The organism is Desulfacinum infernum DSM 9756 (assembly GCF_900129305.1).
GTDB lineage: Bacteria > Desulfobacterota > Syntrophobacteria > Syntrophobacterales > DSM-9756 > Desulfacinum > Desulfacinum infernum.
In genome coordinates this window covers 57672-115342 of the sequence record NZ_FQVB01000011.1, presented here as the reverse complement: position 1 = coordinate 115342, position 57671 = coordinate 57672, and the positions used below count along the sequence as shown (strand labels likewise).

At 62.6% G+C, this 57671-nt stretch carries 51 protein-coding genes, 2 tRNA genes and 1 pseudogene (2 of these 54 cut by a window edge); 16 read left to right on the top strand and 38 right to left on the bottom strand.

Features of this window, described 5'->3' with window-relative positions; all coding sequences use genetic code 11:
- On the top strand, window positions 1-891 hold the 3' portion of the coding sequence (locus BUB04_RS07015) for an iron-containing alcohol dehydrogenase (protein WP_073038277.1). It extends 297 nt beyond the left edge of the window; 891 of the gene's 1188 nt are visible here — the last part of the coding sequence; its start codon lies beyond the left edge, outside the window; it ends in the stop codon at window positions 889-891.
- 61 nt (window positions 892-952) lie between these two features.
- Window positions 953-1951, top strand: a complete 999-nt coding sequence (locus BUB04_RS07010) for an aldo/keto reductase (RefSeq protein WP_073038276.1) — start codon at window positions 953-955, stop codon at window positions 1949-1951.
- A 175-nt stretch (window positions 1952-2126) separates the two neighbouring features.
- Here the strand turns inward: BUB04_RS07010 and BUB04_RS07005 are convergent, their stop codons facing one another.
- The 7 genes from BUB04_RS07005 to BUB04_RS06975 form a co-directional block, all read right to left on the bottom strand.
- The gene (locus BUB04_RS07005) at window positions 2127-3185 is read right to left on the bottom strand and encodes a tartrate dehydrogenase (protein WP_073038275.1); all 1059 of its coding nucleotides are present in this window, start codon (window positions 3183-3185) and stop codon (window positions 2127-2129) included.
- A 31-nt stretch (window positions 3186-3216) separates the two neighbouring features.
- Window positions 3217-4320: a mandelate racemase/muconate lactonizing enzyme family protein gene (locus BUB04_RS07000; protein WP_178371929.1), complete on the bottom strand. Its 1104-nt coding sequence runs from the start codon at window positions 4318-4320 to the stop codon at window positions 3217-3219.
- Between the two features lie 18 nt (window positions 4321-4338).
- Entirely contained in the window at window positions 4339-4857 is a 519-nt protein-coding gene (locus BUB04_RS06995; RefSeq protein ID WP_073038273.1) for a 3-isopropylmalate dehydratase small subunit, read from the bottom strand.
- Window positions 4854-6128, bottom strand: coding sequence for a 3-isopropylmalate dehydratase large subunit (locus BUB04_RS06990; protein WP_073038272.1), 1275 nt, complete (start codon window positions 6126-6128; stop codon window positions 4854-4856). Before BUB04_RS06990 ends, BUB04_RS06995 begins: the two co-directional genes overlap by 4 nt.
- 90 nt (window positions 6129-6218) lie before the next feature.
- Window positions 6219-6674: a tripartite tricarboxylate transporter TctB family protein gene (locus BUB04_RS06985; protein WP_073038271.1), complete on the bottom strand. Its 456-nt coding sequence runs from the start codon at window positions 6672-6674 to the stop codon at window positions 6219-6221.
- Window positions 6667-8196 carry a tripartite tricarboxylate transporter permease gene (locus BUB04_RS06980; protein WP_073038270.1) on the bottom strand — a complete coding sequence of 510 codons (1530 nt, stop codon included), beginning with the start codon at window positions 8194-8196 and terminating at the stop codon, window positions 6667-6669. Before BUB04_RS06980 ends, BUB04_RS06985 begins: the two co-directional genes overlap by 8 nt.
- A gap of 114 nt (window positions 8197-8310) precedes the next feature.
- Window positions 8311-9270, bottom strand: coding sequence for a tripartite tricarboxylate transporter substrate binding protein (locus BUB04_RS06975; protein ID WP_073038269.1), 960 nt, complete (start codon window positions 9268-9270; stop codon window positions 8311-8313).
- Between the two features lie 232 nt (window positions 9271-9502).
- Between BUB04_RS06975 and BUB04_RS06970 the strand changes: the two genes are divergently transcribed.
- Window positions 9503-11374 carry a sigma-54-dependent Fis family transcriptional regulator gene (locus BUB04_RS06970; RefSeq protein WP_073038268.1) on the top strand — a complete coding sequence of 624 codons (1872 nt, stop codon included), beginning with the start codon at window positions 9503-9505 and terminating at the stop codon, window positions 11372-11374.
- A 534-nt stretch (window positions 11375-11908) separates the two neighbouring features.
- Here BUB04_RS06970 and BUB04_RS06965 read toward each other — a convergent pair.
- From BUB04_RS06965 to BUB04_RS06950, 4 genes are all read right to left on the bottom strand, one after another.
- Window positions 11909-12391, bottom strand: coding sequence for a Crp/Fnr family transcriptional regulator (locus tag BUB04_RS06965; protein WP_073038267.1), 483 nt, complete (start codon window positions 12389-12391; stop codon window positions 11909-11911).
- Window positions 12392-12475: 84 nt separating this feature from the next.
- The gene (locus tag BUB04_RS06960) at window positions 12476-13837 is read right to left on the bottom strand and encodes a short-chain fatty acid transporter (RefSeq protein WP_143156390.1); all 1362 of its coding nucleotides are present in this window, start codon (window positions 13835-13837) and stop codon (window positions 12476-12478) included.
- A gap of 658 nt (window positions 13838-14495) precedes the next feature.
- Complete coding sequence (locus tag BUB04_RS06955; protein ID WP_084076273.1) at window positions 14496-15155, bottom strand: cobalamin B12-binding domain-containing protein; 660 nt, start codon at window positions 15153-15155, stop codon at window positions 14496-14498.
- A gap of 4 nt (window positions 15156-15159) precedes the next feature.
- Window positions 15160-15942, bottom strand: a complete 783-nt coding sequence (locus BUB04_RS06950; RefSeq protein WP_073038266.1) for a GntR family transcriptional regulator — start codon at window positions 15940-15942, stop codon at window positions 15160-15162.
- 175 nt (window positions 15943-16117) lie between these two features.
- On the opposite strand from BUB04_RS06950, the gene BUB04_RS06945 reads away from it, so the two are divergent.
- The 5 genes from BUB04_RS06945 to BUB04_RS06925 all read left to right on the top strand — a co-directional run bounded on the left by BUB04_RS06945 (window position 16118) and on the right by BUB04_RS06925 (window position 22205).
- On the top strand, window positions 16118-17314 hold the full coding sequence (locus BUB04_RS06945; protein WP_073038264.1) for an MFS transporter: 1197 nt from the start codon (window positions 16118-16120) through the stop codon (window positions 17312-17314).
- Between the two features lie 22 nt (window positions 17315-17336).
- Window positions 17337-18710, top strand: coding sequence for a uroporphyrinogen decarboxylase family protein (locus BUB04_RS06940; RefSeq protein WP_073038262.1), 1374 nt, complete (start codon window positions 17337-17339; stop codon window positions 18708-18710).
- A gap of 39 nt (window positions 18711-18749) precedes the next feature.
- The gene (locus BUB04_RS06935) at window positions 18750-19373 is read left to right on the top strand and encodes a cobalamin B12-binding domain-containing protein (protein ID WP_073038260.1); all 624 of its coding nucleotides are present in this window, start codon (window positions 18750-18752) and stop codon (window positions 19371-19373) included.
- A 24-nt stretch (window positions 19374-19397) separates the two neighbouring features.
- On the top strand, window positions 19398-20198 hold the full coding sequence (locus tag BUB04_RS06930) for a dihydropteroate synthase (RefSeq protein WP_073038259.1): 801 nt from the start codon (window positions 19398-19400) through the stop codon (window positions 20196-20198).
- A gap of 123 nt (window positions 20199-20321) precedes the next feature.
- The gene (locus BUB04_RS06925) at window positions 20322-22205 is read left to right on the top strand and encodes an ASKHA domain-containing protein (RefSeq protein WP_073038257.1); all 1884 of its coding nucleotides are present in this window, start codon (window positions 20322-20324) and stop codon (window positions 22203-22205) included.
- A gap of 368 nt (window positions 22206-22573) precedes the next feature.
- On the opposite strand, the gene BUB04_RS06920 is transcribed toward BUB04_RS06925, so the two are convergent.
- The 5 genes from BUB04_RS06920 to BUB04_RS06900 all read right to left on the bottom strand — a co-directional run bounded on the left by BUB04_RS06920 (window position 22574) and on the right by BUB04_RS06900 (window position 27950).
- A complete protein-coding gene (locus BUB04_RS06920; protein WP_073038255.1) occupies window positions 22574-23908 on the bottom strand; it encodes a TRAP transporter large permease in 1335 nt (444 codons plus the stop codon).
- 41 nt (window positions 23909-23949) lie between these two features.
- Window positions 23950-24450, bottom strand: coding sequence for a TRAP transporter small permease subunit (locus tag BUB04_RS06915; RefSeq protein WP_073038253.1), 501 nt, complete (start codon window positions 24448-24450; stop codon window positions 23950-23952).
- A gap of 255 nt (window positions 24451-24705) precedes the next feature.
- Entirely contained in the window at window positions 24706-25692 is a 987-nt protein-coding gene (locus tag BUB04_RS06910; RefSeq protein ID WP_073038251.1) for a TRAP transporter substrate-binding protein, read from the bottom strand.
- A 78-nt stretch (window positions 25693-25770) separates the two neighbouring features.
- On the bottom strand, window positions 25771-27660 hold the full coding sequence (locus tag BUB04_RS06905; protein ID WP_073038249.1) for a heavy metal translocating P-type ATPase: 1890 nt from the start codon (window positions 27658-27660) through the stop codon (window positions 25771-25773).
- A gap of 14 nt (window positions 27661-27674) precedes the next feature.
- On the bottom strand, window positions 27675-27950 hold the full coding sequence (locus tag BUB04_RS06900; protein WP_073038247.1) for a metal-sensitive transcriptional regulator: 276 nt from the start codon (window positions 27948-27950) through the stop codon (window positions 27675-27677).
- Between the two features lie 181 nt (window positions 27951-28131).
- On the opposite strand from BUB04_RS06900, the gene BUB04_RS20265 reads away from it, so the two are divergent.
- Complete coding sequence (locus tag BUB04_RS20265; protein WP_353743178.1) at window positions 28132-28566, top strand: pyrimidine dimer DNA glycosylase/endonuclease V; 435 nt, start codon at window positions 28132-28134, stop codon at window positions 28564-28566.
- A 590-nt stretch (window positions 28567-29156) separates the two neighbouring features.
- Here the strand turns inward: BUB04_RS20265 and porB are convergent.
- The 10 genes from porB to tadA all read right to left on the bottom strand — a co-directional run bounded on the left by porB (window position 29157) and on the right by tadA (window position 36014).
- On the bottom strand, window positions 29157-30140 hold the full coding sequence (gene porB, locus BUB04_RS06890) for a pyruvate synthase subunit PorB (protein ID WP_073038245.1): 984 nt from the start codon (window positions 30138-30140) through the stop codon (window positions 29157-29159).
- Window positions 30141-31316: a transketolase C-terminal domain-containing protein gene (locus BUB04_RS06885; protein ID WP_073038243.1), complete on the bottom strand. Its 1176-nt coding sequence runs from the start codon at window positions 31314-31316 to the stop codon at window positions 30141-30143.
- Between the two features lies 1 nt (window position 31317).
- Entirely contained in the window at window positions 31318-31611 is a 294-nt protein-coding gene (locus BUB04_RS06880; RefSeq protein WP_073038241.1) for a 4Fe-4S binding protein, read from the bottom strand.
- A gap of 2 nt (window positions 31612-31613) precedes the next feature.
- Window positions 31614-32162: a 2-oxoacid:acceptor oxidoreductase family protein gene (locus BUB04_RS06875; protein ID WP_073038239.1), complete on the bottom strand. Its 549-nt coding sequence runs from the start codon at window positions 32160-32162 to the stop codon at window positions 31614-31616.
- A gap of 172 nt (window positions 32163-32334) precedes the next feature.
- Complete coding sequence (recR, locus tag BUB04_RS06870; RefSeq protein ID WP_073038237.1) at window positions 32335-32943, bottom strand: recombination mediator RecR; 609 nt, start codon at window positions 32941-32943, stop codon at window positions 32335-32337.
- Between the two features lie 12 nt (window positions 32944-32955).
- Window positions 32956-33282: a YbaB/EbfC family nucleoid-associated protein gene (locus BUB04_RS06865; protein ID WP_073038235.1), complete on the bottom strand. Its 327-nt coding sequence runs from the start codon at window positions 33280-33282 to the stop codon at window positions 32956-32958.
- 76 nt (window positions 33283-33358) lie between these two features.
- Window positions 33359-35182, bottom strand: a complete 1824-nt coding sequence (dnaX, locus tag BUB04_RS20060) for a DNA polymerase III subunit gamma/tau (RefSeq protein WP_073038233.1) — start codon at window positions 35180-35182, stop codon at window positions 33359-33361.
- A gap of 121 nt (window positions 35183-35303) precedes the next feature.
- Window positions 35304-35397, bottom strand: a tRNA-Ser gene (locus BUB04_RS06855).
- Window positions 35398-35420: 23 nt separating this feature from the next.
- Window positions 35421-35516 (bottom strand) — tRNA-Ser (locus tag BUB04_RS06850).
- Between the two features lie 6 nt (window positions 35517-35522).
- The gene (gene tadA, locus BUB04_RS06845; RefSeq protein WP_073038231.1) at window positions 35523-36014 is read right to left on the bottom strand and encodes a tRNA adenosine(34) deaminase TadA; all 492 of its coding nucleotides are present in this window, start codon (window positions 36012-36014) and stop codon (window positions 35523-35525) included.
- 402 nt (window positions 36015-36416) lie between these two features.
- Between tadA and BUB04_RS06840 the strand changes: the two genes are divergently transcribed.
- From BUB04_RS06840 to queF, 6 genes are all read left to right on the top strand, one after another.
- Window positions 36417-37898, top strand: a complete 1482-nt coding sequence (locus BUB04_RS06840) for a penicillin-insensitive murein endopeptidase (RefSeq protein WP_073038229.1) — start codon at window positions 36417-36419, stop codon at window positions 37896-37898.
- A 150-nt stretch (window positions 37899-38048) separates the two neighbouring features.
- Entirely contained in the window at window positions 38049-40121 is a 2073-nt protein-coding gene (gene fusA, locus BUB04_RS06835; RefSeq protein WP_073038295.1) for an elongation factor G, read from the top strand.
- A 90-nt stretch (window positions 40122-40211) separates the two neighbouring features.
- Complete coding sequence (locus BUB04_RS06830) at window positions 40212-40946, top strand: P-loop NTPase family protein (protein ID WP_073038227.1); 735 nt, start codon at window positions 40212-40214, stop codon at window positions 40944-40946.
- A 160-nt stretch (window positions 40947-41106) separates the two neighbouring features.
- Window positions 41107-41820, top strand: a complete 714-nt coding sequence (locus BUB04_RS06825; RefSeq protein ID WP_073038226.1) for a hypothetical protein — start codon at window positions 41107-41109, stop codon at window positions 41818-41820.
- A 107-nt stretch (window positions 41821-41927) separates the two neighbouring features.
- Complete coding sequence (locus BUB04_RS06820) at window positions 41928-43478, top strand: DNA recombination protein RmuC (RefSeq protein WP_084076272.1); 1551 nt, start codon at window positions 41928-41930, stop codon at window positions 43476-43478.
- A gap of 295 nt (window positions 43479-43773) precedes the next feature.
- Window positions 43774-44262, top strand: coding sequence for a preQ(1) synthase (gene queF / locus BUB04_RS06815; RefSeq protein ID WP_353743176.1), 489 nt, complete (start codon window positions 43774-43776; stop codon window positions 44260-44262).
- A gap of 6 nt (window positions 44263-44268) precedes the next feature.
- Here queF and BUB04_RS06810 read toward each other — a convergent pair whose 3' ends face one another.
- From BUB04_RS06810 to BUB04_RS06755, 12 genes and pseudogenes are all read right to left on the bottom strand, one after another.
- A complete protein-coding gene (locus BUB04_RS06810; RefSeq protein ID WP_073038221.1) occupies window positions 44269-45624 on the bottom strand; it encodes a DUF4340 domain-containing protein in 1356 nt (451 codons plus the stop codon).
- Window positions 45621-47099 carry a GldG family protein gene (locus BUB04_RS06805; RefSeq protein WP_178371928.1) on the bottom strand — a complete coding sequence of 493 codons (1479 nt, stop codon included), beginning with the start codon at window positions 47097-47099 and terminating at the stop codon, window positions 45621-45623. The genes BUB04_RS06810 and BUB04_RS06805 overlap by 4 nt, the downstream gene beginning before the upstream one ends.
- A 51-nt stretch (window positions 47100-47150) precedes the next feature.
- A complete protein-coding gene (locus BUB04_RS06800) occupies window positions 47151-47924 on the bottom strand; it encodes an ABC transporter permease (RefSeq protein ID WP_245795144.1) in 774 nt (257 codons plus the stop codon).
- Window positions 47921-48901 (bottom strand): ABC transporter ATP-binding protein, encoded by a 981-nt coding sequence (locus BUB04_RS06795; protein ID WP_073038215.1) that lies wholly within the window; start codon window positions 48899-48901, stop codon window positions 47921-47923. The genes BUB04_RS06800 and BUB04_RS06795 overlap by 4 nt, the downstream gene beginning before the upstream one ends.
- Window positions 48902-48943: 42 nt before the next feature.
- A complete protein-coding gene (locus tag BUB04_RS06790) occupies window positions 48944-49156 on the bottom strand; it encodes a hypothetical protein (protein ID WP_245795143.1) in 213 nt (70 codons plus the stop codon).
- 92 nt (window positions 49157-49248) lie between these two features.
- Window positions 49249-50394, bottom strand: a complete 1146-nt coding sequence (gene dnaJ / locus BUB04_RS06785) for a molecular chaperone DnaJ (protein ID WP_073038211.1) — start codon at window positions 50392-50394, stop codon at window positions 49249-49251.
- Window positions 50395-50481: 87 nt separating this feature from the next.
- Window positions 50482-50844, bottom strand: a complete 363-nt coding sequence (locus tag BUB04_RS06780; protein ID WP_073038209.1) for a hypothetical protein — start codon at window positions 50842-50844, stop codon at window positions 50482-50484.
- Window positions 50845-51194: 350 nt separating this feature from the next.
- A pseudogene (gene rpoZ / locus BUB04_RS20260) lies at window positions 51195-51383 on the bottom strand (DNA-directed RNA polymerase subunit omega); the annotation flags it as partial.
- Window positions 51384-51588: 205 nt separating this feature from the next.
- The gene (gene groL, locus BUB04_RS06770; protein ID WP_073038205.1) at window positions 51589-53211 is read right to left on the bottom strand and encodes a chaperonin GroEL; all 1623 of its coding nucleotides are present in this window, start codon (window positions 53209-53211) and stop codon (window positions 51589-51591) included.
- A 24-nt stretch (window positions 53212-53235) separates the two neighbouring features.
- Complete coding sequence (gene groES / locus BUB04_RS06765) at window positions 53236-53523, bottom strand: co-chaperone GroES (protein ID WP_073038203.1); 288 nt, start codon at window positions 53521-53523, stop codon at window positions 53236-53238.
- A 288-nt stretch (window positions 53524-53811) separates the two neighbouring features.
- The gene (locus BUB04_RS19275; RefSeq protein WP_073038201.1) at window positions 53812-54333 is read right to left on the bottom strand and encodes a cob(I)yrinic acid a,c-diamide adenosyltransferase; all 522 of its coding nucleotides are present in this window, start codon (window positions 54331-54333) and stop codon (window positions 53812-53814) included.
- A gap of 269 nt (window positions 54334-54602) precedes the next feature.
- Window positions 54603-57230 carry a PAS domain S-box protein gene (locus BUB04_RS06755; protein ID WP_073038199.1) on the bottom strand — a complete coding sequence of 876 codons (2628 nt, stop codon included), beginning with the start codon at window positions 57228-57230 and terminating at the stop codon, window positions 54603-54605.
- A gap of 107 nt (window positions 57231-57337) precedes the next feature.
- On the opposite strand from BUB04_RS06755, the gene BUB04_RS06750 reads away from it, so the two are divergent.
- Window positions 57338-57671, top strand: partial view of a UDP-glucose dehydrogenase family protein gene (locus BUB04_RS06750; protein WP_073038197.1) — the 5' portion only. The gene runs 998 nt beyond the window's last position; only the first 334 of its 1332 coding nucleotides appear in the window; its start codon is at window positions 57338-57340; the stop codon falls past the right edge of the window.

Genomic DNA, 57671 nt, shown 5'->3' with positions numbered 1-57671 from the left:
ATGGACGCGGCCAAGGTGATCGCCGCCGCCGTGTTCTATGAAGGCGATCCCTGGGACATGATCGGCCACGGGCAGGAAAACTGGGTGCTCCCCACCCGGGCGCTCCCCATCATCACGGTGCCCACACTGGCCGCCACCGGATCGGAAATGAACTGCGGGGCGGTGATCAGCAACGACGAAGTGAAGGTCAAATCGTTCGTGAAGGCGGACTGTCTCTTTCCGCGGGTCGCCCTGGCCGATCCGGAACTCACCCTGACCGTGCCCAGGGACCAGACCGCCTACGGGGTTTGCGACATCATCACCCACGTGACCGAAGGCTACTTCAACGGTGTGGACGGAACCCCCATCCAGGACCGTTTCGCCGAGGGTGTTATCCTCACCGCCATGGAATACGGCCGCAGGGCCGTGGCCGACGGCGGCGACCTGGAAGCCCGCACCCAGGTCCAATGGGCGTCCATCGTGGCCCTCAACGGCTGGGTGCAGGCCGGCGTGGATGCGGTCCATCCGGTGCACATGATCGAGCATGCCCTTTCGGCCCATCACGACGTCCCCCACGGCGCCGGTCTGGCCGTGGTGAATCCGGCGTGGATGCGCTTTGCCGCCAAGGCCCGGCCCCAGCGTTTTGCCCAATTCGCCCGACGTGTTTTCGGCCTGCAGGCGGACGGCCGGGGTGATCTCGAACTGGCCATGGAAGGGATCGACCGCTTTGAAGCGTTCCTGCGCTCCATCGGGTGTCCCACGCGCCTCTCGGAGCTGGGCATCGGCGATGAACTCATCCCCCGCTACGCCGAGGACGCCGCACTGGTTCTCCGCGATGAACACGGCAACCTCCTGGGCCGGCCGCCCATGAGCAAGGCGGACATCGAAGCCGTACTCCGCTCGGCCTTGTAGACGTCGCCGGCAAGATCCATAGGCCAAACCTACCCATCGCATCGAAGCAGGGAGAAGGGAAATGGAAAAGCGCCAACTGGGAAGAAGCGGACTGGAAGTCTCGGCCATCGGCCTTGGCTGCATGGGCATGAGTTTCGGTTATGGCCCCGCCAAGGACAAGAATGAAATGATTGCCTTGATCCGCGCAGCCGTGGAGCGGGGGGTGACCTTCTTTGACACGGCGGAGGTGTACGGTCCCTACACCAACGAAGAGCTCGTGGGTGAGGCACTGGAACCTTTCCGGGGACAGGTGGTCATCGCCACCAAGTTCGGGTTCGACATCGAAGCCGCCGACCCCTTGAGCGGGAAGATGGCTTTAAACAGCCGCCCGGAGCACATCAAGAAGGCCGTGGAAGGATCGCTCAAGAGGCTTCGGGTGGAGGCCATCGACCTCTACTACCAGCACCGGGTGGATCCCCAGGTGCCCATCGAAGACGTGGCCGGGGCGGTGAAGGAGCTCATCCGGGAAGGGAAGGTCAAGCATTTCGGCCTTTCGGAAGCCGGGGCGCAAACGATCCGCCGCGCCCACGCGGTCTGCCCGGTTTCCGCCCTTCAAAGCGAGTACTCGCTGTGGTGGCGGCGACCGGAAGAAGAAATTCTTCCCCTGTGCCAGGAACTCGGTATCGGTTTCGTCCCTTACAGCCCCCTGGGCAAAGGGTTTCTTACGGGCGCCATCGATGAGAAGACCACCTTCGACAAGTCCGACTTTCGGAACATCGTTCCGCGCTTTACGCCGGAAGCCCGAAGAGCCAACCAGGCCATGGTCGAGCTGGTGCGCACCATCGCCGAGCGCAGGGGCGCCACGCCCGCCCAGATCGCGCTGGCCTGGCTCCTGGCGCAAAAGCCCTGGATCGTGCCGATCCCCGGAACCACCAAGCTGCATCGCCTGGAGGAGAACCTGGGAGCCGTCGAGATTGAGCTCGGCGAGGCGGAACTCATTGAACTCAACGAGGCCGCTTCCAGGATACCCATCCAGGGCGACCGCTACCCCGAGGCGCTGGAACAGATGACCTACCGGTAAACCGCCCGGGCCGCTTCGGAGTCCTTCCCGCGGCCCCGGCGGGGCCGGGAAATTGCGCCGCCAAGATTGAAGTGCGCTCCCCATCGGTCCCGGTCCGGAGGCCGTGCTCGATGGCGAGCCGAGCCCTGCCGGCCCGGTACCATGAGGGGCAAGGCGGCGGAAACCGCAACACGTTTCAGCCCTCGATACGGGCGAGGACCCGGTCGGTGAATTCCACGGTCTTGGCCGTGCCGCCCAGATCCGGCGTCAGGACCCCTTCGGCGGTGACGGCTTCGATGGCCCGCATCAGAGCCTCAGCCGCCCGGGGTTCGCCGAGAAAGTCGAGCATCATCTGCACGCACCACAGCGTGGCGATGGGATTGGCGATACCCTTTCCGGCGATGTCCGGCGCCGAGCCGTGGACGGGTTCGAACATGGACGGAAAACGGCGCTCCGGGTTCAGGTTGGCCGACGGCGCGATCCCGATGCCGCCCGCCACGGCGGGCCCCAGGTCGGAAAGGATGTCGCCCAGCAGGTTGCTCCCCACCACCACGTCGAACCAGTCGGGATGGAGCACGAAGTGGGCCGTCAGGATGTCGATGTGGTACTGGTCCGCCCGCACGTCCGGGTATTCCCGGGCGATGGCCTTGAAGCGCTCGTCCCAGAAGGGCATGGTGTGGAGGATTCCGTTGGATTTGGTGGCGGAGGTCACGTGACGGTCCGGGCGCCGGCGCGCCAGCTCAAAGGCGTACCGGAGGACCCGGTCCACCCCCTTGCGGGTGAAGACCGTCTCCTGAATCACCACCTCCCGGTCCGTTCCGGGAAACAAGCGGCCTCCGATTTCCGAGTACTCCCCTTCCGTGTTTTCCCGGACCACCACGAAGTCGATGTCGTCCCTTCCCCGGCCCGCCAGAGGACTCCGGACACCGGGGAGCAGCCGCACCGGGCGGAGATTCACATAGAGATCGAAGCCCCTTCGGATGGGCAACAGCAGACCCCACAGGGACACGTGGTCGGGAACCCGCGGATCGCCCACGGCGCCCAGCAAGATGGCGTCGAAGGCCTTCAGCTGCTCCAGGCCGTCCGGGGGCATCATTTCCCCGTGATCCAGGTAGTACTGGCAGGAATAGGGAAACTCCGCAAAGGATACCTCAAAGCCGAATTTCCGGCCCAGGGCCTCCAGGGTTCGAACCCCCTCGGGAACGACTTCCTTTCCGATGCCGTCTCCCGGAATGACAGCGATGCGATAGGCCATGATTTTCTCCTGTGTGAAAGGGGGATCCGCCTCATTCCACCCGGAACTTGCGGACCACGTCCTCGGGGATTTCCAGACCCAGGCCCGGCTTGTCGGGCGGAAACATCCGGCCGTTCTCCAGGCGCATGGGTTCGGCAAAGGCCCCCGAGACCCAGGGCATGTACTCGATGGGACCCGACGCCATGACGCCGCAGGCCACCTGGATCGTGCTCTCCATCATGTGGTGCGGCGCGATGGGCCGTCCGGCCACCTGCCCCATGTGGACGATCTTCACCATCTCCGTGATGCCCCCCACCCGGCAGATGTCCGGCTGGAGGATGTCCGCCGCATCGGCCCGGATATAGGCATCGAATTCGTAGCGGGATCCCAGCGTCTCGCCCATGGCGATGGGGATGTCCAGGGCGTCGGCCAGCCGGGCGTGAGCGGGCACGTCGTCGCACCACAGGGGTTCCTCGAACCAGGCCACGCCCAGCCGCTCCAGCTCGCGGCCCACCATCAAGGCCGTGGGGTAGTCCCACTTCTGGTTGGCATCGGTGGCGATCCACACCTGATCGCCCAGGGCCTTGCGTACCCGGGTCACCCGATCGATGTCGACTCGCGGATCCTCATGGCCCAGTTTCATTTTGACGCCCATCATGCCCTGGCTCAGATACTCGTGAAAGGCGTCGATCATCTCCTCCACGCTCATGTAGAGCCACCCGCCGTCCGACCCGTACACGGGGGCGCTTTCCCGCATGCCGCCCAGGAGCTTGTAGACGGGCAGGCCCGCGGCCTTGCCCTTGATGTCCCAGAGCGCCAGATCCACAGCGGCCTGGGCCTGGTTGACCACGCCGGCACGCCCCACGCTCTGCAGCCGCTTGTTCAGCTTGGTCCACAGCCGTTCATTGTCCAGGGGGTCTTCTCCCAGCAGCAAGGGCGCAAAATCGTCCTGGATCACGCACCGGATGGCCGTGGCCCCGCCCAGCAGGGTCCATCCGTACCCGGTTCCCGTGAGGCCGCTGTCCGTTCGGATCACGGCCAAAGGCATGTAGATGTGCCCGACCGGCCCGCCTTTGACTCCGCTGGATGACCCGGACTGCATGGGCCGCGGCAGAGGCATCTTGAGCAATTCGCATTTGACTTCCGTGATCTTCATCGCCATGTCCTCCTGCTTCTATCGGCTTTGTGCATGAAGGGCGGCCAGCTGCCTTTTCACCAGCGGCTTGATGCCGCCGCTTTCCAGAATCTCAAAGACGACTTCGGTCAAGGGCTCCGCCTCCATTTCCACTCCCGTGGTCGCGTTGCGCACCCGCCCCTTTTCCAGATCCACCACCAGACGGTCGCCGGAAGAAACCCGGCGGGAAACGCCGGGGCACACCAGCACCGGGAGCCCCAGGTTGACGGCATTGCGGTAGAAGATCCGGGCAAAGGACTCGGCCACGATGCCCCCCGCGCCCACGGCCCGAAGCGCGATGGCCGCATGTTCGCGGCTGGAGCCGCACCCGAAGTTGGTGCCGCCCACGATGATATCTCCGGGCCGGAAGTTCTTCACAAAGCGGGGATCGACCCCCTCCATGGCGTGCCGGCCGATCTCCTCGGCCGTCACCAGCTCCAGGTATTGACCGGGGTAGATTTGATCCGTATCCAGGTTGTTTCCGAACACATGGGCTCTGCCCTCGAGGATTCTTTTCATGATTCTTTCCGCTCCAGTTCGGCAAGGATCTCGCAAGGGTCGGTGATCCGCCCGTTCAGGGCCGCGGCCGCCACCGCCGCCGGCGATCCCAGATAGACGGCCGATTGGGTGTGCCCCATGCGGCCGGGAAAGTTCCGGTTGGTGGAAGCGATGCACACCTCGCCGGCGGCGAGAATCCCCTCGTGGGTTCCCAAGCAGGCCGCGCACCCGGGAGTCACGAAGGTGGCCCCGGCTTCCACCAGCGCCGCCACGTCCCCCCGTTGCAGGGCTTCCAGGAAGACGTCCCGGGATGCGGGAACCACAACCAGTCTCGTGTCCTTGTGAACCCTGCGCCCTTTCAGGATCCGGGCGGCCACCGCCAGGTCTTCCGCCCGGCCGCCGGTGCAGCTCCCAAGGTAGGCCTGATGGACTGGGGTTCCCACCAGTTCCGACAGCGGGCGCACGTTGTCCACGCTGCTCGGCACCGCCAGCTGCGGGGGTATGGCGGAGACATCGAAGAAGAGCTCCTCGGCGTATTGGAAATCCGGATCCGTTTCCACGGGCTCCAGATTCCGTTTCACCTTCCCCTTGAGAAAGCCCAGGGTGACCTGGTCGGGCTGGATATAGGCGCATTTGGCGCCCATCTCGGTGGTCATGTTGCAAAGCGCCATGCGCTCGGAAACGGACAGCTCCTTCACCACCGGCCCCGTGAATTCCACGGCCTTGTAGATGGCGTAATCGGCCCCCAGCCTGCCGATGATGTGCAGGATGACATCCTTGGCATAGACGCCCACGGACAACCGGCCGGTCAGGTGAATGCGGAGGATTTCCGGCACCCGGAGCCACAGGTGCCCCGTGGCCAGGATCACCGCCAGATCCGTGGCGCCCACCCCGGTACCGAAGGCTCCCAAGGCCCCGTGGGTGGTGGTGTGGGAATCGGTGGCGATCAGGACCATGCCGGGATAGACAAGCCCGTGATCCACCATGACCTGGTGGCAGACGCCGGAATTCACGTCGAAAAGAAGCTCGATCCCCTGCTCGCGGCAGAACTCACGCATGAATTTCTGGTTTTCCGCCTGCTGGATGCTGGACGCCGGCGCGTAATGATCCAGGATGAACGTGATCCTGTCGGGAGAATGGACCCGTCGGCCTCCCATTTCGTAGAAGGAATGGATGGTTTGGGGGTAGAGATCGTTCACCTCCGCCAGGTCCACCCGGCAGTTGACGATCTCGCCCGCGCGAACGGAGTCTTTTCCGGAAGCTCGTGCCAGGATCTTTTCGATGGCGTGCATGGTCCTTCCTTCGGCGCAGAGCCGCCCCTCGGCAGGACCCGCCGGCGGGTCCTGCCCGAAAAACGGCCCATCATTCAGTGGTTACAAGGATTAGAAAAACATCCCCTCGGGCAACGGAACGTACAGGAATCTCGTAAAAGTGACGTAAAAGAAGGCGACCTCCGCGATGACAACGGGCACCCAGACGCAGATCTTCCTGACCGTCACGGGCGTGCGGGCGCGGGCCAGATAGATGACGATGAGGGACATGAACAGAACCGTGCTCACGAAAAAGCCCAGGACCGGCATGACCATCACCCAGCAGAAGAAAAGGACCCCTGTCACGATCCATCGCACGTTGGAGCCCTCCACGAAGATGAGGCGCCGGGAAGGCTTCACCAACCCCTTGATGATCAGAACGGCGGACAGGACGCCCATGATGGCGACCACCGCTTCCGGAAAGATGATGCTCATCCACAGGACATCTTCCAGGCCGAAGTAGAAGAGCACCGTCAAAAGGAGGCCGATACAGCCGCTGGCGATATCCGTATTGATTTCCCTATTCATGCCGGTCCTCCTTGGGAGACGCCTTCCGGGCTTGGATCCGCTGCTTCAGGGCGAGCAGGTAAGGCCACGCAGCGGAAAGGACGGTCATGGCGATCAGGATACGGGAGAGGCTGCTTTCAAAGAGTTTCAGGAAGGGATACTGGTAGGCCTGCCCGCCCAGGATCGTCTGCACGTATCCCATTTCCGCGATGTTTCCGAGAATGAGCCCCAGCACGATGGGAGCCGGCGCCACGCCCAGCTGTTTCAGCACATGGCCGAGGGTCCCCAGGACGAGCATGAGCACCACGTCCGTGTGACTGTTTCGAACTCCGTAGGTCCCCAGGATGGTGGCCAGAGCGATGGTGGGCACCAGAAAGTAGTAGGGCGTCTTGAAGATCACCTTGTAGATGAGCCGACCGCCCAGGAGCCCCACCGGCACCATGGCGATGGCCGCAAGGGCCATGGAGAGGATGAACCCGTAGGTCAGATGGCCGCTCACGGTAAAGAGTTCGATGCCCGGCCGGAGGCCGTGGAGCATCATGACGCCGAGAATCACGGCGTCCGGCGGGGCGCCCGGAATGCCCAGCGTCAACAGGGGCACCATGCTTCCGGCCACGGTCACGTTGTTGCTGGATTCCGTGGCCACCAGGCCTTCCGGGAGGCCCGTTCCGAACTTTTCCGGATGCTTGGACGCGCGTTTGGCCTCGTTGTAGGCCACCAGGTTGGCGATATTGCCGCCGGCTCCGGGGATGATGGCCACGATCTCCCCGATGATGCAGGACCGGATGAGGTTGCCGGGCATGGAAAAAACGGTCTTCACCGCCTGCCAGAAGGAGCCCTTGGCTTTGGGATCCACCTCCACCGCCGAAAGGGCGCTCTTGGCCTTGGCGGCGATGCCGTAGAGTTCCGGCAGGACGAAGAGCCCGATCAGGGCGACGATCATGGGAACTCCGCCCTGGAGCACCGTGATCCCGAACGTGAACCGGGTCTCTCCGCCGATGGGCGCCACGCCGATGGTACCAATGACCATGCCGAGGGCTCCGCCCAGCAGTCCCTTCGCCGTGGAGCCCTCGGAAAGGCTGGCGATGAGCGTCAGTCCGAGGACGGCCACCCAAAAGTATTCCGGAGGGCCGAAACGAAGGGAGAGCTCGGCCAGGGGAGGCGAAAGGAAGAGCAGGAAAAGAGCTCCGGCGATGCCGCCGACGGCGGAGGCCACGGTGGCCAGGCTGATGGCTTCCAGGGCCCGGCCCTGCTTGGCCATGGGATAGCCTTCGAAGGCGGTGGCGATGGACGAAGGGGTACCCGGCGTATTCACCAGGATCGCGGCGAACGATCCCCCGTAGATGGCTCCCATGTAGACGGCGCCCAGGGCCACCAGCCCGTGAAGGGGCGGCAGGGTGAAGGTGAACGGGAGCAGCACCGCCAGCGCCATGGTGGCGGTAAGACCCGGGATGGCCCCCACGAACAGCCCGGCGGAAACCCCGGCGACGATGGAAAGGAGGATCACCGGGTCGAAGAGCATCAACATGGTTTCCCAAAGCATGACGGCCTGGACCTTTCACAATGGGGTGGACAAACGCTCGCCTCCCGGGCGGGGCGGGGAACACTATCCGTTCCGCCCGCCCCCCGGTCCGCTGGGCGGCGACTTCCGCCGGGGCTATTTCTGCTTCTGGCGGATTTCGTTCAAGACGTCGCCGTAGGCGGCGCGCATCCTCTCGACCAGCTTCAGCGCCTCGTCCCCGGTGGCGTAGGTCATGACGAATCCGAGCCCCACCTGTTTGTTGGCAATGATCTTGTTGGTTTCCGTGAAGGCATGGGCCAGCTTGTCCACGATGGGCTGAGGGGTGCCCAAGGGGGCCGCCACCCCGCGGAAGGCTCCGCCCACGATGTCGTAGCCCAGCTCCTTGAAGGTGGGAACGTCGGGCAGGGCGGGAACCCGTTCATCGGAGGCCACGGCAAGCGTCCGCAGCCTGTCCTTGTAGTTCACGCCCACCATGGAGTAGGTCATGGCGGCCGAGATGTGCCCGCCCATCAAAGCCGGGATAATCGGGCCGGTTCCGGTGTGGGGCACATAGGTGAGATCGATCCCCGCAGCCTTTTCCAGCCGCAGCGCTTCCAGGTGATTGGCGCTGTAGGTGCCGCTTCCCCCCACCGTCACGGCGGCCGGATGGGCCTTGGCGTACTGGATGAAATCATCCAATGTTTTGAAGGGGCTGTCCTTGCTCACCACCAGAGCGTTGGGGGTGAAGTGGAACCACATGATGATCTTGAACCCGTCCGTGGTGTAGCCCGCTTCCTTTCGGATCAGGGGCTGGCCGATGATGTGGGGAATGTTGCACCCGATGATGGTGTAGCCGTCCGGCTTGGCCGTGCGCTGGAACTCGCTCCAGGCCACCGCGCCGCCGCCACCGGGCTTGTGGGTGATGTTGACCGGCACGCCCAGAAACTTCTCCAGATGCGGCTCCTGCAGACGCGCCGTGACGTCCGATTCCCCGCCCGGATTGAAGGGGATGATGTAGGTGATGGGCTTTTCCGGGTATTCGGCGAAAACGGGTCCCGGCATGGCGAAGGCGACGGCCAGAACGATCCCCCAAAGGAGCCTGGTGAACTTCTTCATTTGAGCATCCCTCCATTTCGCTAAGGTTTAGTGAAGCAAGACAGGTGAAACGACCCGGATCACGGTCCCGGGCTGGGGGAAGCAACGATCGTGCCAGCCTCCCCAGGGCCGACGGGGTCCGTGTTTTTGCTTTCTTTTCCGGGTGCGGCGTCGGTGGGTGTTGACTTGCGTGTTTCATTGTGAAATTTACTTAGTTTCACATTGCACATGTGCCACCTGGAGGAAAAGGCCCGTGAAACCCATCCTTGTCATCGCACCCCACCCCAAGGTGCTGGAAACGGTCGCGCAGGCGACCCGGAACAACGAAAAGGTTCACGTGCGCTACGGCCTGCTGGAGGACGCCGTCCCCCTGGCCCTGGAAGCCCAGTCCCAGGGGGCCCAGGTGATCATCAGCCGGGGCGGAACCACCCGGTTGCTGGAACGCTCCGAACTGGCCGTCCCCGTGGTGGACATCCCCGTCTCGCCCTTCAACATCCTGAGCGCCCTCCACCAGGCCCGAAACTTCAGCCGAACCATCACCGTCATGGGCTCCGTCCGGATCCTCCGCGGCGTGGAAAAGCTCCAGCCCATCCTGGACGTGGACCTGGAAATCCACCAGATCTACAACCGCGCCGAAGCGGAGGCCTACGTGCGAAACCGCATGCAATCCCCCAATCCCATCCAGGTGCTGCTGGGCGGGGCCATCGCCGAATCCCTGGCCCAGGAATACGGCCTTCCCACCGTCTTTCTGGAAACCACCCGGGAAGACATCGAAACGGCCCTGGAAGAGGCCTACCGGCTTCTGGAGGTGCGCCGGATCGAGGCCCAGAAGACGGAGCAGTTCAAGGCCATCCTGCAGAACATCAACCACGGGGTCATCGCCGTGGACAAGGAGGGCACCATCACCACCTTCAACCGCGCGGCCGCCAAAATCACGGGCGTGGCCCAACCGCAGGCCGAGGGCCGCCGGCTTCAACACGTGTTGCCGTCGGATCCCACCGAGGAAGTGATCCATACCGGACTTTCCCAGCTGGGGCACCTCATGCGCATCGGGCGCACCATGGTTCTCGCCAACAGAGTGCCGGTGAAGGTGGGCGGAGAGATCGTGGGGGCGGTGGAGACCCTGGAGGATGTGACCAAGATCCGCGAATACGAAAACATCATCCGGGTGAAACTGGCCGAGAAGGGCCACGTGGCGCAATGGACCTTCGACGACATCATCGGCCGAAGCCCCGCCATCCGGGAGACAGTGCGCCTGGCCCGCAAGTACGCCGAGGTGGACAGCGTCATCCTCATCGAAGGCGAAAGCGGGACGGGCAAGGAGGTCTTCGCCCAGGCCATCCATTCGGCCGGCAGGCGCCGGGCGGGGCCTTTCGTGGCGGTCAACTGCGGGGCCATTCCCGACACCCTGATCGAGAGCGAGCTGTTCGGCTATGAGGCAGGAGCCTTTTCGGGAGCCCGCCGCCAGGGAAAAGACGGCCTTTTCACCCAGGCCCACACGGGCACCATCTTTCTCGATGAGATCAGCGAAACCTCGCCGCGCTTCCAGACCACGCTCCTTCGGGTGATCCAGGAAATGACGGTCCGCCCGCTGGGATCCGACAAGGTCGTCCCCATCGACGTGCGCATCATCGCCGCCACCAACCGCCGGCTCAAGCGGGAGGTGGAACGGGGAAACTTCCGAAGAGACCTCTACTTTCGCCTGAACATCCTGAGGCTGAACGTTCCGCCCCTGAGGCTTCGAAAAGAAGACATTCCCGACCTGGTGCGGCATTTCATCCGTCTCAACGCGACCCGGCTCGGAAAGGATCTCTCCATCTCCAGGGAGGCCATGGAGTTGCTCCAAAACTACGACTGGCCGGGAAACATCCGGGAGCTTCAGAACGTGCTCGAAAGGCTCTGCGTCACCTGCGACATGAAGATCGACGCGAACCTGGCGGCCGCCGTTCTGGAGGAATGCCGGCTGGAAGATCAGGCCAGCTCGGAGCGGATCGACTCCATCCGCAGAAACCACATCCTGGAAGTCCTCCGCCAGTGCGGCAACAACAAGAGGCAAGCGGCCGAAAAACTGGGCATCAGCCGCACCACCCTCTGGCGCGAACTGAAGAGACACCGCCTTTCCTAGGAGGCCGTCTGAAAACGTCGCGGATGATCTTTTTTCTCGTAGCGCAGCCCTTCAGGGCTGCGGAGGAACCTCCAGGTGCCGGATGGCCCATCCGGTATTGCCTATCACTTTATGGGGTTTCTATGAAACGCGACTTCGTTCCGATCGTGCGCGCGGCCTGTAGGGGCGAATCATCATTCGCCCCTACAGGGGGCTGCTTCCCGAAGGTGCGTTTCATCTTTCGTTGTCACGGGCTCCCCGGGATGGAGGTTATGGCGACCCCTTTCCGCGGGGCTGAAGCCCCGCGGCTACGAGGAGGACCAAAATTCCTCGGCCCTGTGAGTCGGAGAGCCATTGTCGGAAAGCCTCCCAGGTGTTTGCCTGAGAACCGGCAAGCGAACTCTTTTTGCAGTCTTTTCTTCACCCGTTGGGTTCCGCCAAGACCGAGCCGGGTGAAGCCCGGCCCGTCGAAGCAAGGCGTGAACACTCGAAAAGCAGGACGTCATGGACCCACCCGCGGATTTGCCGGGGCGGGCCGACTCCCCTTCTGCAGGATCATCCGATAACAGCTGTCGTGATCCGAGCCGCTTTGAGCATCTCGAAAAGCTGTGCTTTGGCGATCCGATAACGCTCAAAGTAGATTTTGGCGATGTTGAACATGAGCAGGTATCCCAATTCCGGATCCGACCGGCAGAGATCTTTGAGTTTGGCAGCGTCAATGGCCACCAGCTCCGAATCTTCCAGGCAAATGGCCGTCAAGGTGTACTCCTGGTCTTCCATGAAGCAGGCGGCCCCGAAAAGTTGCCCCTTCCCGCGGGTTTCAAACGCCAACCCCACGACGTCACCGGGATCGAAACGGCGCAAGGTCACCTTGCCCTTTTTCACCACCCACAAGTACTCGGCCCGCTGCCCCCGCTCATAGACCACGTCCCGTTTCCCGCAGGTTCGGGATTGCGAAATAGCGGCCAATTCGTGGAGCTGCTTGTCGTTCAGAGAATGAAACACTGCCAGATCCCTGAGGTCACTTACGTCCACCATGGTCCGTCTCCTTTCCTGCCACTCGAACCACCTCTGCAGCAATGCAGCAGACGCGCTTTGACTGATCGTCGAATGCTCCTCCCGTCATGCGGGCAGCAACAACAAGGCCAGCAGAAAGAACAGGGCGCCGATGAGCATCACGGCAATGCAGTAGCCCATGATCTGCCGCGCCTTGAGGCCCGTGATTCCAAGCAGGGCCAGCGCCCAGAAGGGCTGCAATAGATTGGTCCACTGGTCGCCGTAGGCGAGCGCCATGACGGCCTTGGGTAGGGATACGTCCAAAGCCTGGGCCGCCTTGACGATGACGGGTCCCTGAACGGCCCACTGGCCTCCCCCGGAAGGGACAAAAAGATTGACCAGGGCGGCACTGACGAAGGTGAGCAAAGGATAGGTGGCCTGGTTGGAAATGGCGATGAACCAATTGGCCATGACCACAATCAGGCCCGAAAACTTCATCATGCCCATGATCCCCGAATAGAACGGGAACTGCAGGATGATGCCGGCACAGCCCCGCGTACCGTCGGCCACGGCGCGCACGTAATGAACCGGCCGCTTGTGAAGCAGGATGCCGAGAAACAGGAAAGTGAAGTTGACGATATCCAGGTTGAGCTTGAAGCCATTGGTTGCAAAATACCAGACCACCGCGATCATGCCTCCCAGCCCGATAACCATGCTGATGGCGACACTTCGTTCCAGTTTCGCAGCCAGGGTGTCCTGATGGCGCAGCTCCATTTCACCCATTTCCTGCTCGGCGATGATCTCCCTGGCATTGGGCAGTACCTGATCAATGGTGACCATCCGGGCAGGGTCCGACGGGCAAAGCAGTTTGAAGATATAGGGGAGGACCAGAATCAGAAAAACGGCCACCGCGATATTGAGGGTACTGAACAATGTGGCCGTCACCGGCAGAATCCCGATCTCGGCTTCCAGGAAATGCCCTTTGGTCGCCACCAGCAGCGGAGCGGACCCCGAGAAGCCGCCGTGCCAGACCGCCAGGCCCGCATATCCCGCAGCTCCCAACAGCGGATAATGCATGGGAACCTTCTTCTCGAACCCCCTCAAGGCCACTTGCCGGGCCATCAAGGCGCCCACGATCAATCCCAGCCCCCAGTTGATGTAACCCCCGATGATCGCCACCAAGGCGACCAGGGCCGCTGCGCCCCCCGCACTCTTGGGAATATCGGCCAGCTTGTCGATAAGGGCGCGCATGACCTGCGTCGTCGCCAGTGCATAACCGGTCACCAGGATCAAGCACATCTGCATGGAAAACTGCAGCAGGTTCCAGAACCCCTTGTGCCAATGCAGGATCATGTCAAAGGGCCCGTTATCCGTAAAAAGGATGCCCAACAGCCATGTAAGGAAAGTGAGCAGAATGGCGAAGATAAAGGGATCCGGTATGTATCTTTCCGCCCAGCGAGAAAAGATCTCCCCCAATTTCCGAATCATGGATTACCCCCTTCCATGTGAGCAGTGGGAAAAGAGAAGAGCGCACCTGAACCTGCCGGGAGACTTCCAGCGCCTCCGCGGCGGGCCCCGAGCAAAAGGTGGCTGGAATTCGGGGCAAAACGGGATCACATCACCCATCCTTGAGCCGCTCGGGGATTCCACGCCCACAGGCCGGGTCCCGGCGGTGATTCGGGATGACGGGCGAACCAGGTGGATTTCGGCCCCGGCACGCAGCCCTATGGCTGCCGCTCCGGCGCTCTCCGCTTCTTGGGCCGAAATTCCCGGAAAAACACTTGAAGTATTCTAGGGCATATCGATTGTCATTCTTTCTACACGATCACCCGGAAGAATCCCAGCTCTTTTCTTCGCGTCCACGTATCAGCGTGTCAGGGGATATGGGGGCATACCGTTGGCAACCCGCATAAACCCGCCTTGGGAGTCCAGACGTTGGGAACGATAAACGGGGGTTTGGCACCGATCAGGCGTCTTGCCGGTTACCCAACTCCTCAAACCGGTTGGCGGTCTCTAGTTCGTTGCGACCACCATCTGTGGGCAGGCGGTCCGAAGGCCAACCCCCTGGCGCGGGGCGGCACGAGGCAGGGAGTCGAGCGCCACGCCCGGGCCTCAACCCGATCCCGGGGCGGGCGGATCAACGTCATCATGGGGCCCGATCCACTGCGACCCGCGCAGCGGAAAGGGATTGAAACAGGCGGATTCCCGTCGTCGCGTCGCCGGCCCAATGATCCGCCTTGACGTAAGCACACACTTTCCCGTCCACACGGCCGCCGATGACGATGGGAACCCCCTGGGCGGGCGGGCGGCGGCGCAGCAGTGCCACGGTGTCCTTGAGGGAATCGTAGGCGGTGGTGAGCAGGCAGGAGAGGCCCACGGCGTGGGGCTTGAATTCCTGAACCAGCTCCACGAAACGCTCCGCGGGAACGTCTTCTCCCGCGTCGCGCACGGTGAAGCCGTGGCAGCGCAGCAACACCTTGAGCAGGTTCTTGCCGATGAAGTGGATGTCGCCCGCCACGGTGCCAAGCAGGATGCGCCCGGAAGCGTCGGCGCTGACCTGGCGCTCGAGAACCGGAAAGATGAGCTCCCCCACCTGGCGCATGATTTCTCCGGACATGATCAGCCCGGAGATGTAATAGATCCCCTCTTCGTATCGCTTCCCCACCAAGCGCAGCCCCTCCTGGCATTGTTCCATGATGCGGAGGGGGTCCTCACCGGCCGCCAGGGCCTCTCCAACGCACTCCAATGCAGCTTTTTCCTGCAGGTCGGCGACCAGTGCGGCCAGTTGCGTCATTCTGGAAACCATGATGTCAGATCCTTCCGGGGGCCGCCCGGGACGGCTCACATCCCTCCACAACCCCGACGGTCGCGGTGAAATGGAAACAGTCCCCCGGGCAGGTGAACCCTCCCCAGCTTACGGGACGATCCTCGTAGTCGTAAAAGGTGTGCTCCAGGTAGAAGGCCGGCGCTCCCTCGCTCCGGCGAAGCAGCCGGGCCTGGGAGGCGTCGAGGACGGCGGCGTGGACGCCCAGGCGACCCCATTTGACCAAAGAGGTCCCGGAACCACTCAACAGCCCGTACAGGGAAGTCACCTCCATCTCGGCTTCGACCACCGGGCGTTTGGGGTCGTAGATGAGATGGTGGGCGTGGTAGATGAGCGGCTCGCCGTTCTTGTGGAACAGGCGCTGCATGTGGATGACGCGATCCCCGACCGGCAGGTCCAACTCGGCCGCCACCCGCTCGTCGGCCTCCACGATCCGCACATCGAGCAACTGGATGCGGGCGCCGTCCCGGTCGGTGAGCAGATCCTGGAACCGGTCCAGGCTGAAGCTGACGCCCCCCAGTTCCAAAGGTTTGACAAAGGTGCCTCGGCCCCGTTCAGTGGTCACCACGCCCTGCTCAAGCAGCAGGTTGATGGCGCGACGCACGGTCATGGGGCTCACCTGGTAGCGACGGCACAGCTGGGACTCGCTGGGCAACCGGTCGCCGGGGCGGAACTGCCCCGCGGCGATCTGCTCGCGCAGCACGCGCACCAGCTGCAGGTACGCCGGTTCGAAGGAGGAACGGTCGATGGGGTTCGGCTTTGTTTTCATGGCCCCCTTGTAGCCCCCTCTCCGGTGGTTGTCAAGCCGGGAAATCCCCCGGTCTCAACCGTTTTTGTCTGTAAACTTCACACCTTACAGAAACCCAAAAAGGAGCTTGACAAAACTTCCCTATATAACATATGAGGTTCGGGCGACCATCAACCCTACACCCAGGAGGCAGACCATGACCGACGTGCCACGCCCCGAAAGCCCGCAACCCTACCGCTGGATGGTGCTTGCCCTCACCGCCGCCTGCTTTCTCCTCACCTTCGTCGTGCGCTTCATCTGGCCGCCGCTGATCCCGGTCGTCGTCCCGGTGCTCGGCATGAAGATGAGTCAGGCCGGCGCCTATATGAGCGCCTTCTACATCGGCTACGTCATCACCCAGATTCCCGCCGGCATCCTCGCCGACTATTTCGGAATCCGCCTCATCCTGGCCCTGAGTCTGGCTCTGGAGGGCATCACCACCTTCGCCATGGGCTCCATCTCCACCTACGAAGCCGGCTTCGCCCTGCGCGTGGCCACCGGGCTCGGTGCCGGGGCCGTCTTTTCCGCCTGCAGCCGCGCCCTCATGGAATGGTTCCCACCCAAGGAGCGCGGCACCGCCTTCGGAGCTCTGCTGGCCGCTCCCTCGGCCGGCATCCTCCTGTCCGGCATCGTGGTGCCCGCCCTCAACAAAGCGTTCAACTGGCAGGCCGCCTTCCAGGCCGTGGGGGCCTTCACCCTGGCGGTCGGCATCCTCTTGTTCTTCCTCCTCAAGACCAGCTCCCAGGCCCGCAGCCAAGGCGCCGGCATTTTCGGCGGCTTCAAGGTGGTGTTCGGCAGCCGAGACCTCATCTTAACCGCCCTTGCCGGCTTCTGCCTCATGTGGGTTGAGCTGGGAACCGCCACCTGGACCTTCGCCAGCATCAAGCACCTGGGCTACACGCTCAAGGAAGCCGGCTCCGTCATGGTCTTTTACGGCATCGGCGGCCTCATCGCCCCCCTGGCCTCCGGCTACCTCTCCGACAAACTCGGGCACCGCAAGAACATCCTCATGGCCTCCCTGCTCGTCATCGCCCCCGTGACCGTTATCTTCGGGTACCAGACCACCATCGCGGCCCTCAGCGCCATGGGCTTCGTGTTCGGGTTCGTCTCCTACCTGGCCAACCCCCACCTGTCCGTCATGATCTCCGAGTTCGCCGGCAAGCAGTGGGCCGCCACCGCCAACGGTACGTCCAACTTCGTCTTCCAGCTCGCCCCCATCATCGGACCGGTGGTCATGGGCTGGGCCATCGATATCACGGGGGCCTACACCTCGGTGTGGTGGATCATGGCCATCGGCCCCCTGGTGGGCGCACTGCTGTTGATCCCCGTCAACCCGGAAAATCGCAGAGACTAGAAAAACTGCAGGAGGTAACCGGATGAACCCCGCGGAAGCAAAGCAATTGTTTGAAGAGAGGTTGGGGCGCTATCAGGCCGCCATCGCCCTGGAACCCACGGACCGCATCCCCATCGCCACCGGCAGCAACTACTTCGCCGAGGTCTACTCGGGCAACAACCACCAGCAGACCATCTACGACCCGGAACGGTGGCTGCAGGCGGAAGAAGCCTTTATGCGGGATTTCCCGGAAGTGGATGTGCTGCGCAACAACCGCATCTACGCTCCTCTGTACGATGCCGTCGGCTGCCGCACGTATCGGCTGCCGGGCCGCGACCTGCCGCCGGACACTCCCTTTCAGTTCGTGGAAAAGGAGAACATGAAGGCGGAGGAGTACGACGAATTCATCGACAACCCGACCCGCTTTCTGATCCAACGGTTTCTGCCGCGCATCCACGAGGAGTTCGCCGGACCCTGCACGGCGCGCTCCCACCTGGCCTGGCTGAAAGGCGGGATGGCTCAGATGATGATGGCCCAGGTCATGCGCCAACGCACCATCCATCTGGAGCAGCACTGGGGCATGCCCCAACCCATGGCCGGTTTCTTCTTGGCTCCCTTCGATGCCCTTGCCGACGTGCTGCGAGGCTTTCAGTCCATGATGCTGGACCTGTATCGCTACCCGGACAAGGTCAAGGCAGCCTGTGACGTGCTGGTACACGAGATGGCCCATCTGGCCCTGGCCTACGCGGACCCGCTCAAACGCTACCCCATCTTCGTACCGACCCATAAACCCATGTTCCTTTCGCCGGATCAGTTCGACGAGTTTTATTGGCCTTCTTTCAAGAAGACCATCGAGATTCTGGTGGCGGCCGGCCATACCGTGCGGGCCTACCTGGAGGGGGACTGGGGGGCTCACTTGCATCGCCTGCTGGAACTTCCCAAAGGCAAAGTACTCTGCGACATCGACACCCAGGGTGACATCCGCCGGGCCAAGGAGGTTCTCGGCGGACACCTGTGCATCGCCGGCGGTGTTCAGGACTCGCTGCTCATCCTCGGCACCCCCGAAGAAGTCCGGGCCCATGTCAAGGAGCTTTGTGAAACCGTCGGACGCGACGGGGGCTACATCATCAGCGGCGGGTGCAATTTCCCCTATACCGTCAAGCCGCAAAACTTCCGCGCCATGATCGATGCGGTCATGGAGTACGGCGTCTACGATCCCGACATCAAGCCCAAGCCCAAGCCTCCCCAGCCCAGTCGGGTACCGGTGGCCGAACTCCGACCGCAACAGTTCATCACCCCGTGGGAAGTCAAGAAGGCGGAATGGGGCGGCGTCAAAGGCGACGAGGAACTCATCCGCCGCTCCTGGGAGCAGCTGGAGGCCATGGCCTACGCATGGGTCTGGCAGTGGCTCCTGTAATCGCTCAATCGCGCACAACCCAGTTGGAGGACACACATCATGACGGAATTGGCACAGGCATTGCGGGATCTGGACGAAAAGAAAGTCTACGCGTTGGTGGACAAGAAGATCGAGGAAGGCACCCCCGCCACGTCGATCATCGCCGAGTGCAATGAAGGCATCGTGGCCGTGGGCCAATTGTTTTCGGAACAGAAATACTATATCAGTCAGCTGATCTTTTCCGCCGAAATCTTCAAGCAGGTGATCAAGCGGATCGAGCCTTTGCTGGAAAGCACCGCCGCCCAGGACCATCGCGGCAAGGTGATCATCGGGACCGTGAAGGGAGATATCCACGACATCGGCAAGAACCTGGTCATCACGTTGCTCCGGGGAGCCGGCTTCGAGGTCATCGACCTGGGTGTGGACGTGCCCGCCGAGAAATTCGTCGAGGCCGCCAAGGACACCGGCGCCAGAGTGGTGGGCATGAGCGCGCTGCTCAACTTCACCTACCCGGAGATGAAGAACGTGGTCGACGCCTTGGCGGCCGCGGGTCTTCGCGACCAGGTCAAGGTCATCGTCGGCGGCGCGCCGGTCAACGAGAAGGTGCGGGACTTTGCCGGCGCCGACTTCTATGCCGAAGACGCCGTCCAGGGCGTGAACATCTGCAAAGAGATCTATGCCTGAGCCCCTGGATCACGGAGGGATTCCTTGCTCATCATCGGAGAGAAGATCAATTCCACGCGCAAAGCCGTAGATGCCGCGGTCCGTCGCCGCGACCGGGAATTCATTGAAGACCTGGCACGCCGCCAGGCGGCGGCAGGAGCCCATCTGCTGGATGTCAACTGCGGCACCCTCGATGCAGAGGAAGAACCCCAGGCCATGGCGTGGCTGGTGGAAGTGGTTCAGCAGGCAACCGGTTTGCCCCTGTGCCTCGACAGCGCCAACCCGCGTGCCCTGGCCGCGGGCCTGGAAGTGCATCAGGGTCGTGCCATGATCAACTCCATCAGCGGTGAGTCCGCCCGTTACCGGGAGGTCCTGCCGCTGCTCCGGGAAACCGACAGTCAGGTGGTGTTGCTGGGCCTCGACGACCAGGGCATTCCTCCCACCCGGGAGAAGGCTCGGGAGGTGGGCGGGCGCCTCGTCGACGCCCTGTGCGAAGCCGGCATCGAACCGGATCGGGTCTATTTCGATCCGCTGGTGCGTTCGGTGGCCACCAACCCACAGAGCGTGGTCGACACCTTGCTGCTCATGGACGACTTGAGACAGGCCTATCCCGGCCTGCACTTCGTATCCGGTGTATCCAACGTATCCTTCGGCCTGCCGGCCCGTCGCCACCTCAACCGCGCCTATGTGGTGCTCAGCATCGCCCACGGCCTGGATGCGGTCATCATGGACCCTACCGACGCGGTCATGGGCGCGCTCATTTACGCCGCCGAAGCCTTGTTGGCGAGGGACCGCTTCTGCCTGGAGTACATCAAGGCCTTTCAGAACAAGAAGTTGGACGTCTGAGGACCGGGCTGGACCGGACCCGATGGCCTTCACCCCGCCATCGGTCCCTTCATCCCGGCGATCCCCATGGGCCCCGGCGGAGTGTGCCGGCCCCGGGGCCGGCTCCACCAATGAGGAAGGGCCATGCCCAGCACCCCGAACCCGTCCAAGCCGACCACGCATACGATCACTTTCCTCCCCGTAGGGCGCCGCCTGGAACTGGAGTCCGGCCACAGCCTGCTCGAAGCAGCACGCCTGCTGGCCGCCGACGGAAGCGACAGCGTCGACGCCCCGTGCGGAGGCCTGGGGCTTTGCGGGCGTTGCCGCGTGCGGATCCTGGAGGGGCCCGTGGAGCCTCCCACGGCCGCCGAAAAGCGCCTGCTCTCGGCCGAAGACCTCGCAGACGGCTTGCGCCTGGCTTGCCAGGCCGTACCACGGGGTTCCCTGCGGGTGGAAATCCCCCCGGAAGTGCTGGCATCCCAGCCGTTTTTGCAGGTCGATGGGCAGCCGCTCGCCTTGGAACCCGACCCGCCGGTACGCCGCCTTACCGTCCCCGTGCGGCCCACCGGCACGGACCGGCCCTTGTCCGTATGGCAACAAGTCGAGCGCTCCCTGAGTGAAGACCATGGCCTCGAGACCGTTCGCATCGATCCCGCGCTCGTGCGCAGCACGGATCCCCTGGCAGCCGGCACGGAAGTCACCCTCAGCCTGTACGAAGATGAAGTCATCGCCTTGCATTGGACGCCGCCCCAGCCGCCTTTGGGCCTCGCCGTGGACCTGGGCACCACGAAGATCGCCGGCTATCTGGTGGAGCTGGAGACGGGCAGGGTGCGCGTCGCCCACGGCATCATGAATCCGCAGATCCGGTACGGCGAAGACGTCATCAGTCGCCTATCGCATGCGCTCGCCGGCCGGGAACAGGCGCGCACCCTCGCCCGCCTGGCTCGCCAGGCCATCGGCCAGTTGGCCGCCGCCATGATCCGGCGTTTGGGCTGCAGCCCCGCGGCCATTGAAGACACGGTCATTGCAGCCAATACGGCCATGACTCACCTGCTGTTGGAATGGCCGGTGGCACAACTCGCTCAGGCCCCTTATGTGGCGGCCAGCACCGCTGCCTTGGAGCTCAAGGCTTACGAACTGGAGCTCGACTTCTCTCCCGGTTCCCGCGTTTTCCTCGTACCCGGCATGGCGGGCTTCGTCGGCGGTGACCACACGGCCATGATCCTGGGAAGCGACATCCACACCCTGGACGGTCACGTGCTGGGCGTCGATATCGGCACCAACACCGAGATCGTGCTGCGAACCCCGGCGGGCATGTTCTGTTGCTCATGTGCGTCGGGGCCGGCCTTCGAGGGCGCCCACATCCAACACGGCATGCGGGCCGTGCAGGGGGCGATCTGTCGTGTCCGGACGACGCCGGACAATGCTTTGCAATTCTCCACCATCGGCGGCAGAGCTCCCCTCGGCCTGTGCGGATCGGCCATGCTGGACGTGGTCCGCGTGTTGCGCGAACAAGGCATCTTGAGCCCGACCGGGATTCTGGATCGCAGCCACCCGCGTGTGCGCCTGGGCATGGGAGACTCTACGCCGGAGGTGCTGCTGGTGGAAGCCGCCGCCACGGGCATCGGCCGTGACATCGTCATCACCCAGCGGGACCTGTCCTCCATTCAACTGGCCAAGGCCGCCATCGCCGCCGGCATTGCCTTGTTGCTGGATCGATGCGGCTTGGACCCCCATGCGCTGGATCAGGTCATCGTCGCCGGTGCCTTCGGCACCCACCTGGATTTGGAAAGCGCCGTTGCCATCGGTTTGCTCCCGCAGTTGCCGCCGGAACGGTTTCGGCAGGTGGGAAACGCAGCCGGCCTCGGCGCCCAGCGCCTGCTCATATCCCGGCAGGAACGCCGTCGAGCCGAACGGCTGGCCCGCAGCGTGCGCTACCTGGAGCTGGCCGCTCAGGCCGATTTTCCCTCCGCGTTCGCCCGTGCCCTCTACCTGCGCCCCATGGGGTCGGAGCCAGACCCCGATTGACGTCGCCGCACGGGTCACGCGCTGATCCGGACGCGCAAGTGACCACCCTGCCTTTGCCATCCCATCTCCTCGGTGGCCTCCCTGCGGACGTGGAGACCCCGGGCCGGCAGTCCTGTCCGCCGCCAAAGACCTGGGAGGCTGTCTGACAATGGCTCTCCGACTTACAAGGCCGAGGAACTTTGGTCCTTCTCGTGGCCGCGGGGCTTCAGCCCCGCGGAAAGGATCATGGTAACTCCATGCAATGACAGGAAATACGTGATGACTTATCCGAAGGCCGGAGGTTCCTCCGCAGCCCAGAAGGGCTGCTCTACGAAAAAAGAGGTCGTCCGCGGCGTTCTCGGACAGGCTCCCCGTTCGGTGGGCTCCCGTCAGCCCACCATCTTTCGGGGCAGATAGAGGGCGATTTCGGGAAAGAGGGTCACGATCACCACCACCAGGATCATGATGAGAAAGAAGGGGAAGGTGGCCCGGAGGATGAACCCCACGTCCTTGTCGCTCATGGACTGGAGCACGAAGATGCTGAAGCCCACCGGCGGGGTGATCTGGCTCAACTCCACCATGAAGACCAGGAAGATGCCGAACCAGAGAGGAGAGAAGCCAGCGGCGATCACGATGGGAAGCACGATGGGAAGGGTCATGACCACCATGGAGATGCCGTCCAGGAGCATGCCCAGGATGAGATAGAAAAGCCCCAGGACGAAGATGAGCAGATAGGGCGACAAGTCCAGGCTTGCGATGTAGCGGCTGATGGCCGTGGTGATCCCCAGAAAGCCCACCACCTGGCTCAGAAAGGCAGCCCCCACGATGATGAAGGTGATCATGGTGGAGGTCCGCACGGCGTTGAAGAGAGCGTCCTTGAAGACTTCGAAGGTGAGGCTTCGGAAAAGCAGGCCCAGGATGAGGGCCCCCAGCACGCCGATGGCCGCCGCTTCCGTGGGGGTGGTGAGCCCCAGGTAGATCCCGCCCAAAACCACGGCGATCAGGGCGAAGACCGGCACCAAATCCTGGATGGACTTCAACCGATCCGCCCAGGTGAAACGATCCTGGACCGCGGGCACGGCCTTCGGGTCCGTCAGGGCCCGGAACATGATGTAGAGCGAATAGGTGCCGGCCAGAAGAAGGCCGGGGAAGACGCCCCCGATGAAGAGCTGGCCGATGGAGGTGTCCGAAAGGATCCCGTAGATGATCATGATGAGGCTGGGCGGAATGAGAAACCCCAGCGTCCCCGCTCCTGCCAGGGACCCCAGGGCCAGCTTCTCGTCGTAGCCGCGCTTGGACAGCTCGTTGAGGGTGATCTTTCCCACCGTGGCCGTGGTGGCCGCGCTGGACCCCGACACAGCTGCAAAGAGGGAGCAAGCGAAGACGTTGATGTGCAAAAGTTTTCCGGGAATCCGGTTGAGCCAGGGCACCAGGCCGTTGAAGAGCTTGTCGGAGATGGCCGTCCGATAGAGCAGTTCCCCCATGAGAATGAAGAGCGGCAGGGCGGTGAGCGACCATGAGTTCACGCTGTTCCACATGGAGTTGACCAGGATATTGCCGATTTTAGTCCAGATGGACAGGGTGGGCGGCAGATTGAGATCGCACAAAAGCATGCCCGCGATGGCGGCAGCCATGAGCGAAAAGCCGATCCAGAGTCCGGAGAGCAGAAAAAAGAACATGACCGCCAAGACGGCAACCGAAAGGATGAGGGGATCGGAAATCATCAAAGAGGCTCCTGGAAGATTCTTTCTGTAGAGTCCGTCGGTCAGCTCCTGTCGCTTCCCAAAAGGCGCCCCAGCGCCTCCAGCCAGAAGGCGACCATCTGAAGGAGAAAGAGCACGAGCCCCACGGGCACCGCCAGTTGGGGAATCCAGATGGGGGTTTCCGCCGGCGTTTCGGAAACCATGTTGAGCTGGTAGGCTTCCCTCACCATGGGCACCGCATGGTAGATTGCGAAGAGACACAACCCCATGGCCACGGTGGCCCCCGCCAGATCCAGAAACGCACGACCGCGGCCCCCAAAACGGGACCAGAGCGCTTTCACTCGAATATGGCCGTCGGTCTTGAGGGTGAAACCCAGTCCCAGGAAGACAAGCACCACGTAAAAGTAGGCGCTGTATTCGTCGGCCACCATGGTCGAGGTATTGAAGAGGGATCGGGCCACCACCTCCACCAGGATGAGGAGCACCACCAGGATCATGGCCATGGAAGAGACCACGGCCGCCTTGTCACTCAAGCGTCCCAGAAACCGAACCAGGGAGTCCATGCTGTCTTTCCTAGCCGGACCGAGAAAAGCCTCCCGAGGGGCTTCGTCCGCACCACGAGAAACAATCCGGGGGGCGAATCGCCCCCCGTGCATCCATCCAAAGGCCTTCGCCAGATCGCCCGCCTCCCGCATCCACGCTCCAACGCCGCGGGCCTGCGGGAGATTTCACGTCCCTCCTTCCGCCGTTTCAGCACGCCATGGGACCACTTGGCACGAGAGCTTCGCCACGGCGGGCGTTTCGGGCAGCCTGCAGGCTCATTGGCTTTTTCGGAAGTTTTCCACGACAGCGGCCACTTCGGGGCCGGCATCCTTCAGGAAGGCCCGGATGATCGCTTCCGCCGCCGCATCCAGATCCTTGGCCAAGGCCTCGTCCGTTTCGCTGATGGCGATTCCGTTTTCGGCGATCACCTTCAGGGCTTCCTCGTTGTCCGAGCGGGACTTCTCCCACTGCAATTCCTGCAACTCGGCCGCGGCCTTTTCCATGGCCGCCTTCTGCTCGGCGCTCAGCCCGTTCCAGTAGTCCAGGTTGATCACCACCATGTTGAGCGGATAAGCGTATTCGATGCGTTTGAAGTACTTGAGCACCTCCCAGAGTTTGGCGTCGCGCCCGGAGACGGCCGAAGTGAGAACGGAGTCGATCATGCCGGTGCGGAGGGCCGCATAGACCTCGCCCCACGGAAGGGACACGGCTTTACCGCCCAGGTTGGTCAGAAAGTCGGCGCCGTTCTTGTCGTACGTGCGGGTCTTAATGCCCTTGATATCCGCGGTGGTCAGGATTTCTTTCTTCGTGAAAAGTCCGCTGGGAGGCCAGGGAGCTACGTAAAGGATCTTCTGGTTCCACTTGGCCGCGGCCTTATCGTAGAGGGGCTTGCAGGCGTTGTACAAGGTCAGCGCCTCCTCATAGGAAGTCACCAGGCGGGGAAGGGAGCTGATCCCGAAGGCCTTCTCGCTCCCCTGGACCACGCCCATGAGGATGTCGGACATGGGCACCGTGCCGTCCTTTACGACTTTGAGCAGCTCCGGCCCCTTGAAGCCCAGGCTGCCTCCCGGATGGACGGTGATGTCCACCGTTCCGCCGGTGTACTCCTTCACACGCTTGGCAAACTCGGCCGCACCCTGGGAATGGAAATTGCCCGCGGGGTAAATGGCGTTGAGGTTCATCTTGATTACGTCGGCGGCCACGGCGACGGGCGCCGAGGCAATAAGGGCCACAAGCAGTGCCGAGAGAATCCTTCGAATCATGCCTGTCCTCCACTTCCTCAGTGAGTTCACACCCAGCCCCGAAGGGCGTCCTCTCCTTCAACGGCAGAGACAATACAATCAAACGCGGTCTTTGGCAAACCCGATGCTGGCCGACGACAGCACCACCAGGATGGAGCCCACGTTGTGGACCACCGCCCCCATGATGGGCGACAAGAGGCCGGCTCCGCCTGCAGCCACCGCCAGGGCGTTGAAAAACATGCCGAAGGCGATGTTCCAACGGATGGTCTTGAGCATGCGGCGACTGAGCCGAATCAGGAAGGGCAACCGGTGGATGTCGTCGTGCATGAGGGCGATGTCCGCCGTTTCCAGGGCCACGTCCGTTCCCGCCGATCCCATGGCGATCCCCACGTTGGCGGCCGCCAGTGCCGGTGCGTCGTTGATCCCGTCGCCCACGAAGATGACCACGCGCCCGTCCGCCTGGAAGGTTCGTATCACCTCCAGCTTCTCGTGGGGTTTCAGTTCCGACCAGACCTGGCCGAGGCCCACCTCCCGGGCCACTCTCCGGGCCGACACGTCATGGTCCCCGGAAAGGATACCGATGAGCTGAATCCCCAGGTTCCGGAGCTGGCGGACGGCTTCTCCGGCGCCCGGGCGCACGTGATCCTGGACGCTGAGGACACCCACCGGCTGCTTGTTTTCGAAGACCACCAGGGGGGTTGCACCGCTTCTCTTGAAAGATTCCAGATGGTCCCGAAGCGGCGGAGGTACCGACAGGGTCCCGCCTCCCAGGTAAGCGCTTCCCACCTCCACCAGGCAGCCCTCCACGCGGGCTCGCACCCCCAGGCCGATCTCGGTGACCACCTCCTCGGCCCGGCACAGGGTCACCCGTGCATAATGGGCGGCCTTCAGGACGGCCCGGGCCAGGGGGTGGGTGCTGTGCCGCTCCACCGATGCGGCCCGAGCCAGTACGGCAGAAGGATCCACCCCGTCCAGCGCCACGATGCGATCCACCTTGGGATTTCCTTCCGTGAGGGTCCCCGTCTTGTCGAAAAGAACCACGTCCGCCCGTCCGGCTTCCTCCAGATAAAGGCCCCCCTTGACCAGGATGCCCGCCCGGGCCGCCCGGCCGACGGTGGCCACGATGGCGGTGGGAGCCGCCAGGATGAGGGCGCACGGGCACCCCACGATGAGCACGGTCACGGCCTTGCTCACGTCGTGGGTGAGCACCCAGGTGACGCCCGCGCAAAGCAGGATCACGGGCGTGAACCACCGGGCGTAGCGGTCGATGACTCGGACTGCCTGAGGCTTATGGGCTTCGGCCGAAGCCACCAGGCGAATCACCTTGCCCAGCACCGTGTTTTCCCCCACCTTCGTCACCCGAATCTCCACCACCCCGTTTTGATTCAATGTGCCGGCAAAGACCTCGCTGCCTCTCGCCTTTTCCCTGGGAACCGGCTCTCCCGTGATGGCGGATTCGTCCACCGAGGTCTGCCCCGCCTCGATCACCCCGTCCACGGGGATGCGATCTCCCGGGCGGATGAGGAGCCGGTCGCCCACCTTCACATCGCGGAGGGGCACCGACCGGGTGCCGTCCTCCGTCACCAGCACGGCCATTTCGGGGGCCAGGTTCATGAGGGATTTGATGGCGTTTCGAGCCGAATCGGTGGTGAGCTCTTCAATGAGAGCCCCCAGCACCATGACGAAGCTCACAAAGGCGGCCGTGAGGAACTCGCCTTGGATCAGGCAGGCGATGATGGCCAGGCTCACCAGTTCATCCACGTTGGTCCGGCGTTCCAGGAGTCCTTTCGCGGCGTTCCAGATGATGGGAAGGCCGTTGAGGGCCAGGGAGGCCAGGGCCAAGGCTTTACCGGGGGCGCTGGGGACGGCTGCGTTTCGGTCCCACAAGTAGCTTGCCAGGGCCAGGACGCCGGCAAAGAGGATCCGATAGAATTCCGAGGATCGAGCCAGTTCGCGATAGACACCCACATGAGAGAATCGTCCGATCATCGTGCACCTCGGTCTCACTTGCTGAATTTGTTGAAAATCTCGATCACCTGGTGGATCAGCTGGTCGTCTTCCCCCTTGTCTCGAATGGCATTGGACACGCACCCTTTCAGGTGGTCTTCCAGGATCACCATACCCAGGGAGCGCACGGCGCCGCTCACGGCGGCGATCTGCTTGAGCACCTCCAGGCAGTCGCGATCCTCTTCCACCATCTTTCGGATGCCCCGGATCTGGCCTTCGATGCGGCTGATCCGGTGGAGCAGTTTCTTGTGGTCTTCTCCGCAGAGCGCCATGGTTCACCTCCTTACATATACAGGGTATGGGTATATGGCGCTCCCAAGCGCCCCTTGTCAAGGCCGAATTCACCGGCAAGGTCCGCGGCTTCCAAAAGGGGTTCCAACTCGATGGCTTCCGTGGAATAGTGGCGGAAACTGTCTTGCTCTTTCACCCTACCCTCAGAACCTTGAGGAGGCCATCATTCGACTCTGGTCCCTGCATCCTTCCCTTCTGGACCCCAAGGGCCTGGTGGCCCTGTGGCGCGAGGGACTCCTTGCCAAGGCCGTCCTGGAAGGCCGCACCCGGGGCTACCGCCACCACCCTCAACTGGTGCGTTTCCGGGCCCACGACGAACCCCTTTCGGCCGTCCGGGCCTATCTGGCGGCGGTTCTGGAGGAGGCCCAAAGGCGGGGCTACCGGTTCGATGCCGCCAAAATAGGGGGCGAGGTGAAACCGGTGGAGGTGATCGGGGTGACGGAAGGACAGATCCGCTACGAACGACAACACCTGCTGGCGAAACTCGCCCGACGCGCTCCGGACTGGCATGCCCGGGTTCGCCGGATCCACCCGGTGCCGGTCCATCCCCTCTTCCGCGTCCTGCCCGGCGACGTGGAACCCTGGGAGATTCGATAGGAAGCTGACCGAGAACAGCGCCACCCGTCACTCCCGCACAAGCGGGAGTCCATAACTTACTGGAAATTCATGATCCCCGCTTTCGCGGGGATGACGAATCGGCGTTGAGCGGCGCAAATCTGCCGTTTTCGGACAAGCTCATGGGAAGCTCTCCGGGAATGAATCTCCGGCGCAAGAGGCCGACGGATTCCCGTCCTCTTCGTAGCCGCGGGGCTTCAGCCCCGGGGAAATGTCTATCGTAACCTCTTGAAGTGACAAACAGTATACCCGATGACCTATCCGACGTCCGGAGATTCCTCCGCAGCCCTAAAGGGCTGCGCTACGAGAAAGGCGGCGATACCTAGCGTTTTCAGACAGGGTCCTATAGCTTGAAATTTTGGATCCCCGTGACCAGGTGGCCAAAGAGAACCGCCAATGGATGCGAATAGAGGCCCATGGGAAGGAGAGGGGGGAGCGGCTCGGGGCTTTCGGGAAGCGAAGGCCTGCCGGGGCGAAGGATCCTTCGTCCCGGCAGGCGATCGGAAACCCACGGTGCGGGGAAGGAACCCGGCGCACCGCGGAAAGGTCGATAAGCGCTGTTGTTCCGCCGGTTATTCCTTTTCGGCCGCTTTGTCCCCGGCCGGCTCGGCGCTCATGGCGCAGAGGCGAAGGAGCTTATCGTAGTCTTCGTCCACCCGCTTTTGGATCGCCTCGATCTCCTTTTCCGTCAGGTGACGGAACCGGCGCTGGAGCTTGAGGTACTCGCTCACGGGCTTGGGCTTGGCCACCTTGCGGGAAAGGATCCATTTCCCGTCGATCACTTCGTAGAGCGGGAAGACCTTGGTGAGCACCGCCATGCGGGCCACTTCGATGGCCAGATCCGTACCGTGCCGCCAGCCCGTGGGACAAGGCGAGTAGATGTGCAGGTACGCCGGGCCGGGCACCATGGCCGCCTTCTTCACCTTGTTCATGAGATCCAAGGCGTAGGCCGGCGACGCCGTGGCCACGTACGGAATGCCGTGGGCCGCCGCGATATGGGCCACGTTCTTCTTCCACGTGCGTTGCCCGATGCTCTTCTTGCCCGGAGGCGACGTGGTGGTCATGGCGCCGTAGGGGGTGGCGGATGAGCGCTGGATGCCCGTGTTCATGTAGGCTTCGTTATCCAGGCACACGTAGATGAAGTTGTGGCCCCGCTCCAGGGCGCCGCTCAGGGCCTGGAGGCCGATGTCCGCCGTACCGCCGTCACCGCCGTAGGCCAGGAAGACCACGTCGGGCTGGTCGATCTTGCCCTTGCGGTTCAGGGCCTTGTAGGCCGATTCCACGCCGCTGATGACCGCCGCCGCGTTCTCGAAGGCCACGTGGATCCAGGGCACCCGCCAGGCCGTCTGGGGGAAGGGGGACGTGATGATCTCCATGCAGCCCGTGGCGCTGGCCACGACCACGTTTTCTCCCAAAGCCTTCATCACCTGGCGAAGGGCCAAGACTTCACCGCAGCCCTGGCACGCCCGATGTCCCGGAGAAAGGGGTTCCACGTCCGGGAGCTTCTTGGGATGAAAGCCCTTGAAATCCTTGAGTGCTTCCGTTGCAACGCCCATTTATTCCCTCACATTCATGATTTCGTAGCCCATGGGAAGGCCCTTGGCGAGACCGTCGCTCACCTTGGCCGCCATCGCCTCGAAGTCCTCCACCGTCACGTCCCGGCCGCCCAAGCCGGCCAGGAAGTTCTGCACGTACGGGGAAAGACCCCGGTCGAAGAGGGCGGATTTCACCTCCACGCACACCGGCCCGCAACCGCCGCTGAAGGGAAGGGAGCGGTCCACCACCGCCAGAGCCTTGGCTCCCTTGAGGGCGTCTATCAGCTCCTCGGCCGGGAACGGACGCCACAGCCTGAGGCGCACCAGGCCCACCTTCTGCCCGGCGGCACGCATCTTGTCCACGGCCGTCATGGCCGTCTCCGAAATGCTTCCCATGGTGAGGATGATGATTTCGGCGTCATCCGCCTTGTAGGTCTCCACCGGCTTGTAGGAACGGCCGAACTGCTTTTCAAATTCCCGCCAGGCCTCCACGATGACGGCCTTGGATCCCTTCAGGGCCTCGTCCTGGGCCTTCTTGGCTTCCGTATAGACCTCCGGCATGCCCACGGGCCCGAAGGTCAGGGGATTTTGGGGATCCAGGCGCATCTTGGGCTTGTAGGGCGGCAGATATCGGTCCACCTCTTCCTTGTCCGGCAAGATGATGGGCTCGATCATGTGGGTTAGGATGAAGCCGTCCAGGTTGACCATGACCGGCAGCAGCACCCGGTGGTCTTCCGCCACACGGAAAGCATGGATGATGAGATCCACCACTTCCTGGCCGTTTTCGGCCACCGTCTGGATCCAGCCCGTGTCCCGTGCCATCATCATGTCCGAGTGGTCGTTCCAGATGTTGATGGGGGCGCTCAGCGCCCGGTTGGCCACCGCCATGACGATGGGAAGCCGCATGCTGGAGGCGATGTAGCAGATTTCCGCCATGAGGGCGTAGCCCTGGGAGGCGGTGGAGGTGAAGGTGCGGGCTCCGGCCGCCGCCGACCCCACGCAGGTGCTCATGGCGCTGTGTTCGGATTCCACGGGGATGAATTCCGCATCCAGATGCCCGTCGGCCACCAGTTCGGAAAGGTGCTCCACGATATGCGTCTGCGGCGTGATGGGATACGCCGCGATCACGTCCACATCGCACAGGCCGACCGCCTCAGCCGCCGCGATGGAGACTTCCATTCCCACTCGCTTGCCCATCTTAGTCTCCCTCCTCTACCATCTGGATGGCGTCCTTGGGGCATTCCCGGGCGCAGATCCCGCAGCCTTTGCAGTAGTAGTAATCGGCCTCGTAAAAGCCCTCCTCGTTCTGGGAATAGACCATGTCCGGGCAAAAGATGTAACACTGGCCGCACTTGTTGCAGAGCTCGAAGTCGGTCACCGGCCGCATAGAGCGCCAGTCTCCGGTTTTGAGCTGCGCGGCGCTGCCGGGTTCCGTCAAGGTGCATCCCAGCGCCAGTTCCTTCCAGCTGACAATCCCTGTTTCCTTGGCCACCGCTATCCCTCCACAACCGTTTCTTCGAAGGCCCGCAGGCAGGCCTGCAGGTTCTTTTCCGCGATGGGGCCGAACCGCTTCTGTACGGGCCCCCGGAGTGCATCCACGGAGATGATCCCCGTCGCCTTGATGAGCGCCCCCAGCATCGTGGTGTTGGTGATGGGCACCCGCAAGGTTTCGATGGCGATGGTGCTGGCGTCCACCACGGCCAGGCGCCGGTTGATTCCGGTGGCTTTCCGCAGCTCCTCGGCACTCAGTTTGGTGTTGACCACAATGATACCGTCGTCCGGCACGCCGGCCTGCACGTCCACGATGGTCAAAAGCGTGGGATCCAGGACCACCACGATGTTGGGAGTGTAGACCTTTTCCCGGGTCAGGATCTGCTGGTCGCTCACGCGCACGAAGGCCATGACCGGAGCCCCGCGCCGCTCCGGGCCGAAACTGGGAAACGCCTGGGCGTACTTGCCCTCCTCGATGGCGGCCAGGGCCGTGAGCTCCGCGGAGGTCACGCCGCCCTGTCCACCTCGACCGTGAAAACGAATCTCAACCATGGGTGAACTCCATCTTTCTACTGTTTACGGGCAGGACCGCTTCGAACGGCAGGTTCCTATGGACAAAGGGCGGATGAGACGCCGTTGTCTCCGGCTCCGCCCAGGACGCACGGCCCGGTGAAGTTGCCGATATATAACGAGGCCCGCACAGGGGGTCAAGGCATTTAGTGCATTAATGCACTTGTCGGCGGCCCTGAAGGGCACGTTCCAACGTGACCTTGTCGATGTACTTGAGATCGCCCCCCATGGGGATGCCGTAGGCGATGCGGGTCACGCGCACCGGACGGCCTTCCAGCAGTTTCATGAGGTAGCTTGCGGTGGCCTCGCCTTCGCTGGTGGGATTGGTGGCCAGGATCACTTCCCGGACCTCTTCCCGCTCGATTCTTTCCAGGAGCTCCCGGATCCGGATGTCGTCGGGACCGACGCCGTCCAGGGGCGCCAGCGTTCCCTGGAGCACGTGGTAGGAACCCTTGAAGGCTCCCGATTCCTCGAGAGCCAGGAGGTCCGCGGTGGTCTCCACCACGCAGATTTCCCCGTTTTGGCGGGCCGGATCCGCGCAGATGGAACACAGATCCCCGTCGGTGAAATGAAAACACCGGGAGCAGGTTCGGATCTCCCTTTTGAGGCGCAGGATGGCCTGGGCCAGGGCCTCCGCGTCGGCGGCCGGGGCGCGCAGCAGGTGCATGGCGATCCGCGAGGCGCTCTTTTCGCCCAGACCCGGCAGTTTGCTCAGTCGCTTGATGAGTTCCCGCAGGGTGGGCGGGTAGGCTTTGGTCACCATCGCCGCCCCCGCCTAAAAGAGACCGGGGATGTTGAGTCCGGGGATGTTGAGGCCCCCGGCCAGCTTGCCCATCTCCTCGGCCACCATCTCTTGTGCCCTTTTGAGGGCGTCATTGACGGCGGCAAGGACCAGGTCCTCCAGCATTTCCACATCGTCCGGGTCCACCACCTGGGGGTCGATGGTGATCTTGACGATTTCCTGGCGTCCATTGGCCACTGCGGTCACCATCCCACCGCCGGCGGACGATTCCACTGTGCGCTGCGCCAGCTCTTCCTGCATCTGGGCCAGTTTCTTTTGCAGGTTCTTCACCTGCTGCATGGGATTGAATCCTTTGGGCATTCGTTCCTCCTCCTTTGTGCCGATCCCGTCTCGACCGTTGTCGATCCAGTCTCCGGATCGGTCCGGCCGGAGGGTCTCAGCCGTTCTTTTTTTTCTTGGATGTCAACGGGCGGATCTCCACCAATTCCCCGCCCAGCACTTCGATGGCCTGCTGCACCGCCGGATGGTTGAGGGCCAGACGCGTGGGGCTGGCGTTGCGCGGGCCGGCTTCGGAAGGCTTTCGGATAGCCGCCTTCTTCACGGAAAACCTTATCGGAAAGGCCGCCTTTTTCCCACGAAAATAATGGGAAAGATGTTCCCGCAGGGTCCGTTCGGTGTCCCCGTTTTGGACGCTGGCCTCATAGACTTCCAAAACATGGATCGCCAGGACGCCCGCCGGGTCCTCGACCGCCGCGCTCTGCCCGAGCTTGGCCCCCATGATCTGGTCCCGCCCGGCCACCCACCGACAAAAACCCTCCCAGTCGTCCACCACCGCCGAAACCCCCAGCAGCTCGGCCATCCCGGCGGCCGACGAAAGGGCGCCGTCTTCGCCACGATCATTTTCCTCGACCTGAGGGCCTTCCGGTTCGTCTTCTTCCGGAGGAAGAGGGGGAGGGACCGCTGCGGGGATCTCCGGCTTCCGGCCCGCAAGATCCGCCGGGTGCTTCGAAGGCTCATGGGAAGGGGAGACAGGCTCCGGTGCATGGCGAGGTGCCATATCCCGCCGATCTTCCGCCCTGAACCGGATCCGTCTTTCGGCCGTTTCCGTGGGCGCCGCCCCGGAGACCAGCGTCTCCAGCCTTTCCAGCACGGAGTCAAGGGATTGGAGGCGGGGCAGGGTGGCCAGTCGAAGAAGCAGCATTTCCAGAGCCACCCGCGGGAGGCTGGAACGGCGGATCTCCTCTTCGCCCGCCACCAGCATCTGGAAGTAGGAAAAGAGTTCCTCTCCGGACGTGCGGAACACCAAGGCCTCCAGCCCCCGGCGCTCCTCCCGGGGAAGATCCAACCAGGAACCGCCCCGGGCTTCTCCGAAGCTCAGCACCATGAGGTCCCGGAAGTATTCGCACAGCCGCTGGCAGAACCGCCGCAGGTCGATGCCTCGTCCATGGAGGCGGTCCACCAGATCCAGACACTTCCTCACATCCCGGTCCAGGACCGCCCGGGCCGCCTCCCGGACGGTTTCCCGATCCACCACGCCCAGAAGATCCAGCACTTCGCGGTCGTCCAGCTCCTCACCCCGGAAGGCGAGAAGCTGCTCCATGAGGCTCTGGGCATCGCGCATGCTGCCGTCGGCCTCCCGGGCCACGGCGAACAAGACGGATTCGGAGAACCCGGCCCCTTCCTCCGCGGCGATCCGGGAGAGGTGGGCAAGGATCTCGCGGGTGGGGATGCGCCGGAAATCGTAGCGCTGGCAGCGGCTCAGAATGGTGCCGGGGATCTTGTGGGGCTCCGTGGTGGCGAAGATGAAGAGCACATGGGCCGGCGGCTCCTCCAGGGTCTTTAGAAGCGCGTTGAAGGCCTCTGTGGTGAGCATGTGCACTTCGTCGATGATGTAGATCTTATAGGGGCTCTTGGCCGGCCGGTAGCGGACTGTATCGCGCAGGTCCCGAATGCTGTCTATGCCCCGATTGGACGCCCCGTCGATTTCCAGCACGTCCACGGCGTTTCCCTGGGAGATCTCCCGGCAATTGGAGCACTCATTGCACGGCACGGGCGACGTGCCCCGTTCGCAATTGAGGGCCTTGGCAAGGATCCGGGCCACCGACGTCTTGCCCACCCCCCGGGCCCCCGTAAAGAGGTACGCATGGGCGATGCGGCCCGTCTTGATGGCGTTTTGGAGGGTGCGGGTCACATGGGGCTGCCCGATCACTTGATCGAAGGTTTGGGGGCGCCACTTGCGGGCCAGGACCAGGTAGGACATGGATTTGACGAGATTCCGTGGATTCGGGGCGCAAAGCCGCCGACGGGTTACAGGCCGAGTCCAAACAAGGAAAAGCTCCCGGGAACCATCGGTTCGGGAGCTCGCCGACAGAATGCGAAGTTGGCGGAGAGAGAGGGATTCGAACCCTCGGTACGCCTTGTGGGCGTACACACGATTTCCAGTCGTGCCCCTTCGGCCAGCTCGGGCATCTCTCCGCAATCAGCACATGGGCCCAAAATGGCGGAGAGGGTGGGATTCGAACCCACGTGCCCTGCTCTTCACAGGACAAGTCGATTTCGAGTCGACCCCGTTACGACCACTTCGGTACCTCTCCGCAGGCTCATCTTTTCAAAGATCGCCGTTCCCGAAAAAAACGCGAAACGAGCCGCGCGCATTCGTCTTCGCGCACCCCGCGAACAGCCCGGATACTATGAGGGAAAGCGCCGATGTTTGTCAAGTCCACAACGCCTCCGGCGGCTCCGGCCTTGGGATCTGCGGCTCCGAAGACCACCGCGTCCACCCGTGCGTGCATCGCCGCACCCAGGCACATGGCACAGGGCTCCAGGGTGACGTACAGGATGGTGCCGGGAAGCCGGTAGTTTCTCAGGAGCGTGGCCGCCCGCCTCAGGACCACGATCTCCGCATGGGCCGTGGGATCGCACGACGAAACCGGCCGGTTGTGGCCGCGGGCCAACACCACGCCCGATTGGGCCACCAGGACGGCCCCCACCGGCACCTCCCCCCGGGAAAAGGCCCGCTGCGCCTCCGCCAAGGCCAGCCCCATGAAATAGTGGTGATCCAGATCGATGCCGTCTTTCTCTTCCCCCGCCATGGACTCTCCCTTGCCGACCCCGCTGCGGCTCCTTAGGATAAAGACGATTTTACTTTAATCCAGGGCAAAGGATCCATCGGAACCTCGCCTTGCCTTGTGAAAGGTGCAGCCATGGCCGAAAAGCCCCCACCTCCCACACCCAAGGGCCATTTCGAAGAGCGGGCCGGCTTTCCGCTGGTCTATCAACCCGCCCGCGCGTGGAGCGGCCACGGGTCCAAGCACCCTTGTCCCGACTGCCATTTTTGCCAACACTGCCCCGAATCGCGCTGCCGATCCTGTCGTCCGGGCGAAAAAAAAGGCTGCCAACAAAGACCAGCGATAGAATCGACTTGACAGAAGTGCTTTATTTTTCCTACCTAAAGAAAACTTTCACCTGCATTGACACGTGGCAGAAGGTGCGGCATGGTGCGCCGCGCGCCGAAACGCCGCGCCCGGCGCCGGAAAGGCAACCTGGACCCCAGCAAAGGGAGTGGACCCCTGATCTTACCGACCGAGAAGGCCTGCCGCCATCTTGAACCGCCCAGATTCCGCGCTTATCCGGCTCGATGGGGCTCCCATGCCGCCGTGGTGGTGTGGGTCTTTATCCTGTCTTTTTCAATGGTCGGCCAGTCGTCGGCCCTCACCCGGGCCATCGGAGAGCCGTTCCGCGGGCGCCTCGAAGGCGGCGTCCCCTTTCCCACCGATCTAGGTGGTTACCGGCTGCGGTGCCCCGAGAATGCTTGCGCCACACCGGAACTCATCGGCGGCGTGCTCGATGCCATCGAGAAGGTCCGCACCCAATTCCCCGACACGGTGAACGTGCTCATCGGCGACATCTCCCGGCCAGGGGGAGGATGGCTGCGCGGACATCGATCCCACCAGAACGGGCGGGATATCGACATCGGCATGTACGCCAAGGGCAACCGCCCCCTGGACCGCCTCACCCCCATGAACGCTTACAACCTGGATGTGGCCAAAACGTGGGCTCTCGTGGACGCTCTGCTTCAGACCGGCCGCGTGGAATACATCTTCGTGGACCGAAAGATCCAAAGGCTTCTGCACCGCTACGCCCTGGACCACGGCTGGGACGAGGCGTACCTGGATAGGCTTTTTTACAATGTGGGGCGCGCCTACAAGGATGGAATCATCCGGCATGCGCGCCGCCATCGGGACCACTTGCATGTGCGCTTCTACGCGCCCTGGTCCACCCTGGCGGGAAAGATTCGCCATTTGGACCCTGACAGGGCCGCCCTGATCGAGCTGGCCCAGAATGCGTTTCTCCCCAAGACCGTGCACTACTACGTGGATGGATCCGAGCCAGGCCTCAAGGCCCTGGCGCGCAGCTTCGGGGTGCGCCTGGACGACCTTCTTCGCTGGAACAACCTGACCGCCACCAGCCCGCTGACGCCGGGCATGCAGCTGGTCTATTACCGGCGCGCCTTTGAGCTGGAGCCGGTTCATATTGCCAGCACCCTCCAGCCGCGGTCCGTCCTGGAACAAAAGCCGTTGCAGCTGGCGTCCATCGATCACCGGCGCCTCGTGGAGCCCCCGCCGACATCTTCACGGGCAATGAGAGCGAAACTGTATCGTGTTCGCCCGGGGGATTCCTTGTGGTCCATCGCGAAACGCCACGGATTGAGTCTCAAGGAGCTGTGTCGGCTCAACCGTCTGGACAGCCGCAAACCCCTGCGGCCGGGGCAGCGCTTGACGGTCGGCTATGAGATCGAAGGCCTTGCGGGCGCTCCTTCCACAACCCACACGGTGGCCCCGGGGGAAAACCTCTGGGGCATCTCCCGAAAATATGGCGTCCCCCTCAAGGCCCTCTGCCGGGCCAACGGGCTCAGCACCCGAAGCATCCTTCGCCCCGGCCAGAAACTTTCCGTTCCCGCCTTCACCTCCCGATAAAAGAAATTTCCCTTCAGATCTTTTTTTTCTTTTCTTTTGGACATACTTTTGATAGGAGCACCCGTTCCCGACGGGCACACTCGTTGTTGCCCGTTTTTCTTTTGTTGGGCAACATGCAAGGATTTTCATGTTTTTCGGGAGATGGAACCCATGATCAAGGATCTCAGCAAACTCAGAAACATCGGCATCAGCGCGCACATCGATTCAGGCAAGACCACCCTCACGGAACGGATTCTCTTCTACACCCGAAGAATCCATGCCATCCACGAAGTTCGGGGCAAGGACGGTGTGGGCGCCAAGATGGACTCCATGGAACTGGAGAAGGAACGGGGCATCACCATCCAGTCCGCCGCCACCTACTGCGAGTGGAAGGGACACTTCATCAACATCATCGACACCCCGGGCCACGTGGATTTCACCATTGAGGTGGAGCGGTCGCTGCGGGTGCTGGACGGTGCCATCTTGGTGTTGTGCGCCGTGGGCGGCGTCCAGAGCCAGTCGGTTACGGTGGACCGGCAGATGAAGCGCTACAACGTGCCCCGGATCGCCTTCATCAATAAATGCGACCGCACCGGTGCCGATCCCTTCAAAGTAGTGGAGCAATTGCGCACCAAGCTGGGCCATACTCCCGTGCTGGTCCAGATCCCGCTGGGATTGGAAAGCGAGCACAACGGGGTGGTGGATCTGATCCGCATGAAGGCCTTGACCTTCGAGGGCCCCAACGGCGAAGAGGTGGTGGAACGGGACATCCCCGCGGATCTGCTCCCGCTTGCCGAAGAAAAGCGCGAGGAGCTCCTGGACACCGCATCGCTCTTTTCGGACGAGCTGACGGAAGCGATTCTGGAAGACCGGGTAACGGAAGATCTCGTCCACGAGGCCATCCGCCGGGGCACCTTGTCTTTGGAGCTCACCCCCGTTTTCCTGGGATCGGCCTACAAGAACAAGGCGGTCCAGCCGTTGCTGGACGCGGTGGTGCGCTACCTGCCCAGCCCGCCGGACATTCCCAACACCGCCCTGGACCTGGAAGGCGAGGAGAAGGAAGTCCCCCTCCAGGCGGCCCCGGATCTTCCGCTGGTGATGCTGGCCTTCAAGCTGGAAGTGACCCGCTACGGGCAACTCACCTATGTGCGCATCTACCAGGGCTCGATCCACAAGGGATCCACCATCGTGAATTCCCGCACCGGCAAGGTGTCCAAGGTGGGACGTCTGGCCCGCATGCACGCGGATGAAATGGAAGACATCGAATCGGCGGCGGCCGGCGACATCGTGGCGCTCTTCGGGATCGACTGCGCTTCCGGCGACACCTTTACGGACGGCTCGTGCAAGCTGAGCATGAGCTCCATCCATGTGCCCGAACCGGTCATCTCCCTGGCCGTCAAGCCCAAGGACAAGAAGGCGGAGATGAACCTGAGCAAGGCCCTGACCCGCTTCACCAAGGAAGACCCCACGTTCCGGACCTATCTGGACGAAGAGACGGGGGAGACCATCATTTGCGGCATGGGGGAGCTGCATCTGGACGTCTACATCGAACGCATGCGCCGGGAATACAAGGCCGACGTGGAGACGGGTCAGCCCAAGGTGGCTTACCGGGAGACCATTACGCGGCGCGCCGACTTCGACTACACCCACAAGAAGCAGACCGGCGGGGCCGGCCAGTTCGGTCGCGTGGCCGGCTTCATCGAACCACTGGAAGAAGGCGATTACGAATTTGTCAACCAGATCACGGGCGGTGTCATTCCCCAGGAATTCATCCCCTCCTGCGACAAGGGCTTTCAGGCATGCCTCAAGAAGGGCAGCCTGGCCAAATGTCCCGTGGTGGGAGTCCGGGTGACCATCAACGACGGCGCCACCCACCCGGTGGATTCCTCCGACCTGGCCTTCCAGCAGGCGGCCATCGGGGCGTTCCGGCAGGCCTACGAGAAGGCCAATCCCATCCTCATGGAACCCGTGATGCGCGTGGTGGTGGAAACCCCTTCGGAATACCAGGGCGCGGTGCTCGGGACCCTGAACCAGCGCCGAGGCATCATTGTAAGCACCGCCGAGGACGGCAACTTCTCCGTCATCGAGGCGGAAGTGCCTCTTTCCGAGATGTTCGGCTATTCCACCGTCCTGCGATCGTCCACCCAGGGCAAGGCGGAGTTCACCATGGAATTCGCCCGCTACAATCCGGTTCCCAAGGGCATCGCGGAGGAGATCATTCGCCAGAGGCAGAAAGAGGAATAAGTGCACCGATGCGACATCCAAGCCCGCTGATTTTTTCGGCCGCTTGGTGTATGCTGCCAGTGGAATCGGCACGAAAAAGGAGTGTAGTTCATGACGCCAGAAAAGAGTTCGCAGGGTTCCACCGCGAGGATGATCGAAGCCTGCCTGGGCCGGCCCTTGCAGCCGGGCGAGATGGGAGTGCTGTTGGCCCGGGCCGGCGTGGGCAAAACGGCCTGCCTGACCCACATTGCCCTGGAGGCCCTTTCCCGAGGCAAGAAGGTCTTGCATGCGTGCATCGACGAGCTTCCCGACAAGGTGAAGATCTGGTACGAGGAGCTTTACCGAAACATGGCGGGAAGCGGGAGCGACCAGGCGCTTCTCCAGACGGCCAGGGAAGGCATGGTCTCCTCCCGGTTCATCATGTCTTACATGCACCACACCTTCAGCCCGTCCAAGCTCCAGGAGGGCATGCGCAATCTGGCGGAACAGGTCCAATTCAGGCCGGATCTCATCGTCTTGGACGGGTTGGACTTTGAACGGATCACCCGCAACCAACTGGAAGCCCTCCAGCAGATCGCCAAGGAATGCGGAGCGGCCGTGTGGTTTTCCTGCCGGACCCACCGGCATATCGACATCGTGAACGAGCGGGGCATCCCTTACCCGTGTCATGAGCTGGACGACCTGTTCCAGGCCATTCTGTTTCTGGAGCCGGAGCCCAAAACCATATCCATCGTGGTGCTCAAACATTACGATGCCTATCAACCGGACAAGGAACGGCTGTACCTGAACCCTCGGACCTTCCTTCTGGATGAAGCGGGAAACGGGCAAAGCGACGAGGACCGCTGACGAACAGACCCGACAGAGCCTCGGAAGTCCAGGGGAAGGGCTTCAGCAGACCAACCATGCTTCCAATCGGAGGAAGGGTCCCTGCGTCTGAAAGGATCCGGGTGGCGACGGGGGACGGCGCCCCGTCTCCTTTGCCGCCCCTCCCCGGGGAGATGTCATTGTGGAAGACGATCTCATTTCCTGTCTGACCCGGCAGGTCAAAGAAGAGGTCATTGAAAACTACCTGACCCAGCGGCGGGTCATTGAAATCCAGATGGAAGACCTGGAGGCCCAGGCCGAACAGGTGCGCTCCCTGGCTCGAGAAGTGGGAAAAAGGATCACCCGTCTGGGATACCTCATGGTCCACCCGGAAGAGGTCTCCCGCCTCGTCCAACTGCTGAAGATTCCCAGCCCCTCCTTTTGGCACGAATGCCTGGAAAAGCCTTTTTCCAGGGGAGTGCGTTTCATCAAGGTCTCCGCGTTTACCGGCAAGTCCAAGTACAGAAAGCTCGTCCTCGAATCCTATCGGAGACTCGTCAAGTGGATGGCCGACTACAAGGACGCTGTGGACGACTTTGAACTGGAATGCCGAGCCCTGAACCTCAACATCCAAGGTTTTCAGAACAATTTCGATCTGCTGACCATCTTGAATTTCCTGAAAAACCTGGATGCCTGCGCCCTTGAGCAAAAACACTTCCTCGGCGGCAACTTTTCCGCGGAGGAAATCATGTCCGTGGAAAAGAAACTCTACATTCACCCCATTGATCCCAAGGCTTTTCAACTGCCTGAACCCTTGGACCTGCCTTCCTTTTCTCTCGTCTCCGATGACCTGTCCAAACTGGCCGAGGACGTCTTTCGACGCTACCAAAACCATGTGAAAAAACTGCTTCAATAGCCTCTGTTACGCCCGGCCGAACGCCGCTACCATCGAGAGAATCCGGAAGGGGGCAACGGAAGGCATGGGGCCTGTTCCCGAACGTTTGAGAAAGGAAGACACAGACGATGGCGCTGGACATGACCGTCTGGGGATGGGGGGCCGCGGGAGTCGCCATCCTGATCGCCCTCGCTTTCTTTTTCCATCACCGCAGGGGATGGAGAGATCGGGAAGCGCGTCTTCGTGAAGAACGGGACACCTGGCGCGGGAAGGCCTTGGAGGAACAGCAGCGACGGGCAAGCCTGGAAGCGGAGGTGGAAAGGGTTCGCCAGGAGGCGGCCCGAATCCGGGAGTCCCTTCTCAACGAAACGGAAAAACGGGCCGCCCTCGCCCAGGAAGTCCGGAGAATCCCCGCCCTAGAAAGGGAACTGGAGGAGGAGCGGCGGGAAAGGAACCGGCTGAGCGAAGCCCTGGGCGAACTTCGCCGGGAGATGGCCGTCCTGGAAACCACGCTGCAAAAGGAGCGGGCCGCCTTCCAGGACCAGCTCTCTTCCTACGAGCAGGCTCGGGAGAAGATGGGCCAGGCCTTCGAGGCCCTGGCGGCCCAAGCCCTGCAAAAGAACACACAAATCTTCCTCCATCTCGCCAGGAACGCCCTCGCCCAGTTCCAGGATGCGGCCGCGGCCGACCTGGAGCAGAAGAAGCAGGGCCTGGAAACCTTGTTGTCCCCCTTGTCCCAGGCCCTGGGAAAATACGATCAGGCGGTGCAGGCCATGGAACGGGAACGCCAACAAGCCTACGCCCGCCTTTCGCAGCAGGTGGAAAGCCTCAGCGCCGCCCAAAGCCAACTCATCCAGGAAACCGGCAAACTGGTCAACGCCCTGCGTCAACCCCAGGTGCGGGGCCGCTGGGGAGAACTCACCCTCCGCCGCGTGGTGGAGCTGGCGGGCATGAACCGGCACTGCGACTTTAGCGAACAGGCCGCCGCTCAGGGGCCGACCGCCCTTCGCCCGGACATGGTGGTGCACCTGCCGGGCGACCGCCTCGTGGTGGTGGACGCCAAGGTTCCGCTGCAAGGCTACCTGGAAGCCGTGGAGGCCCCATCGGAAGAAGACCGGGCAAAGCACCTTCAGAGCCACGCCAGGCACCTGCGGGCGCACATCCAGCAGCTGGCGTCCAAGAACTACTGGAACCAGTTCGCCAAGGCCCCGGACTTCGTGGTGCTCTTCGTGCCCGGAGAGGCCTTTTTCAGCGCGGCCCTGGAACAGGATCCCGGCCTCATCGAAGCGGGGATGCAGCAACGCGTGGTCCTGGCTACCCCGACCACACTCATTGCGCTCCTGCGGGCAGTGGCCTACGGCTGGCAGCAGCAGGAAATGGCCCGCAATGCGCAAGTCATCAGCCGCCTGGGGCGGGAGCTGCACGAACGACTTGCCCGCATGGCCGGCTACCTGCAGGATATGGGGACCCATCTCGCCCGGGCCGTGGAAAGCTACAACCGGACCGTGGGCGCCCTGGAACGAAGGGTGCTGGTAAGTGCCCGGCGGTTCCAGGAACTGGGCATCCCCACGGGGGAGGAGATCCCGGTGTGCGAAGGAGTGAGCGTCACCCCCAGGAGCGTGGCCGACCTGTCCCTGCCGGAGGACCGGGCGGAGGAAGCCGACGATCTCAGCCGATGAGGATCACCGGAAGATGGGGCCAAAGATCTGCAGTCGGCTTTCCTCCTGGTTGCAGGACTCTGCCCTGGAACCGGGGATCGCCCGCCGACTCGAGAGCCCCGGGGAATTTTCATTCTTTTCGTAGCCGCGGGGCTTCATCCCCGCGGGAATCGGCCATCGCGGCCTCTTGAGAGGACGACGGGCACCCGTGGCCTATCCGACTACTGGGAAGCCCTTCCGCAGCCCCGAAGGGCTGCGCTACGAGAAAAGCGGTTATCCCCAGCCTTTTCGGCCAAGTTCACAGGAACCTGGCAGATTGAAAAGAAAGGAGGCTTCTGTGACGGAAAAGATCTATGAGCAGCTGAGTCTTCTCGGAAAGAAGGTGGAAACACCGGAACGTCCCGAAGACGCCGTTCTGGAAACCTTTCCCAACCCCCATCCCGACACGGACTACGTGGTCCGCCTCACGGCTCCCGAATTTACCACCATCTGTCCCATCACCGGGCAGCCGGACTTCGCCGTCATCGTGGTGGACTACGTGCCGGGCCCCAGGCTCGTGGAAAGCAAGGCATTCAAGCTCTTCCTGGGAAGCTTCCGGAACCACGGCACGTTCCATGAGGCCTGCACGGTCTATATCCACAAACGGCTCCAGGAAGCCATGGACCCCAAATACCTTCGGGTGGTGGGCCTTTGGTATGCCCGGGGAGGAATCACCATCGACGTGGTGGTGGAAACGGGGACTCTGCCGCCCAACTGCACCCCGCTTCCCATCGGCAGGACCTCCTACCGGGGCGGCCGGGAATAGAAAACATCAGGGGGCGCCCGCCAATTCGGTTATCTTTTTTTCGATTTGTCGCAGGTTCTCGGTCTTCACAAGAAGGGCCTCCCCCTGATCCGTCCAGAGAGGAACCGTATCGGGAACCTCCTTTTCCGGAAGCTTCTTCCAGGTAAAGGCAGCCAAAGTTTCACCTTCCTTGCCGCGGAATACGATCCCGGCGAGCTTATCATCGTCCGGCTTTTTCTGCGTAGGATCCTTCTTTTCGTATTCCAGATCCTCCCACTCCCAGAAGACCGACCGCACCCGCCAGGATTCCTTCAATTTTTCGGGCTCTCCCTCGTCCCGGGCCCGCCCCCACTCTCCTTCGCCCAGGCGGACCACACGGCCCTTGGAGTCGCCCAGGACCCACTCCACCTCCGTGATCGCATCCGGATCTCCGGCAAAGACGGAGCGATCCTCCACGTCGTGGAGGTCCCGGGGAAGTTCCTCCAGGATGTCCTTGTCCACCTCCGCCACGAAGGGCAGTTCGGAACCAAGTGCCCGGGCTTCGTTCGCCCCCGCGGTGGACTCCGCCACCTGGAGCGTTCGTCTTTCCCCGTCTTTGAGTTCCAGGGTCACGGTCACCAGGGGACGCTCCAGGGCGGAGCGGCCGCCCTCACCCTTTTCGTCCACGAAGTTCTTGGCACGAAGCCAGCGGATCTGGTCCAGGACGTTTTCCACCTTGCCCGCCTTGATCTTTCTTTCGGGATCTTCAGGGGCGAACCAGGCGTCGCCGCCCTCTTTACGCTCCAGTTCCACCTCCGCCCCTCGGCTCCAGGCCACCACCAGACGTTTCACCTGGTCGTTTTCAAACGTGAAGAGATCGCGTCGGCGCAGTTCGTTCAAGCCCTTGTTGAGCACTCCCCAGGTACCGGAAGCCACCAGGAAAAGATCCCCCTCCCGGCCCCGAGTCCCGTAACGGCTGTCCTGCGCCGGGTTCTGCGTTCCCAGGCGAAGCTCGTGCCATTGGTCCCCCGAACGGAAGCGAAGGGTGAGCTCCGGCTCCTCCAGCCCGAAAGGCTTGAGATCCTTGGGCACATCCTCGATGGAACGCTCCGTTTCGAGCTCCACCAGGGTGCTCAAAAGCGACTCCACGGCGGCTTTGTCGGCCTCCGTTTCCAGGGGTTTTCGGATCCTCCAGACTCCGTCGGACTTGACGAGCTCCACCGGCGCCTCGCCCTTCCGGGCCACCACCAACTCCCGGACGTCATCCTTGGAAACGGCGAAGACCTTCTTGGCCGCCCTTTCCGCCTCCTCCTTTTCTTTCCTTTTCACCACTTCGAAGTAATAGTAGTAGCCGGCCACGAGCGCGAGAACGATCACGTAAACAACCGTCTGCCGCCACTTCATCTCTGAGCCCTCCGAACCCGATAGACTCCGAGGCCAACGATGAGCACCAGGGCCGGGACCAGCACCAGGGGCACCCAGAAGACCAGCCGCGCCTGGCCTTGGGTGAGCATGAGGGTCTGGCCCTCCTTCTTGCGCGGTTCAATGGTGATGAGGGTCTCCTCTTCCGCCAGGAAGTGCACGGTATTCAGGAAGAAGTCCCCGTTTCCCGATAGCCCGAAGTGGGTGTTGTCCACGAAATCGGAATCCCCCGCCACCACCAGGTACCCCATGGGAGGTTCTGCTTCCGCGGCATGGGCCACATTGTCCTCGTCCTTTTCTCCATGGCCGGACGCCTTCGCCGAACCGGTTTCTCCCTGGGGTTTCTCCGTCGTATCAACCTTGGAAAACTTGCCGCTGTCCACGGCGGCCAGCACCACCAGGGGGACGGGCCCGGGCTTGTCTTGCCCCTCCTCGAAGCTGGCCTCGCCCTTGTGAAGCCGCTCCAGATCCGTTTCCGCCCACGCATTTTCCGAGGTGGAGGCCAGGGTGATCACCGTCACCCCCTCGGGTTTTTCCTCCAGGGGACGCACCGAGCGGGCTTCCGAGTAGAAGGTGGCCACGTTAAAGCCGTCGGTGATCTTGTGCCCGCCGTACTGGGTCACCACGGGCATGAGGTAACTGCCGCCGAAGACGCGACTCAGCTTGTCGATCACCATGTCGTCGCCCACATCGATGCCGAAGGACCGGGCGAACTCCTTCAGGCCTCCGTCACGTCCCGGGTCCAGGAAAAGGACCACCTTGCCGCCCCTTTTCACATAGGCCTCCAAGGATGCCACCTCTTCGGGAAAGAGCGGTTTTTTCGGACCGGCCACCACCACCACGGCCGCGTCCTCGGGGACCTGCTCCCGCTGCATCAGGTTGAGCTCGTCCACCGCGTAGTTTTCCTTTTCCAGGGCGGACTTCACCGTGGAATAGCCCACCTTGTTGATCTCGCCAAGGGACCGCTCCCCGTGCCCCGTCAGGAAGTAGATCTTCTTCTCCTCTTTTCGGGAGAGCTTGAGCAGTGCGTTGGTGATGGCTTCCTCATCGGGGCTGAGGACGGTTTCCTTCCGGCCGAAGCCTTCAAGTACCAGCGTGCCGTAATCGCGGATTTCATATTGGCGGGCGATTTCCGGCTGCCGATCGGGATCCACGAATTCATAGCGGATTTTCTTGTTGTGGTAGCGGTAGGTTTCCAAAAGATCCTTGGTCTTGAGCCATTCGGGGGAGGCCGACGCGAAAAAGGCCTTGATGGTGACCGGCTCCGGCAAAGACGCCACCACCTTCCGGGACTGTTCCGACAGGCTGAACTCCCCGGAATCCGTCAGGTCGACGCGCAAGGGATGCCGTTCGGCAATGAGGGCGACGAATACAAGTATCGCCAGGAACACCAAGATGGAAACGAACGTATTGGATCCGTAGACCAGGCTCCTTCGAGCTCTTTTCTGCTTGGGCATGACCATTCGCCTCCGTGGTTTCGCCGCCGGGGGATCTCCGTTGGACCGGGATCAGCCCCGCCAGCGGTACGATTCGATCTGTCGCAGGGTGACAAAGAGGAAGAACGCTATAAATAGCAGATAGTAGATCACATCCCTGGAATCGAGCACCCCCTTGGAGAAGGTGTCGAAATGGCGGATGATGGACAGGTACTCAATGATCCGGGAGGCCCCCGGGCCCAGCACGGAACTCATCCAGCTGATGACCCAGAAAAGGAGCAGGGCGCCAAAGGAAAGCACCGCCGCAATGATCTGGTTCCTCGAAAGCGAGGAGGTAAAGACTCCCAGCGCCATGAAGGCTGATCCCAGGAGGAAGAGGCCCAGGTAGCCGCACAGCACGGCCTTCCAGTTGAGATCCGAGAGGTACTCCAGAAGGGCCATCCCGGGCAGGGTCCCCGCCAGCAGGACGAAGAGAACAGTGAGGACGCCCAAAAACTTGGCGGCCAAGGCTCCGCCGTCGGTCACCGGCAGCGTGAAGAGAAGCTCCACCGTGCCCGTCTTCCTCTCGTCGGCGTAGGTGCGCATGGTGAGCAGGGGGGCCACCAGGAGCAGGACGATGCAGATATCCATGAACAGGGGGCGCACCACCATGTCCATGAGGTTGAGCTGGCCAGCCATGAACGGATTCTGGCCCGCCTGGAAGCTCAGCAGGTTGTAGTAGGCCACCGAACTGTAGAAGAAATATCCGTTGAGCACCAGAAAGATGAACGCCACCGCATAGAAGATGGGCGACGCGAACAAGAGATAAAGCTCCTTTCGGTACACGGACACGAATCCCCTCATCATTTCCCTTCCTCCGCCGTCTCCGAAGCCTCCACCGCACCTTCCTCAACGGGAGCCTCTTCCGTCACCAGCTGCATGAAGATATCCTCCAGGCTCAGATCCATGGCCTTGAGTTCCAGCAGCCCCAGCCCTTCCTCCACCACCTTGCGGGCGATCTCAGGGCGCAGATCCCGCGATCGATCGGTTTCCAGGATGAGCCGGGAATGGTGGTTGGATTCCAGCTGCACGGCCAGAATGCCGTCCATGGTTTCCAGGGCGCGGGCAAGCTGCCGGCCGTCTCCTTCCACGGTCAGGGCGATCTTGGCGGATTTTTGCAGCTGGGCCGTCAACGCATCCGGGGAGTCCGTGGCCACGATACGGCCCTTGTTGAGGATCAGGACCCGCTGGCAGATCTGGGCCACTTCCGGCAGGATGTGGCTGCTCAACAAGATGGTGTGGTCTTCCCGCAGATCTCGGATCAGGCGCCGGATCTCCACGATCTGCGTGGGATCCAGCCCGATGGTGGGCTCATCCAAGATGAGCACCGGCGGGTTGTTGAGAAGCGCCTGGGCGAGCCCCACCCGCTGGCGATACCCTTTGGAAAGATTGCCGATGATCCGGTTTCTGACCCGCTCCAGTCCGCACACGTCCACCACACGGTCCACTTCCCGGGGGAGCTCCCGGGCTTCCACGCCCTTGGCCTGGGCCACGAACCGCAGGAAGCGCCGGACCGTCATTTCATTGTATAAGGGAACATTTTCCGGCAGATACCCGATGCGCCGGCGCACTTCCAGGGACTTTTGGAAACAGTCCAGGCCGTCCACACGGGCCTCACCGGCGGTGGGAGGCATGTAGCAGGTGAGAATCCGGATCGTGGTGGACTTGCCCGCCCCGTTGGGCCCCAGGAATCCCACCACTTCCCCCTTGTGGATGTGGAAGTTCACGTCTTGAATGGCGGGAACGGTCCCATAGAACTTGGTCAATCCCTGCACTTCAATCATCGCCGTCACCTCATCCGATTCGGAATGGAGCGGCCGGGCGGATCACATCACGATGAGACGCCCGTCCGGCTGTTGTTTCACCGTCTTGGTTCCCACGGACGTGGAGCAGACCTGGCAGAGGTATTCGTGGAGTTCCCCGTCGGGCAGCACCAGCAACAACCGGCTGCGCACGGGCATGGCATCACGGCACTTGGGACAATAGAGGGCCGTGGCATGGAAATCTTCATACTGACCGGGTTGGTGTTCGTACCACACCGCCATTCCTCCTTTCAGCCGGGTTCCCGTCTCAAGGGGCAGCATCCTGCATAGGCGCTCGGCACGGTGTGCACCAAACACGCAAGGGATTCTCAGCGGGCGGCTTCCCCGACGGCGTCGCTCTTGTCCTGACGCCGTTTGCTCCACGGCCACCGGCGGACTTTCTTGTCCTTTTTCTCTTCTTCGATGGCCATGAACTCCTCGAGGAGCTCTCGTTGGCGTGCGGTAATCTTGGAAGGAATGCTCACATCGATTTCCACGAAAAGGTCCCCTCGGCCGTAGCCGCGCAAAGACGGAACCCCTTCCCCGGAAAACCGAAGGACAGTTCCCGGCTGTGTTCCAGGTTCGATGCGGATGGTCTTGGTGCCTTCCAGGGTCGGCAGTTCGATCTCGTCTCCCAGGATCGCCTGGATGAAGGAAATCTTCACCTTGCCGTAAAGGTCATTGCCGTCCCGTTCAAAGAATTCGTGGGGGCGGACGCGCAAGCGCACATAGAGGTCCCCGGCCACCCCCCCGCGATAGCCGCTTTCCCCCTCGCCGCGGAGGCGCAGGCGGGTTCCCGAATCCACGCCGGGCGGAACCTTGACGTGGACCTTCTTGCGGCGCCGAAGCCGCCCCTGTCCGTGGCAATCCCTGCAGGGCGTGGTGATGACCTGGCCGGAACCGTGGCAGCGGTTGCAGGTGGTGCTGATGCGGAAAAACCCCTGGGTCTGAACCACCTGGCCCCGCCCGCGGCAAAGCGGGCACAGGCTTTCGCTGGAGCCGGGTTCCGATCCGTTTCCGCCGCACCGCTGGCAGGTCTGCAACGTTTCGATCTCCAGGTCCTTCTCGGTGCCGAAAACCGCTTCTTCGAAGGAGAGCTCCAATTCGTAGAGCAGGTCGTTGCCCGGACGGGCACTGGTTCGGGTGCGCTGTCCCCCGCCGAAGTTGAAGGAAAAAAATTCCTGAAAGATGTCCCCAAAGGAGCTGAAAATGTCCTCGAAGCCCTGAAACCCGGAAAAGCCGGTCCCCTTCAGACCCTCGTGCCCATACTGGTCGTAGATCTGGCGCTTTTGCGGGTCGCGGAGGACCTCGTAGGCTTCCGCCGCCTCTTTGAAGCGCTCTTCGGCTTCCTTGTCTCCGGGATTGCGATCGGGATGGTATTTCAGGGCGAGCTTCCGGTAGGCCTTCTTGATTTCCTCGTCGGTCGCATTGCGCGATACACCAAGGATTTCGTAATAGTCGCGAGTTTGCTCCATGGGGTTAACCACCTGAATGGTTTAAAGATTTTAGGCGCCAGCGGGCAACGTGCACAACGTATCTCGTAAGCATGCCCCGGCCGTTTGTCAAGCGCGCTCGCCCGAAGGCTCCCGGGGTTCGGCTTCGCTCATGGCCCGCTGGGAAAAGAGCTCCTTGCCCAGTTCCCTTGCTCTTTCCGCCAAGGAACGCCATGTGGCCGCATCCGGAGCGGCCCCGAGGAGGGTGGACAAACGCTTGAGCAGAAAATAGTCGCCTTCCTGGACCGCCTTTTCCATGAGGCGCCGGATTTCCTCATTGGCCTGGGCCTTCTCGTAGAAATCCACGGCGTCGTGCACAAGGCCCGCCTGCTCGTAGCGTCGCGCCCACTGGAGGAGCTCATCCACGGACACGGCGGACCGGTTCAGCAGATCCCGTTTCTGCAGGCATGAGAGCAATCCGTTGTCGGCCATGCGTCTTCCATTTTTCTCGTGGCGCAGCCCTAGAGGGCTGCGGAAGAACCCCCGGATGTCGCACAGGCCACCGGGTGCGACCCGTCCTTTCCCGTGGGGCGGAATCGGCGGCTGCGAAGAGAACGGAAATTCCCCGGCCCGTCAAGCCGGAGAGCCATTCCGAACGGCCACTACTCTTCGTCCGCATCCTCTGCCACGGAATCCTCGTCCACCACCTGAACTTCGCCCTCGGACGCCGGATCGGCCTGGGCCGCTTCTTCCAGCACTTCCTGGATTTCGGCGGCGCTGGAGCCCGCCGTCCTTTTCGGAGGGGCCTCCAGGCTCAGCTCGTCCAGGCCCTCCAGCTCCAGGATATTGTCCGGGCGCACCTTTCCGGCCGCGATCTCCCGAAGAGCCACCACCACTTCCTTGTTCTTGGGCGCATCGATCAGGGGCGCCGCCCCCTTTCGAAGCTGCAGAACGCGGCGAACCGCCAGGTGCACCAAGGCGAAACGATTTTCCACCTGCCTCAGGCAGTCTTCCACCGTCACTCGAGCCATAAGCCGGCTCCTCCTTCCTCAAGGATCTCCATTTCCCGCCGCGGACGGCCTGGTCCAAGACGATTTCGGGCGGGCATGGCGCCCGCCCGATTCCGTCCGCCTCCGGGCATACGTCGCCCTCTTCCTAGCAACTCGCCTTCGGGAGTGCAACAAAAAAGAACCCGGACCGGGTCCGGGTTCTTTGGCTTCCGAAAGTGTCCGGGGTTTAGTACATGTCTTCCATGCCCGCCCCGGGATGCTCGGACTTCTTCTCCTTGGGCTTCTCGGCGATCATGGCTTCCGTGGTGAGCAGCAGACCCGCCACGCTGGCCGCATTCTGCAGGGCGAAGCGCACCACCTTGGTGGGATCGATGACGCCGGCGGCGATCAGGTCTTCGTAAACCTCGCGCTCCGCGTTGAAGCCGAAAGAGCCTTCGCCTTCGCGGACCTTTTCCACCACCACCGAACCTTCATGGCCCGCGTTGTTGGCAATCTGGCGCAGCGGCGCCTCCAGGGCACGGCGCACGATCTCCAGTCCGAACTGCTCTTCGCCCTCAAGCTTCAGGTCGTCCAGAGCCTTCTGGCAGCGCAGCAGGGCCACACCACCACCCGGCACGATCCCTTCTTCCACCGCCGCACGGGTAGCGTTCAGGGCGTCCTCCACGCGGGCCTTCTTTTCCTTCATCTCCGTTTCCGTGGCGGCACCCACGCGGATCACGGCCACGCCGCCCACGAGCTTCGCCAGCCGCTCCTGGAGCTTCTCGCGGTCGTAGTCGCTGGTGGTTTCTTCGATCTGGGTTCGGATCTGCTTGACCCGGGCTTCGATGGCTTCCTTGGTCCCCGCGCCGTCCACGATGGTGGTGTTGTCCTTATCCACCACCACGCGCTTGGCCGAACCCAGGTCATTCAGGGTCACGTTCTCCAGCTTCACGCCCAGATCCTCGGATACCACCTGGCCGCCGGTCAGGATGGCGATATCCTGGAGCATGGCCTTGCGCCGGTCACCGAAACCGGGGGCCTTGACGGCGCATACCTTCAGGGTGCCGCGCAGCTTGTTCACCACCAGGGTCGCCAGGGCTTCGCCTTCCACGTCCTCGGCGATGATCAGCAGGGGCTTGCCCATCTTGGCGATCTGCTCCAGGATGGGCAGAAGATCCTTCATATTGCTGATCTTCTTTTCATGGCACAGGACGTAGGCGTCCTCCAGGACCACCTCCATCTTTTCCGGATCGGTGACGAAGTAGGGGGAGATGTAGCCGCGGTCGAACTGCATGCCCTCGACCACGTCCAGGGTGGTCTCCATGCCCTTGGCTTCTTCCACCGTGATGACGCCTTCCTTGCCCACCTTGTTCATGGCCTCGGCGATGATCTCACCGATGGTGGCGTCGTTGTTGGCGGAGATGGTGCCGACCTGGGCGATCTCCTTCTGGTCCTTGGTGGGCTTGCTCAGTTCCTTCAGGGCCTCCACGGCCTTCTGAACCGCCTTGTCGATGCCGCGCTTCAGGGCCATGGGATTGTGGCCCGCCGCCACCAGCTTGAAGCCCTCATGGGCGATGGCCTGGGCCAGAATGGTGGCCGTGGTGGTGCCGTCGCCGGCCACGTCGCTGGTCTTGCTGGCCACTTCCTTGACCATCTGGGCGCCCATGTTGAGGAACTTGTCCTCCAGCTCGATTTCCTTGGCCACGGTCACCCCGTCCTTGGTCACCGTGGGGGACCCGAAGGTCTTTTCAATCACCACGTTGCGGCCCTTGGGCCCCAGGGTCACCTTGACGGCGTCGGCCAGGATGTCCACACCTGCCAGGATCTTGCTGCGTGCTTCGCTGTAGTATTTGATTTCCTTCGCTGCCATCTTCCGTCCTCCTCATAGATGCGCCTATTCGAGGATGGCCAGGATGTCATCCTCTCGCATAATGAGAAGTTCTTCGCCTTCCACCTTGACCTCGGTGCCCGCATACTTGGAAAAGAGCACCCGGTCACCTTCCTTGACCATCAAGGGCACCACATCGCCCTTTTCCAGGAGCTTGCCCTTACCCACGGCCAGAACCTTGCCCTGCTGGGGCTTTTCCTTGGCCGTGTCCGGGATGATGATCCCGCCCTGGGTCTTCTCTTCCTCTTCCAGTCGCTTCACAATGACTCGGTCATGCAACGGACGCAGCTTCATCTTTCCTCTCCTTTCCTTCTCCAAAGATGTCCCAAGGACTTTCGGGGGCGGCCTTTCGGCCCCGGGTCCTTTGGATGGACAGGAATCGGCCGGTGGAGGTGTCCGAAGGCGCCCACCCCAAATTAGCACTCGCTCCTGTCGAGTGCTAATAAGAGATAGCCATCGCCCCCCAAAAAGGCAAGGGGAGAAACGGCCCGACGGTCCCCATGAGAAAAAGGGAAAGGAGCCCATCCAAACAAGAGGGGCCCCTTTCTTTAGAATTCATATTCTTTCTTCTTTTTTCTCTTTCTAGCGATCTTTTTCAGTAAACCGGGCGAGCGTGAAAAGAAAGTCGGCCAGCCGATTCAGGTAGGCCTGCACCTCGGCCCGCACCTCCAGGCCCGCCTCCCGAGCCCGGGCGGCCCAACGCTCGGCCCGGCGCACGATGGTGCGCGCCAGATCCAGGGACGCGCTGACCGGGTTGGCGCCGGGAAGAATGAAATGGCGGGGAACCGCAACCTCCTCCTGCAGTTCCTCGATCCAGCGTTCCAAGCGCTCGATCTGCGCCGTTTCCACCCTCCAGCGGGAACGTTGGGGCGCCTCGCAGGCCAATTCGGCCCCCACCGTCACCAGGTCCTCCTGGATGGTGCGGATCATTTCCCGTACCTTCTCGTCGGGACAAAACGCCTTGGCCAACCCGAGAGCCGAACTCGCCTCATCGAGCGTGCCGTAGGTTTCCGGCCGGAGGCTCCCCTTGGACACCCGTTGGCCCGTCAGCAGACTGGTCTCGCCTTGATCTCCCTTCTTGGAAAACCGAAACACCTCCGCCACCCTTTTCCTCCTTTCGCGATTCAGTTCCGTCTCCACGCAAATGAATAGGGCCCCCTGTACAGCGCCGCATCGGCGAAGGCTCCATGGGCGCACCCCTTCTGCAGGGGAACGGCAACACGAATCTTCCATGCCGTCCGTGGGGGCGCGCCATAGCCCTGCGATTCCGTCTCTGCTCCGGTAGCCTGACTGAAAATGGATCTGCCGATCAGGCTGCCGTGGGATTTCAGTTCTTTTCGCAGCCCTCAAGGGCTGCGCTACGAGAAAAGCGTTCATCCCTTGCGCTTTCGGCCAAGCTCCTCGTCTCTCTTCTCCGCCTCCTCGCCGGGTCCCATGGTGGGAAAGGTCACGGCAAAGACGCTTCCCACTCCCAAGGTGCTTTGCACCTCCAGGCGGCCCTGGTGAAGGCGTACCAGCTCACGGACCACGGCAAGGCCGATGCCGGCGCCCGTGACGGCTCCGGAGCGTTCCCCTTCCACGCGGTAGAAGTGTTCGAAGATGTGGTCCAGGGACTCGCGGGGGATGCCCACCCCCGTGTCTTCGATCTCCACGCGGAAGCGCCCCTCATCGACCCAGCGCCCCCGAACGGAGACGCTGCCTTCCGGGCGGTTGTATTTGACGGCGTTGGAAAAGAGATTGTTGAAAATGCGCAGCAGCTTGTTGTAATCCCCGCGCATCATCACGGCTTCCCGGGGCATGTCCACGTGCACCTGAAGGTGGTGCGCTTCGGCCTGGACTTTCAGCAGGAAAAGGCTGGTGCGGATCACGTCCTGAAGATCCAGTTCCTCGGCCCTAAGCTCCAAACGGCCGGACTGCAGCCGCGTGTAGTCCAGAAGCTCTTCCACCAGAATCAGTTCCCGGTCGACGCCGATGAGGCAGTAGCGAAGGAATTCCTCCTGCTTGTCCGTGAGAGGGCCCCAGCGTCGCTGCAGCAGCCTTTCCAGAAAGGCGCGAACGGGAATCAGGGGGGAGCGGAGATCGTGGCTGATCCCCGCCAGGAAACGGTCCTTGAGCTGATCGAGGCCTTTGAGGTCGTTGTAGGCCTTTTCCAGTTTTTCCAGAAAGGCCACCCGCTCGCTCACGTCCCGCACCACCCGGAGGTATCCGCGGCGCTGTCCCCGGGAGCCTTCCAGGACATCCACGGTGGTCTCTCCCAGGAAGACCCCGCCGTCTTTTCTTTTCCATCGTAGGGTCAAGCGCCCCGGGGCCTTCCCCCACGCATCCCCTGTGGGCGCGGGCGCTCCGGCCGCCTCATCGTACAGGTCGCCGATCGGCCGTCCCACCACTTCCTGCTTGGCATAGCCGAAGGTTGCCTCAAAGGCCGGCTCGTTCACATCGATGATCACATCCTGAGGGTCGGTCACCACGATGGCGTCCTGACTCGAACGGAAAAGGCTCCTGTAATATTCCTCCGCCTCCTGCAAGGCCTTTTCATAGCTCTTGCGCTCCGAGATGTCCCGCAACACGGCGTAGAGCAACCGGATGCCCTCCCTGTCGGAAGGGATGGTTCCGGCCCTCGCCCAAGCCACCAAAGGCCGGGAATCCTGGTGGCACAAATGGAGTTCCCCTTCCCACCGCCCTTCCAGGATGGCGGGCCATACGGTCTTTTCGAACCGGGCCTTGTCCCGGGGGCAGACGAAATCGCTTAGGGTCTTCAGGGCCAGTTCTTCCCGCCGGGTGTAGCCGAGCAGGTCGAAGGCCGCCTTGTTGCAGTAGGTGATGCCGCCCGAAGCCGAAAAAAGCAGAATCGCATCCTGGCTGTGGTGTACAAGGGCGCGAAAACGGCGCAGCTTGGCATGCTGGGATGCCAGAAAGCGCACTCCTTCATTGAAACCGTCCGTGAGCTCTCCGATCTCGTCCGAGGACGTGACCGGAACCTGCACGTCCCAGTTGCCCTTGCTGAATTCCCGGAACGCCTGGGTCAGCCTCTTGATGGGCTGGACCATGGCCGAGGAGGCATACAAGGCGACAAGAAAAGCCAGACCGATCCCCACGGCAACCCCCATCACAACCACCTGGAAGAGCTGGGACAAGGGCACGTGGGCCGAAGAGGCGGGAAGGGCCGCAAGCAGGGGCCAGCCCAGCCGCGGCAGACGGCTCAGGGCCCACAGGAAGGGCCCGGTTTCGCGGCCCGAAGGAGATGGTTCGGGATGCGTCCGGGAATCGGTCCCTTGGAGCAACTGGCTCAACCGGGTGCGAAGGTCGGGTGAGACGGCAAGGTTCCTCACCAGAACCACGGGGTGTTCCCCCCGTGTCCCGCCCAAGGCGATGGCGAGGGATCGGCCCAGATACTCCGGGACGGGCACCCGCCCAATGAGTTCTTCCAGGTTCACGACCGCCGTCAGGTAGCGTTCTCTCGAATCGGCGCCGGTGGCGGCGATACGGGTTCCCACTTCCATGAGGGGGGGCCCCTGAGGGTCGCCCTCCGTGGTCGAGGGAAAGGTCACCAGGACCGCTTTCTTAAGCAAACCGAGGGGATCGTAGGGTGGGGGCCTGGAAGAGTGAACCTTTTCCCCGTGGGACGCCGCCAGGATGCGGCCCTGGGCGTCCCGCACCGCCATCCCCAGCACCCAGGGAAACCGTTCTTGCACATAGCTTGCGGAGCGTTGAAAAAGCTCCCGGGGGGCGCCGCCGGGATCCGCCTTTTCCCTGCGATCCTCTTGCAGCATCCACGAAGGCGCCAAGCGCCCCACGTGTTCCAGGTCCCTCAGAAGATCCTCCAAATGGTGTTCCACATAATGGGCGTGGACCTGCGCCGCCAGGGACAGCTCTTCCCCTGTTTTGCGACGCAGGATCTCGCTTCCCTTCAGATAGACGAGGACGCCCACCCCGGTCATGGTGAGAATACTCACGGCAAGAATGGCCAAAAAGATCCTGGCTCCTATGGGCAGGCGTCGCATCACGGCGGACTCTTTCATTGAGCGGTTGCGGATGGTAGAGTGTGCCGCAAAGAAGATTGCTCTTGGAAAATTCGTTGTAGCTTATAGCAAAGGGGAACGGGCAGACAATGAAAATAGCCATCATGGGTACGGGCTACGTGGGGTTGGTGAGCGGCACCTGCTTTGCCGAATTCGGCCACCAGGTGACGTGTATCGACGTGGACACGGAAAAGATCCGGGCACTCCAGTCGGGTTCGGTTCCCATCTACGAGCCGGGCCTCCAGCCCATGATCGCCAAGAACGCCGAGGCGGGACGCCTGGCCTTCAGCACCGCCCTGGAGCCGGCGGTGGGTGAGGCGGACGTCATCTTCATCGCCGTGGGCACCCCGGCTTCCCGGCGCGGAGACGGTTATGCCGACCTGACCTACGTTTTCGAGGCGGCCAGGCAGATCGCACCGCTGC

Bases quoted from the DNA above. Each gene is read 5' to 3' on its own strand.
- dnaJ (WP_073038211.1), bottom strand. From the start codon at position 50,394: ATGGAGCAAACTCGCGACTATTACGAAATCCTTGGTGTATCGCGCAAT.
- porB (WP_073038245.1), bottom strand. From the start codon at position 30,140: ATGGGCGTTGCAACGGAAGCACTCAAGGATTTCAAGGGCTTTCATCCC.
- BUB04_RS06975 (WP_073038269.1), bottom strand. From the start codon at position 9,270: ATGAAGAAGTTCACCAGGCTCCTTTGGGGGATCGTTCTGGCCGTCGCC.
- BUB04_RS06755 (WP_073038199.1), bottom strand. From the start codon at position 57,230: ATGCGACGCCTGCCCATAGGAGCCAGGATCTTTTTGGCCATTCTTGCC.
- BUB04_RS06800 (WP_245795144.1), bottom strand. From the start codon at position 47,924: ATGATGAGGGGATTCGTGTCCGTGTACCGAAAGGAGCTTTATCTCTTG.
- BUB04_RS06840 (WP_073038229.1), top strand. From the start codon at position 36,417: ATGGTGCGCCGCGCGCCGAAACGCCGCGCCCGGCGCCGGAAAGGCAAC.
- BUB04_RS06920 (WP_073038255.1), bottom strand. From the start codon at position 23,908: ATGATTTCCGATCCCCTCATCCTTTCGGTTGCCGTCTTGGCGGTCATG.
- BUB04_RS06925 (WP_073038257.1), top strand. From the start codon at position 20,322: ATGCCCAGCACCCCGAACCCGTCCAAGCCGACCACGCATACGATCACT.
- groES (WP_073038203.1), bottom strand. From the start codon at position 53,523: ATGAAGCTGCGTCCGTTGCATGACCGAGTCATTGTGAAGCGACTGGAA.
- BUB04_RS06955 (WP_084076273.1), bottom strand. From the start codon at position 15,155: ATGGTTTCCAGAATGACGCAACTGGCCGCACTGGTCGCCGACCTGCAG.
- BUB04_RS06960 (WP_143156390.1), bottom strand. From the start codon at position 13,837: ATGATTCGGAAATTGGGGGAGATCTTTTCTCGCTGGGCGGAAAGATAC.
- fusA (WP_073038295.1), top strand. From the start codon at position 38,049: ATGATCAAGGATCTCAGCAAACTCAGAAACATCGGCATCAGCGCGCAC.
- BUB04_RS06900 (WP_073038247.1), bottom strand. From the start codon at position 27,950: ATGGCGCTCTGCGGAGAAGACCACAAGAAACTGCTCCACCGGATCAGC.
- BUB04_RS06910 (WP_073038251.1), bottom strand. From the start codon at position 25,692: ATGATTCGAAGGATTCTCTCGGCACTGCTTGTGGCCCTTATTGCCTCG.
- BUB04_RS07000 (WP_178371929.1), bottom strand. From the start codon at position 4,320: ATGAAGATCACGGAAGTCAAATGCGAATTGCTCAAGATGCCTCTGCCG.
- BUB04_RS06805 (WP_178371928.1), bottom strand. From the start codon at position 47,099: ATGCCCAAGCAGAAAAGAGCTCGAAGGAGCCTGGTCTACGGATCCAAT.
- BUB04_RS06945 (WP_073038264.1), top strand. From the start codon at position 16,118: ATGACCGACGTGCCACGCCCCGAAAGCCCGCAACCCTACCGCTGGATG.
- BUB04_RS06865 (WP_073038235.1), bottom strand. From the start codon at position 33,282: ATGCCCAAAGGATTCAATCCCATGCAGCAGGTGAAGAACCTGCAAAAG.
- BUB04_RS06950 (WP_073038266.1), bottom strand. From the start codon at position 15,942: ATGAAAACAAAGCCGAACCCCATCGACCGTTCCTCCTTCGAACCGGCG.
- BUB04_RS06795 (WP_073038215.1), bottom strand. From the start codon at position 48,901: ATGATTGAAGTGCAGGGATTGACCAAGTTCTATGGGACCGTTCCCGCC.
- groL (WP_073038205.1), bottom strand. From the start codon at position 53,211: ATGGCAGCGAAGGAAATCAAATACTACAGCGAAGCACGCAGCAAGATC.
- BUB04_RS06830 (WP_073038227.1), top strand. From the start codon at position 40,212: ATGACGCCAGAAAAGAGTTCGCAGGGTTCCACCGCGAGGATGATCGAA.
- BUB04_RS06995 (WP_073038273.1), bottom strand. From the start codon at position 4,857: ATGAAAAGAATCCTCGAGGGCAGAGCCCATGTGTTCGGAAACAACCTG.
- BUB04_RS06985 (WP_073038271.1), bottom strand. From the start codon at position 6,674: ATGAATAGGGAAATCAATACGGATATCGCCAGCGGCTGTATCGGCCTC.
- BUB04_RS07010 (WP_073038276.1), top strand. From the start codon at position 953: ATGGAAAAGCGCCAACTGGGAAGAAGCGGACTGGAAGTCTCGGCCATC.
- BUB04_RS06875 (WP_073038239.1), bottom strand. From the start codon at position 32,162: ATGGTTGAGATTCGTTTTCACGGTCGAGGTGGACAGGGCGGCGTGACC.
- BUB04_RS06915 (WP_073038253.1), bottom strand. From the start codon at position 24,450: ATGGACTCCCTGGTTCGGTTTCTGGGACGCTTGAGTGACAAGGCGGCC.
- BUB04_RS06965 (WP_073038267.1), bottom strand. From the start codon at position 12,391: ATGGTGGACGTAAGTGACCTCAGGGATCTGGCAGTGTTTCATTCTCTG.
- tadA (WP_073038231.1), bottom strand. From the start codon at position 36,014: ATGGCGGGGGAAGAGAAAGACGGCATCGATCTGGATCACCACTATTTC.
- BUB04_RS06810 (WP_073038221.1), bottom strand. From the start codon at position 45,624: ATGAAGTGGCGGCAGACGGTTGTTTACGTGATCGTTCTCGCGCTCGTG.
- BUB04_RS06820 (WP_084076272.1), top strand. From the start codon at position 41,928: ATGGCGCTGGACATGACCGTCTGGGGATGGGGGGCCGCGGGAGTCGCC.
- recR (WP_073038237.1), bottom strand. From the start codon at position 32,943: ATGGTGACCAAAGCCTACCCGCCCACCCTGCGGGAACTCATCAAGCGA.
- BUB04_RS07005 (WP_073038275.1), bottom strand. From the start codon at position 3,185: ATGGCCTATCGCATCGCTGTCATTCCGGGAGACGGCATCGGAAAGGAA.
- BUB04_RS06780 (WP_073038209.1), bottom strand. From the start codon at position 50,844: ATGGCCGACAACGGATTGCTCTCATGCCTGCAGAAACGGGATCTGCTG.
- BUB04_RS06885 (WP_073038243.1), bottom strand. From the start codon at position 31,316: ATGGGCAAGCGAGTGGGAATGGAAGTCTCCATCGCGGCGGCTGAGGCG.
- BUB04_RS06905 (WP_073038249.1), bottom strand. From the start codon at position 27,660: ATGATCGGACGATTCTCTCATGTGGGTGTCTATCGCGAACTGGCTCGA.
- dnaX (WP_073038233.1), bottom strand. From the start codon at position 35,182: ATGTCCTACCTGGTCCTGGCCCGCAAGTGGCGCCCCCAAACCTTCGAT.
- BUB04_RS06990 (WP_073038272.1), bottom strand. From the start codon at position 6,128: ATGCACGCCATCGAAAAGATCCTGGCACGAGCTTCCGGAAAAGACTCC.
- BUB04_RS06935 (WP_073038260.1), top strand. From the start codon at position 18,750: ATGACGGAATTGGCACAGGCATTGCGGGATCTGGACGAAAAGAAAGTC.
- BUB04_RS06980 (WP_073038270.1), bottom strand. From the start codon at position 8,196: ATGCTTTGGGAAACCATGTTGATGCTCTTCGACCCGGTGATCCTCCTT.
- BUB04_RS06940 (WP_073038262.1), top strand. From the start codon at position 17,337: ATGAACCCCGCGGAAGCAAAGCAATTGTTTGAAGAGAGGTTGGGGCGC.